The organism is Algoriphagus faecimaris, from assembly GCF_900101705.1.
Lineage (GTDB): Bacteria > Bacteroidota > Bacteroidia > Cytophagales > Cyclobacteriaceae > Algoriphagus > Algoriphagus faecimaris.
Genome location: NZ_FNAC01000025.1, coordinates 1 through 57,671, shown reverse-complemented (window position 1 = coordinate 57,671; position 57,671 = coordinate 1). Strand labels below are relative to the sequence as shown.

Here is a 57,671-nt window from a genome sequence, read left to right as displayed (position 1 = left end):
TGGTTTTTAGACTTTCGGAGATGCAAGACGAGGGAGAATTGAAAGATGAACATGCTTCCTTAGCCAAGGTTTTTTGTACACTCAGAATGCGATCTATTGTAGATCAAGCGAGAGAATTGTTTGGTGGAAACGGGATTTTGCTAGAGTATGATATCGCGCGATTTGTAGCCGATGCCGAGGCAGTCTATAGCTATGAAGGAACCAAAGAAATCAACTCTCTAATCGTAGGAAGAGCTATCACAGGACATAGCGCCTTTGTGTAGATTGGAGATACCCATTTCACTCCTAGTCCCGTAAGTGCCCTCCTTTCCCGAAGGGACCGAAGCACTTGAGACTAGGTTTACTGCGCTTTGAAAATACTTCAGGCTGATAACCCCCCAACCTTAAAACAAAAGCAACACCCAAGGAATGGAAAAAGCCCACTCCATTACGAATCGCTGTTTTTCCTCGTCTTTTACTTTCTGTCTAAAAACCATCCAATGCACTAGTGTCATCATCAAAATCAGCGCAATAAAAATCTTATAAAATGAAGGGCTTAGCATAAAAAGCAAGAGGCAAACCCCAATCAATCCCCAACTTAAATAGTCAGTCCATTTACTCAGTGTAGAAATAGAATTATTTCTAGTTGCGGCAAAAAAACCGGCCTTCTGATCCTCCTCCGAATCGAGCTGAGACAGTATCAGTAAATTCAGCAAGGCCAAGCCCAAGTACAATCCAAAAAAGACAAGAAACCAATAGGTCCTGTCCAAAAAACTCGACCTCAAAAAAGGAAGCCAAGAAATGCCAATAACATAAAATAGGGCGATGGAAAATTCCTTCATCCAGCCTTTGCCAAAGTGCCAAATGATGAAGCGAACACCTACAATCAAAGCGGCTAAAGCTAGTGTCAATTGTAGCTCTAATCCCCAACCAAACCACCAATAGCCCCCAAGCAAACCAAGGATTCCAAAAAGCCCGATAAAGACCAGAATTACCCTATTGGCATTTTGATGAAATAATCGACGAGGGGAATTAAGCTCCACTTTTCGAGCATCAAGATAATGGTCTAGGTTATAAATGCACCAAACTGCCAAAGCCAAAAGTGAGTACGCAGGCCATGCTAAATTTACATGAAGGAGATATGAAAAAAACAACATTCCCGCCATGGCACCTACCACCACATCGATAGATAGCCAAGAAATCAAAGAAAGAATTTTTTTCAAGGAATGCATCTTGTAAAAATAGCCTGCTATTTCTGGAAACAAGGATTTTTTACTGGACAAAAATTTCTATTTTAGAAATCAATAAACCCCCAAACCTATGAAAACCTTGTTTACCCTTTTGCTTGGAGTCTTAATTACATCTGCTGCTTTTTCCCAAAAGCCAATAAAAATAGCCTGTGTCGGAAACTCCATCACCCAAGGTCCCGGACGAGATCATCCTGATAGCTATCCCCTACAAATGCAGGAAATCCTGGGAGAGGCTTATGATGTCAAAAACTTTGGTGTAAGCGGAAGGACGCTATTGAAGAAAGGAGATTTCCCCTATTGGAATGAACCCCAATTTGAGGAGGTCAAAGGCTTTGCTCCAGACATTTTGGTAATCATGCTGGGCACTAATGACTCCAAGCCTCAAAACTGGACCTACAAGACTGAATTTAGAAAGGATTACTTAGATATGATCGCAGCCTTTCGGGAAACTATGCCTGCCGATGGCAAAGTCTACGTAGTCATGCCGGTACCGGTGACCAAGGATAATTTCGGGATCACTGCCGAAGTCATGAACAACGAACAGCGGATGATGATCATGGATATCGCGAGATCAAGCGGTGCCGAATTAATCGATCTCTACACACCGCTAATGGATAAAGCCGAACTCCTTCCCGATGGTGTGCATCCTAATACAGAAGGATTGGGAATCATGGCTGCTGCTGTAGCCCGAGCGATTCGTCTATGAAATTATAGATCGAAAAATTGGCAGGTAAAAATTAGAGCAAAAATAGCTACTGCTTGAGCCGATCGGTTCATTTGAAAAAGCTCGGCGATGTTTAGCATATGAGGATACCTACATCACCCTAGACTCCGAATACAAATCATAAGCCGCTACCAGCATTTGCCGCTCGGGACTTGTCCCATAGCGGGGATAGCTTTGGATTTCTGATCGAGTTTGTACAAAAACCGGCAAGTATTCCCCCTCAAACTCATCCCAAATCACTAATAAATAGGCGTAAGAAATCTTGCTCTCGCGGCCCTTTTCCAACCAGGATTCAAATCGTGATTCTTCAAGGGAAAGGGGAAAATCGGGGCTATCAAACATAAACTCACTCAGGTAAAATTTTATCCAAAGATAATAGCATAAAGCCAAGTAAAGAATTTCAAGTGGGAAGGCTTGATTTTTTGCAAGAAAAAAACCCGGAGAATGAATCAATTCCCCGGGTAATTTAATGGTTGCCAAATGAGGCAAACTATCTAAACAAGTCGAATTTAAGACCGAAATTGAATCGGGCATTGTAATATTCCGCCTGCATCGTTCTTGCCTGAATACCTTGATAATATCTCAGCGGCTGATTGGTCAAGTTGTTTCCCTCTGCAAAAATTCTCCATTTCGGTGTGATTGCATAGGAAGCATTCACGTCAAGAAAGGTTTGCTCATCATAAAAGCGATCTTCAAAGCCTTCTCCACCCAATTCATCCAAATAATCAGAAGCATAATTAAGCGATACCCTCACTACCAAACGCTCATTTTCGTAGGAAAGTGAGGCATTGAACATGTGCTTAGCAGTTCCTGGAAGAACTAAGTCTTCATTGTCTCTTCCTTCTATTCCAGTGGTAGAAGACTCCGTAAAGGTGTAGTTTAGATACAATCCGATATTTTTGAATAATTGCCTTTGGAAAGAAGTTTCCAATCCATAGACACTTGCGGTACCTCCATTTTCAGGCCTTGAATACTGCAGGTTAGTTCCAAACTGAGGGTCACTAAACCCTTGAGTGGTGATCGTATAGACAAAATCATCAATGTCTTTATAAAATGCTCCTGCAGAAAACAAGCCCACATTTTGATAATATCGCTCAGCCATCAAATCAAAATTCATTGCAGTGGCTGCTCTCAAATTGGGATTACCTCTTTCGAGTTCTTCATCTTCAGGGCTGAATGCTGCATAAGGAACTAGATCAAAATAATTTGGTCTAGCGATGGTATTACTCCAAGCAAACCTCAAAACAGAATTCTCATTTATATCATATTTGAAATGAAGCCCAGGCATGACATTGGTGTAATTTTGATCTCCAGTCGCCGGAGAGACAGTTTCATTATCTACATCAAAGACATTTCCATTGTAAGTGATTGCGGTATTTTCTATTCGTAGTCCTCCGATAAGAGAGAACTTCTGAGAAAACTGATGGTCTGCCATGACATAGGCACCTGTGATGGTTTCTTTGGCGGTGAAATTGCCCGAAATATACTCTTCCAAAAGATCACCTTCTTCAAAAAGACTGGAGTTAGAAAGGTTGAGATTGCCCAAAAACAGGGGATCCGCAAAATTTCCAATCTGATACTGAGAGCCTGCTAAATAGCCAGGTTCGGAATAGTCAAAGTTAGGAACTGATCCTAAAGTCGCTCCAAAGGCGTCCTCATCTACGGGCTCGTATTCGAAGAAATTATTATTCCGGTCTTTGGCTTTCCCTCTGTACCGCGCACCAAATTGTAAAATACCTTTGTTTGAATAAGGATATTTAAAGTCAATTTTAGAATTGATATCACGGTCAGAAGTATAGCTATACTGCTCCGAAATCTCATTTAAGCCTATTCCAAAATTATCAGCAGGGTTAATCAACTGAGACAAAGGCTTTCTGGGATTAGAAATATCCACTAGGACATCTTGTCTACTCGATCGGAAAGAAATGTATCGCTCATTGGGTCTTTCTTCCGAAGCTTTTGCGTAGGTCAGACTCCAATCCATCACTAACTTATCAAAAAGATGATGTCCCCCCATAGTCAAGTTATAGACCCGCTGATCCTCCAATCTAGCAGCTTTGATACGATCCGAATCCAATCCGCCTTTGGTCTGGAATTCTACGCGGCCTTGGGTCTGAAAAACACCCGGAGAAGATTGTGTAAAGTCCCCATCATCAAACGAGTCATCGAGCTGACTGACACGCATCCTGAATCGATTTTCCCAGTCGTCCCTGTGATTGTACATACCCGAGAAATAAATCTTATGATTAGAATTGAATTCATAATCCAAGGCCAAAGAAGCTGATCTTCTTACGCGCTGCACGCGATACTCTCGTATATCAAACTCTTCCAATGCTACTCCATTGTCTGAGTTATACCATACTGCCTCGATATTATCGGAACCAAAGTTGTGATTGTTATAAGAGGCTGAAAAAATCATCCCTAGCTTATCGTCCAAAAAGCGATTTCCAATAATCAACCCTCCTGTCCAAATAGGTTTGTTTGATAACAAGTTAACTCCTGATGCAGCAGTACCGGAAACCCTCAGCCCATTTGGGGCCTGTCTTGTAACCAAATTAACCGAACCACCAATCGCGTCTGCATCCATACTTGGCAAAACTGCCTTGTTTACCTCTATTGTTTGGATCATATCTGATGGAATTAAGTCCATCTGTACATTTCTATTATCCCCCTCTGCAGATGGAATCCGCTCTCCATTGAGGGTCACCGAATTCAATTGCGGAGCCATTCCACGGATAATTATGTTTCTCGCCTCTCCTTGATCATTTTGCATAGTGATACCGGGAATTCGCTTGAGTGCATCTCCGATATTAGCGTCTGGAAAACGACCTATCTGATCTGCGGATACAATATTGGTGATGTTCGCATTGTTTTTCTGTTGATTTAAAGCTTTAGCCTGCCCTTTCAATCGATCTCCAAAAACCACAATCTCCACTCCCTCTATTGATCCTTCTTCCATTACAAATTCAAGGAAAACTGTCTTGTTTTCTTCGATTTCAACTCGTTGTTCTGCACTTCTATAGCCAAGATAACTTACTAAGATTTCGTACTGTCCCGGGTCCAAATTGACAATGGAAAACTCACCATTTTGATTGGTCGTAGTTCCTTTAGCAGTTCCCTTGATCAATACACTCGCTCCGGGAAGAGATAAGTTTTGCTCATCTATCACCTTCCCTTTTAAAATGCCCTGTGCATTCCCCAGAATGGAAATACTCATCAGCGATACTAGCAGTAGCATTAACTTTCTCATGATTCTTGTATTTGATTAAATTTATTTTTCGATGTTGTTTAATAAATCTTCCATGCGATAAATCTGAAAGGTCTTGTCATCGGACATAGCCACAAAAATGCCTTTTGGATAGTCCTCGCCTAAAGCAAAATGGGTCACTTCCGAACCGTCACTTGACAGCGTGCTTAATTTGAGCTGGGTGAGTAGAGCATGCTCATGGGGATCATTGGCACTACCCTCACGAGGAAATACATGAAACAAATCTGCACCTTGATCCGAAACCAGAATATATCCAGTAGTCGCATTCTTCTTAAAAATGGAAATCCCCTCATGGTCATCCGTAAAACCTTCCTGAGCAAAAAATGCCAACTCTTCATTTCCCATATCCGGCTCGGCATAATATTTCCGAACACCGGCGCCCTCATCAGAATAATAGATAAAGCCCAATTCTGCATCTACTGCAATCGCTTCTATTTCCTTTTTACCAGAAAAATTCCCAAATTTTCTCACGAGCTCTAATGCTATCCCCGATTCAGTAGCTATTACCTCATATTGCCACAGATAGCTACCGTCAGTAGGTCCATTTTTCCGTCCGGCAATGATGTAAGTTTTAGCGTCTTTCGGGCTTTGATATACAGCCACACCCATCAAATCTCTAAACTCCGGTCCAGTTTCTCCTTGATAAATCTCAATTCCACCCGGGGTGATTTCTTCCATATCAGGAAGCGTAAAAAACCTCAATCTTGAGGTCAATCGCTCTCCGGTGACAGCAAAGTCAACGGTACGCTCTCCCACTTTTAGACCGTAGCCAATGTCAACATTATTGGGACGCTGTATACCCTTCCTCACCAAGGAATCCAAAATTTTTCCCTGAAGATTAAACACATATAGCCCACCCAAGGAATCCTTATCCGTACCAACAATCAAACTCTCAGCAGGATTATTTTTATTGATCCAAATCGCCGGATCATCCGTATCATAGATGACCTGCTCAGTGATCACTACAGGTTCAATTTTTTCTGAATTTGTCTCACTTGTCAAGACTTCTTTCTCATTGGAAGTAGTGCATTGAAGGCTGATAAAAGCTAAGCCTACCGTGGCCAAGGCCCGTAATCTTTGATCCATTTTTTTTCAGTTTTTTCTTGGGACAAGATTAGGGCAAGGGATTTTTTTTGACTAGAAAAATGCATTATCAAATAGGCAACAAATGAAATCTAAACCGTTAACAAAACACAAACAAAAAGTTAAAAATATATTATAAAATACTAATTTTCAGTATTTTATGAATTGTTAAAGCTAGATTAACAAATTGTAAATCATATACAAAGGATGTAACTCTGTAGACTTTCTCCTTTGGGAAGACCTATTTTTTTCCGAAGTCTATAGCGTGAAATTCTAAGGCTATCCATCGAGATTCCGAGGGTAGATGCAATTTCCTGAGAGCTCAAATTCATGCGGATTAAACTCGCTAATTTCATTTCTGCTGGAGACAACTCAATTCCTCTTCTCCCAAGAGTTTTAAAAAAATCCTGATGTACCTTTTCGAAGCTACTTTTAAAATCCTCCCAATTGGTATCCTGAGAAAAATTATGATCAATTTGTTTGATCAAATTACGGATTCGCTTTTTTTGTTCTTTTGGATCGGTTTCCAAACTCGCAAATAAGCGCTGCCGGATAATCTCAAGCATTTGATTTTTCTCGATCAGGTGAAGTGTCTGTGCACTTAGGGCCTTTGATTGTGATTCCACCTCCACCGCCATTTTTGATTCCAATAGGTTGATGTTCTCTTTTTCCGATTGAATCAGCCGTTCTTTTAATTCCAACAGCTTTTCCTGCTCCTCTAAAAGCGCCCTACTTCCCGATAGCTTCAATTTTTGACGGTTATACACCAAGAAACCAATGCCGCTTAGCAAAAAAAGTAAGAAGATCAATAATCCCCTGATTCTGGATTCAAATTGGGAGGCTTGTACAAATTGAGCTATCTGAGCTGTTTTTTCTTTGACTTCGTATTGAATTTCCTGTACGGTAATCTGTCGGGCTAGATCCTTTGAAAAAATCTCATCATCCAATTCTCTCGCTCTTTCCAGAAGAATATAGGCCGACTCAGGATCTCCCATCGCCGCATGAGTCTTGGCTAGATCTACCAAGGCACTTTTCTGTTGACTGAGATTACCCACTTCAATACCCCACTTTAGAGCAAGTTCATAAAAGGGCAGTGCCTCTTGAAATTTCCCGGATTTTCTCTCTACATCTCCCAGGTTGTTATAATTCCCTGCCAAAAGAATATTTTCCTGATATTCCAAGTTTAGCTCTAGTGCTTTTGAAAAATAAAACTCTGCAGAATCATAGTTAGCCAGATCTTCGTAAACACTCCCTAGACTCTCCAGAATCATCGCTTTTATTCCATGTTCATGATTTTGACCTATAAATGCCAAGGCTTCTTTTTGCTCATTAATAGCCGAAGACAAAGAACCTAGCTTTTCATACATACCTCCAATCAAGTTTTTACTCAATGCAATACCCGTAGAATCCCCAATGGACCAAAAAATATCGAAGGCCTGATTGTGCCTCTCCAGTGCTTTTTGGGGATTTTTCAATCGATAATAAACCAGTCCCAAGTAATTGTGATTTCTTGCTAAAAATGTGGGATCAGCCTCCTCTTTTAAAATCGATTCGGCTTCGTATAGTACCGATACCGACTCCTGATATAAGCCAAAATCAAAGAGTATTTTCCCTCTAAGGGATTGAATCCTGCCATAAATCAAATTATTATTTATGTATATCCGCTTTCTTACCAGTAAGAAGATTGAACGGCCTAAAACAAGGCTGGAAGTTCAATTTCAGGGAACTTCGGTCTTCCGTCATCGGTCTTCCAACCTAATAAGCAAAGGAAATAAGGCTACTGGTGTTATTACGGATAATCATGTTATTATTTTTAACGAGCGAGGGAGAGACATACCCCGACAAAGTTTCGAAAGCCTGAACCGGATTTTCTTCCGATGCTCTTTCCAACTTTTCTAAATCTAAGGGAAGCACCTCCTGACCTGAGTTAACGAGGAGAATCATCCCCAATAAAATTGATACGATTGAGACCATAAAAGGCAAGTTGCAATCCTCTTATTAACTGACTATTAAGAGAGTTTTTTCTTTTCAGGAAGTTTTTTGTGTTGATAAGAAATTTAAGACCTCTCGTTTACAGCTAATTACTTATTCTTAAAAACAGTGGAAGAAAACTATACCTGAATATGCCAAGAAACCAGAAACTTTTATTAGGTGGGCTTAGCTGTATTTTTACGTTAAGGATTAATGCCATAAATCTGATTCTCTCAAAAGAATATTGTCTCTAATTCCTCTATCTAGATTTTCAGTAATTTCACTTCATTATGAGCCCATTCCGATTTACAAGATACCTGACTTCCCATGCTGAATTGGATAAGGAACTGATCGATAAGATTCTTTCCCATTGCAGCAGAAAAGAAGTAAACAAAGGAGCCTTTCTCCTTCGTGCAGGAGAAAAAATCCAGCATTCATTTTTTGTAGAAAAAGGCTTACTCAAGCAATATCATGTCGATAAAAAAGGCAAGGAACACATCCTCCAATTTGCTCCCGAAAACTGGCTTATGGCCGACCGGGAGAGCGAATATTTTGACCAGCCCTCCTCCTATTCTATCGAAGCTGTGGAAGCAAGTGAGGTATTTTTCATCAACAAAGACCTAATCATGAAGCTCTCCAAAACAGATGATGGTTTTATCGCCTTTAACAATCTGCTCCTGCATCGACATATCCAACGTCTCCAAAAACGCATCACTTTGCTACAAAGCGCCACGGCGGAAGAGCGTTACCTGGACTTTATCCAGACCTATCCTGATCTCACTCTCCGGGTCCCACAGACCCACATTGCTTCCTACTTGGGCATCACTCCCGAAAGCCTCAGCCGCGTTAGAAAAGAACTTGCGGCCCGACATCGTGGTGCTTCTTAACCTAGATCAATGTTTTGGGCATGTCGCTGCTATACCTTTGGATAAAAAAGGAGGAAATATGACAACCAAGCAAATCGAATTAATCGCCAAGCCCAATCCACCGCATTTTGTCGGAGATGGATTTCGGGTGCATAATTTCATCCCGAGCTATCCCGGATTGGATATGAAGCGGATGGATCCTTTTATCATGCTTGACTACAATTCCAAGTACAACTTTCCACCCAGTCAAACCCCAAAAGGGGTCGGCGTTCACCCGCATCGTGGATTTGAAACGGTGACCATTGCCTACAAGGGAAAAGTCGAGCATCATGATTCGTCCGGCGGTGGCGGGGTCATCGGGGAAGGGGGAGTCCAATGGATGACAGCGGCCAGCGGTGTATTGCACAAGGAGTATCATGAGCGGGAATGGAGTAAAACAGGAGGCGAATTTCAGATGGTCCAGCTCTGGGTCAATCTCCCAGCTAAAGACAAAATGAGTCCGCCCAAGTACCAAGCTCTGGAAAATGATACAATCGCCAAAGTAAGCCTGCCCAATCAAGGGGGAATCGTTGAGGTGATTGCGGGGGAATATGCAGGAACGAGCGGAAGTGCCAGTACCTTCAGCCCGCTAAATATGTTCAACGCAAAATTAGAAAAAGACGGAGAAGTTAAATTCAAAATTCCCGCCGATCATAACACTTCAATTCTTGTATTGGAAGGAAGAATCGAGGTCAATGGAACTGAAAAAATACCGACGGATCACTTGGCTTTATTTAAAAATGAAGGAGAGGAATTTGTCCTCAAAGCCCTGGAAAAATCAGTGGTCTTGATCCTTAGTGGGGAACCATTGAACGAACCTATTGCCGCCCACGGACCATTTGTGATGAATACCCGTGCAGAACTGATGGAGGCGTTTCGGGATTTTAATGAAGGAAAATTCGGATATCTGGAGAGTTGAGAATCCTAAAAACTTCCTTTAAGAAAAGGGGCGGAATCATGCTTTTCATGTGTCTATAATTGATTTTCAAAGGTCATAACTTGTCCCGAGTATCGGGATAGCCTGTCCCGAACTTCGGGAGAATCTCGCACATTATCCCCGATATATCGGGGCATTCCACTGTGTGTCGCTTTGGGTCGTGCTCGATTTCGTCCCTTTTTTTACCTTTTCTCGGTCACAATTTGGACAGGAATAGAACCGAGATATGATGAGGCCGTTTCTGAGAAAAAAAATTCCTATCTGCTAAAAAAATCAATGGAATTTTTACAATAGCTTTGATCGAAATTTGATGAATGATAAAGAACTTGTTTTCTTTTTGTCCTCCCTTTGACTTAAGGTTATCAGCTCCTTATTTGATCAGCTTAGCCTTTGGTTTAGTGCTCATTGCAAGTCTTTTTTGTAATCCTAATCAGGATGATTTTGCCGATCAACATGCTGACATATCACTTTCCTATTTGGATTCAAACTATTCGGGATTGGGGTATTTGCCCACTTCCAATCCCTTTACATGGGTGTACAAAAATCAGCAGTCTTTTGGTGATGCCTGTCAATCTGTTGATTGGTTGTATCGTAAAATCTGGGCGGTCTTTCAGGAAATCCGAGTAAATGATTTTAGCCCCAAAAATCGCTTTGATTCTATTTTGGCTCAACTCCACATTTTCCATTTTTATTTCTGAGAGACACTTTTTGATTGATTAGCCTGCTTTCTATCAATGCTAGGCACCCCATTTAAAATTCTGAATACCACAATTAATTTATGGAAAAAACCTCTTTGCCCAAAGAAGCCTGGGGCTCTAGGCTAGGGCTAATTCTTGCGATGGCAGGAAACGCCGTTGGTTTGGGAAACTTCCTTCGTTTTCCTGTTCAGGCTGTCCAAAACGGTGGCGGCGCCTTCATCATTCCGTATTTGGTTTGTTTTCTTCTCTTGGGTATTCCCTTGCTATTCATCGAGTGGTCATCCGGCAGATACGGAGGAAAATTCGGCAATCATAGTACTCCGTTTATTCTTGATAGCATGGGCAAGCGGGCAGTATGGAAATACATCGGTGTATTTGGGATTTTCACCAACATCGGTGTGGTGGCTTACTATACCTATATCGAATCCTGGAGTTTCTCCTATGTGCTTCATGCCTTGATGGGGACATTTGAGGGAATGTCTCAATCCGATGTGGCCCTGTTTTTTGAGGAGTATATTTCCTTGGGAAGCAGCACCCTTGGGATCCCTTTAGAGCCCTTGATTTTTTACATATTGGTGCTATTTATAAATATTTATATCCTTTCTAAAGGACTGGGAGGAATCGAAAAAGTAGCCAAAATCGGGATGCCCCTTCTGATTTTATTTGGGATTCTTTTGGCAGTCACTGCCTATCGAATGGGTGATTCGGGACGATCTGCCGAATTCCCCGATGCCAATGCTTGGGATGGATTTGATTTTCTATGGACTCCGCAGTTTGATTCCTTGACCAATCCCAAGGTTTGGTTGGCGGCTGCCGGACAGATTTTCTTTACCCTTTCTGTGGGCATGGGTACCATTCAATGCTATGCAGCCTATCTCAACTCAAAAGACGACATTGCCCTTAATTCGGTTTCGGCGGGATTTATGAATGAATTTGTCGAGGTAGTTTTGGGTAGTGCCATCGTTATCCCAATTGCTGCTGGCTATTTGGGGATTGATTGGGTTTTAGAAAATGCCGGATTCGGAATGGCTTTTCAAACGATGCCTTTTCTCTTCCAGCAGTGGGGTGAAGTTTTTGCCGCTATTGCGGGAGTTTCCTGGTTTGGACTATTGTTCTTTGCAGGTATTACCTCCTCTTTGGCAATGGGAACCCCATGGATGGGATTTATGAGGGATGAATTTGGTTGGGGAAAAAAAAGAGGAGCCTATTCCTTCGGACTCTTGGCCTTGATAATGGGACTTCCTACCGTATTATTTTATCAGCAGGGCGTATTTGAAGAATACGATTACTGGGCCGGAACGGTCAGTTTGGTGGTCTTTGCCCTAATGGAATCCATTTTATTTGCTTGGGTATTCGGAATAAACAAAGGGTGGAGCGAAATCACAACCGGAGCCGATATCAAGGTACCTCAGGTGTATAAATTTATCATCAAATACATTACGCCTTTACTCTTGCTGATGGTGTTTTTGGGAGCTTTGATTACGCCTGAGGGGAACGATTGGGCAGGAAATATCCAATCGCTCTTCAGTGGTCAAGGCTGGAATCTCGATCCCAGTTCTATTATAGAAAAGCTCTACCACAGCGATATCAAGATCCAATTAGCAGCGAGTAAAAGTCAGGAAGAAAGCCAGATTCTGGAGGAGAAAATCTGGTACTCTAACTTTGCCAGAACCCTATTGATTAGTTTGTTTCTCCTTATCTGCTTACTGGTATTTTATGCCAATCATAAACGTAAAATCAACATCCAATGAATCCATTAGCCTTAACTCTCCTTATCCTCACCCAAGCTTTAGTGATCAGTGCTACAGTTTATTTTCTGTTTAAAGTATTGAAGTCGCCGAAAAAATCATAAAAAATAATACATGTATCTATTCTATTGAATGTACGGGTCAATCCAAGCGAAAACAATTCAGTTAAAGAGTTTTTAACAAAGAACATCTTCTCTTAAGCTTATATATAAACTCATTGAGAAAATTCTGCGAGCACTTATACATGATCATATCGATCAGGCTTGACGGATCATCTCACTTGCCCATGAATAGTCTGATCATAAGCATGAAACTAAATTCAGTTTATTTATCTAAGAAACACATTTAAAACCATCTTATCGGATAACAAATCGAATTTTATTTGATAATCATCACCAATAATATGAAGATAAATATTCAAAATGCGTTTCAAAATTTCGATTCAAAAACTAAATCAATTTTACCAAGTCGGTAAAATATCCCGCTTGTCTCTGTCATCCTTGGGGAAGAGGTTAAACACCGCTGTAAACTCATGGATTCTTCCCAGCAACTGGTAGGAGCGGGCCACAGGAAACTCAAACACGTAGCCCAGTCTCAGCCGATCGGTCACTATCCCAAACTGTACATTGCTCGCATAGTCCAGCCGGTGACCGCCGCCAACCCAGATTCTGTCCATCAGCAGTAATTTTAGATTCATATCCAACTGGTCAGGCAGGTTCTTCTGGGTTCTGTAGAAAGCATTGGCCATCACGGCCATGTTCGGACTCAAGCGCTCCCTGTAGCCCGCCTGAAGCATCTTGCTCGCCGGATAGCCGTCCATAAACACATCCCCCGAGGTGATTCTACCCCCGTTTACCCGGTGCATCCCGTAGCTCACATAGTACTTCGCATGGGTCAATGCTAGTCCCAGGTTGAAGTCCAGTACCTGCATGTCGGTAAACTGCCCCAGGTACTGTCCCAAAGTCGGGTCGTTCTGCTCTTCCAGACTCAGCGCATTGCCAATTCCCTACTTTCTCAAAATAAAAACCTCCAAGTCAGATGGATGGGTTTAACATTGCCGACATTTCCTGCACTCCAGGGGTTATTGAATTGATAAATTAGGCCAAAACTGGAGGAATTTAGAATTGCTAGCTTATCAAAATAGGCTCCTTTGAAGCCTAGAAGAAACTCTGCTTGCAAATTGATAGGTTGAGTAATTTCTGACAAATTGATGCTTTCCTGAGCGCTCGACTCTCTGTAGGAAAAAGTCGTACTTAAATTATACCCCGCCCTAAAACCAGCCTGAAGAAAAATATTTGAACTTTGCTCACTGCTATTATCCTTGAAATAAATTCTTGTTTGAGCAGACAGATTCAAACTATTTTGAAAGATCCGAGTGTACTTGACTCCATCAGGAGCCGGAATAAACCTTTTCCCTCCTTCTCCCTCTTCGGGAAAAAAATCTAAAGAATAGGTAAGCCGCTCTAATTCCAAACCGGCTACCCAAGAGACTCTTTGAGTGGCAGGGAATTCTTTCATGAAACCGATTTGCACATTGCTGTGTCCATCTTGGTAAAATTGATCCTGAGTCCCACTTAGGAAACTCATACCCGCCCCAAAACTAAAATAGGTCTGAGATGAATAGGGCCTTTTTGATTTAACCCCATTTTCCTGTGCAATTAGAGATTGGGCTCCTAAAGTCATCAGTAGAGCTAAGGGAAAACAAACTTTTCGAAACGATAGATTTTTCATACCTGTAATGATTTGATTGATTTACAGGTGCAAAGTTGAAAGAAGGCAAGCTGCCCTAAATTAACCTAGGTTAAGAAGGGTATCCTTATTTTTGCAGGAGCCCTTTTCTAATCCTACTCAATGATTCGGGCTTAATATTGAGATAGGAAGCCAAGTATTTCAGGGGAACCTGTTCCAAATAAACAGGATATTTCTGCATGAGCTTTTCATAGCGTTCACTGGCCGACTCCGTCAGCAGGGAGAGCTCTCGCTGCTCTCTCCAGATATAATACTGCTCTACTGCTGTTCGCCCAAATTTATTGCTCTCAGGAAATTGCTCATACAGTGACTGAAGAAATGTATAGGGGAGAGAAGCCAAAATACAATCATCCAAGGCTTCTATATAAAACCTCGATGGTTTTTGCTGGATAAAACTAGAATAGGAACAGTTGAATTCATGCTGAAAAGAAAAGTCAAAAGAGTGTTCTTCTCCTTGGACAAGTACAAAATGGCGAGTAAGCCCCTGAATCACGATCGAAAGAAAACGCTCCGTTTCCCCCTCTCGCAGAACGAATTCCCCTTTTTTATACTTTCTGATCCTAAATCCCTGCTTAAACACCTCCCATTGCGAATCAGACAAGGGTAAATAATCAAACAATAGCTTCCTGGCGGCCTCCAGGTGTTTTCTCTCATTTGCCGCACCCTCTTCTATATTTTCCCTCAAAATCAATTATTTATTTGAAAACAAGGTAGACATTAACTTAACATAGATCAATTAACCCACCATTTATCAGGTCTACTTTTGCATCTCTATCAAGGTAAAAACAAGATTCAATCCTGCATATCGGAAAAATCATGGTCCAAAATTAGAAATATGGATGTCAAAGATTTTTGAATTTATGCTTTGGAGAGAATGTGAAACACAAAAATTTAAAAACGTATGAAAATTGAATTCAACTTCGGCAATCTCAAATGGCTTTATGCAATCCTCTATCTTATTTTGATAGGAGCCATCATCAGCTTAGTACATGGCTTGTATGACTTTATCAAAATTCAAGAAACCATGGACTCAACGGCTAAAATCGACTTTCTAATCAAAGAAGCCCTGAGCAGTAGTCTGAACGGCTTTATCCTTTTCTTTTTGCTAAAGTGGCTGGCAGACACCTTGAAATCGAAAAAACTCAACCTCAGCTTACAAGAGGATACTCAAAACCAGTGATCCACCTCCGAACAGGCTCCACTTTCGAATAGAAAAGACGATTCCAAAACATAAAAAGCTATCTCATCTCCAGCAGGTGTGATAGCTTTTTTTAGTTAAAATTGAACTTGACAGAAGGAATTGTATCTGTAAAAAAGTAAAATCAATTACCTATAGGGCTATACTTACTGAATGGGCTGCCTATTTACCGACCAGCTCAAAAACAGAGGTAAGGCTTTCGTCGGTATCAAAGTAATTCGTGTTCATAGGACAGATAACCTGTCAACTTTTCTTCCTCCCGGTATTTTGATTACGGGACTGGTCTTTTATTGGGTTACCTAGGACATGAGCCTTGACCTCAATTGGGACGGAACAAATAAAGATTAAAAAAAATTTGGCTCTACTGCTTACGCGAGGACTACTGCTGAAGTGAAATATAGGGCAAATGGCGTATGGAATTCCTTTCCTATCCCAGCTTACTTTAAGCTTGAATTTAATCATTTCTCAACCCCACAAATTAGCATGAAATCCAGCCTGTGGCAGATTCAAGTTTGGGATGATCTTCTTTTGTAAGTGAAAGCTGAACTGTTTTTGTGACAAACTGCGATTTCCTTCAAATCAAATTCTTATGAAAAAGCAATTACTCACTTGGCTTAGCTGCTTATTTTTCACAGTAAGCTGGGCACAAACCACTCCTACTCACAAATACGATATAGGAGGCAAAATCGAAAAAATGACCCTTACCGATGCCGGCGTGCTTTTAATCAACGGGAGCAGCGGCCTCGTAGGCATCCGTCCGGGTGCTGCTAGTCCCCATTTCAGCTTTGCAGAATACGGCAAAATCAAAGAAGAGGAGATGGAATTGGTTCCGCTCAGCCCCTATGTGATTTTGACCCAAGGAGGAAAATCCCAAATTCCGGGGACCATCTTTGCAAACTCCAAGCGAACTGTGATTGATGTGATCACGGGTGAAAAAGTTTTCGTCACTGAGGAAAACGGCTGGAAGCAAATCGCCCAACTCAAAATTTTTCTTCCCGAAAACAAACTCGTCGTCGTAGGGAACCGGGAAAAGAGCGAGGGCGAAATCCTGGCGGCAGGCATTTATGACATGGCTACAGGCAAGCAGGAAGGCTTTGCTAATTTAGATCCCAATGCGGGAAAAGTCCGCAGTGCGGCAGCCATTCCGATGAGTTCGGGAGCTCCTTTCCTTCTCAAGGATCAGGTTTTTGTCCCCACCACCAAAGGGGTAGTCAGCGCCAATGTGGCTAATGGGAGCATTATTTGGGAAAATGACGTGAAAAACCTAACCAGCATGATTGCCGATGAGACCGGAATCGAAATCTATGGATTCGAAGAGCGCAGCAATGGAGACACCCGCATCCATAAATTTGGAAAAGACGGGCAGGCTCTTTGGGACAAAGAACGAAAAATCAAAGGCAGCATCACCCGTTTTCAGATTCTTCCAGGAGGATTGGCTGTAGTGAGCGATGTTTTCAAAGGGGGCAGTAGTCTAGTGAGTCAAATCGGAGGTGGCGGTGAATCTAAAATTGCCTTTTTAGATGCCTCAAGCGGAGAAGATTTATGGGAAAAAGCCCCCAAAACCAAAGGCTATGTGCAGCATTTTTACGTGATGGAAGACGGAATCCTATTCGGTTTGGCCGATGGTGGAATCAACAAAATCAAATTTGACGGTACACCTCTATTTAAAAAGCCCATTGACACCGGTGCGAATATTCATACCATGGCTACCACACCTCAAGGCATGATCTACATCACCGATACCGATGCCAATATTATTGATTTGAATACCGGGGATGCCAAATGGAAAAAAGGAATTCAGTACAAGAAGGCTACTTCTGTATCGAGTGCTTACGACAAAGCCAAAGGTCGCTACCTCATCAGCACTGGCGAAGAAATTCTGGCCATCGATGAAAATACCGGAGATGTAAGCACTTTTGCGAAGCTCAAATTTGAAGGAAAAGAAAGCCCCTATGAGATCGGAACACGAGCTTCAGGCATCTTTTTGGCCTCCGATCAAAACATGATGCTGCTTGACGGCAGTGGAAAAGAAAATTACCATGTATTTCATAAAGCTCCCGGCCAAAGCACTTTTGCCAAAGTGGCGCTTGGAGCCTTGACGCTCGCTTCAGCCACTGTTTCTGCTGCTGCAGCTTCTCAGTCCACCTACAGCTATTACATCGGCGAATACAGCAGTGCGGATGCGATGCGAGCAAGAGACAATGCGCGAGCAGCGGAGACCTTCTCGAATATTGCCTCCATTTCCTATGGAGAAATGACCAAGCGCTTCAAAGCCACCATGGCTACGGAAAATGCGCGTTTTATCTTGACGGATCTCAGCGACGGCGTGGGTCTTGTCAAAGTCAACAAGGATACTGGTAAAACCGAAAAAGAAATCGTACTCAAAGACAAAAAGCCAGTCTATGAAGTAGATGATATCGAAGGCTACCTTTACTATCAGTCAGGAAATGGAGAAATCAGCGCTTTTAATTTGAAGAATTAAGCCTTGCTTAAAAAAAGTGAAAGCCCCTGCATATCAAATTTTTGCAGGGGCTTTTTTATTTTTTACAATCCTTTAAAATACCACTAGTGGCTTTTCAATCCCTTGAACCGCAAACCTAAACCGGGTCAATCACCTAATGAGAACTCCCCTTTGTTGAAGACATCAAAATTCAAAGAGATGTAAAAAATATTGGCTTGAAAATTCTCGTAAGGCCTGATGGTTTGACCCATTTCAGAAACCGTAAAATCTTGATTGAAAAAGCCGGTTGGATAATATTTGAATTTAATACTAGTCCCACTCGATAAGCTAATGCCTGCAAAAAAAGAACTTTGAAACAGGTTCACCCTATCACTAAACCAAATATTGAATTTGTCAGTCTTTCGTTCATCTACAAATGTCTTTTCCTTATAATTCAGCGCCATCTCCAACTCGTAGCCAAGAAAAAAGAAAGTTTTATCAAGATTTCCAATTTTAACTCCTACAGGAATGCCTAAGTTATAGGTTCTTATCTTTTTGCGCACGGAAGCCGATTCATCATAAATAAACCCAACATTTCTCAAATTGATCCCAGTAAAGGTTCCAAAATTCTGAGACTGATCAAAATTCAAGAAATTTTGAAGGTTGATCACGGGCGACCATCTTATTACATTATTGGAGCCGTCTATCGCACCCGTTGAAAAAATCCATTCCCCACCAGAGCTCCAGTAGGTATTAGGATAAGCAGCGGCTGATTTTTGCGCATACGAAAACGAAACGGATAAGAAAAACACAAAACCTAAAATAAGAGCTTGTTTCATAAAGAGTATTTTTAAGAAGTTTGAAGATTAAACTTAAAAATTTTGAGATAGTTTTGATAACTCTTCACCAAATTTATTGAGGAATCAGAATCCCTGCTTATCATTTATCTATGGTCAAAGAGTTTGATTTTATTTGAAATTTAAATTCCAATCTATTCTGAAGGAAGCTTACTCTTTCGAAAGCTATCCGAATGATAAGTACTCCATGTAAGGATTGTTTTTTTGAGACAGCCCTTGAATAAATTTTTAAATTAATAACCTATTTTTCAATTGATTATAACCTATTTCTTAACGAATTAAGTGTTTTTTTTAATGGATCAGGATAAAAAATAATTCACGCTAAAAAAGGAATGCAAGCAGTGAATTTGACCCGGTATCCGTACCAGCACGGATAAAAAATCTGTGTTTTAGGGCATTCTTCCCTACTCCTGCTTTAGCCACCTTTATACTCCCTAACCAAAAACAGAACATATGAAAAGTTTAGTACTCATTTTCCTCCTGCTTTTTGTAGATGCCTTTCCCGGCACTACAATCAATGACAAGGACCTCAAAGTCACCAGCTACAATAAGAAAAAGCAACATCAAAAAGCACCCAAAAAGGTTTTTGTTCGAAGCTTCAAGGCCCTTTTCGAAGTCTTTGAAGAGGCTTCAGCAAGAACCTCTGGATCAAAAAACGACCGTGCCAACCGAACTACATTTACCTCCGGTACCTACACTAAGATGGGAGTTCAAATCTCAGGTGTAGATGTGGATGATTTCCAAAAGATCATCGATGAGGCCTATCAATCCTTCCTCAATCAACTGACTAGCGAGGGCTTTGAAATCCTAAGCGTGGATGAAGCCGAAAAAATTGATTATTTCCAGGGCTGGACTAGGGTATCCGGAGGTGCTTCCTCCGACGATCAAGCAGCCGGTTTTGTGATGGTAACTCCGAAAGGCTTCGACTACTTAGTGAAAGGAGTGGCCAAAAGTGGCAGAGAAAAAGGCACCTTTTTGGATATGGCTCCCAAAATATCTAAAGAACTCGGGGATGTCTATGTGGCCGATGTCAATTTTATTTTTCCATTTGTAACTCTGGATGCCGATGCTTCGATGTGGACTAATAGCTCTTCGGTCAAGGCAGATATAGGCTATAGAATCGAGCCAATAATGAATACCTCAGATGTGAATAAGCAAACTTCACTTACTGGGTTTGTCAAAGGGTTTGGAAGTATGGGTGCCTCTGAAACAATCAATTCTCAGGTACGCTTTATTTCAGGAAATGACATTGGAAACAATCCGTTTTTTGATGCCAAAGTGGAACTGAAAAAGGCAGTCTACTTTGAAGATGTCTTCAAGGACAAGAAAATCAAAGAAGTTACTCAGGCTCAATCCGATATGTTTTCAAAAACAGGCTACTCTACCTTGGTTATGGTATCGGGGGAGCAAAAAACTGTAGCCTCACATTTTGCAGAATGTGATCAGCAGAAATATGTAAGCGCTGCATCAGGGGCCATTCGGGATATGATGGACACAGGGATTTCAAACTTCGTTTCTATGATTCAAGATTGAGCCATCCCTCCCACCAGATTGTTTTCCAAGGCAAATTTCAAAAGACCAACCAGCGTGTTGGTCTTTGTTTTTTGGTAGATATTTTTGCGGTGAGTCTCTACGGTTCGCTCAGAGATATGGAGCATTTCTCCAATTTGTTTGTTGGAAAACTCCTCAAAAATCAACTTCAACACTTCCTTTTCCCTTTCTGAAAGGATACGCTCATCTGCGGGGAATCTCATTCGCTGAATCAGGATTTTTTGAATCTCCGTACTGAAATACATGCCACCCGAAGCCACCTCTATCACTGCTTTTAATAATTCTTCGTGGGCAGCTTTCTTTAGCACATAGCCTTCCGCTCCCGTGGCCAAAGCCTCTTTGACTCGGTAGGGCTCCTCATGCATGCTCAGAAAAATCAGTTTAGTCTGCGGAAAATGCGATTTGACTTTTTGGGCAAAAGCAATTCCACCGACTTTAGGAATAGAGATATCCGAAATAATCAAATCGGGAGCATTCTTCCCCATTTTTTCCCAAGCCTCCTCCACGGTGGTGGCCGTTTCCACTTCAGTCACTTTGTCTTGATTTTGGATCAAAAACTTCAACCCGTCCAAAAGAATGCGGTGATCATCTGCAAGAAGAATTTTCATTTTCTAAAGTATTTAATTGGCACGATGAACATACGGAAAAGTGACCAATAACTCGGTTCCCTGCTGTCTAGCCTGAGTAAAAAGTTCCAGTTTGCCATTAAGCAACTCTGCTCGGGTACTGATGTTTTTCCAGCCATTTCGCTTGCTGTGCCGAAAAACACGGGTATCAAACCCCTGTCCATCATCTAAAATTTGAAGCTGTGCCACCCCATGATTTTGGGATAAGTCCAAGGTAATATTTTCTGCTTTAGCATACTTCAGCACATTATTAATCCACTCTTGACAGATACGGAAAAGGTTGATCTCAACCAATTCATCCAAGCGATCGGGCAGGTTTCCTGATTCGATGTGAAGCTTTACTTTTTGCCCCGCATTGATTCGGTGAGCTAAGTCCTCCAATGCTGAAATTAATCCATAGCGGATCAAAGTAGCTGGCATCAAGTCGTAGACCACATTGCTGATTTCTCTAGACATTTCATCCAAAACCGCATCGGTACGGCTGACAAGTTCGGTCTTGAATTCCTCCTTGGTCTGATTGCTTTTGAGTTGGGAGACATACATCCGAAGGGCAGAAATATATTGCCCAAATCCATCGTGTAGGTCTTGGGCCATACGCCGGCGCTCCTGTTCCTGAGATTCCAGCGAAGCTTGGATGTAGGCTTCTTTTACTTTCAATTCCCTGTCTTTGACGAGGAGTTCCTGCTTTCGCTTAATCCGGTTTTGGTAAAAGAAAAAGGCAACGCCGATCAAAAGTATCAAGAGCCCTAGCGCAGCAAGAGCGAAATAATTTCGCTGAAGAGTCGCATTTTTTTCCTGAATCTCAGCATTCTGAATTGCAATTTGGCTTTCTTTTTTCTCCAAATCATACTTCACTTGAAGGTCGGTAAGGAGTTGGGCATTTTCTTCCTGAAAAACTTGTCGATTGAGTTCTTGATATTCCTCGAGATAGGCATTGCCTTTTTCAAAATCTCCTTTTCTAAAATAGATTTTGGCAAGGGTATTTTTCAAGGTCAGTGAATAGTTAACCAACTCCGGATTTTCGGTCAATATTCCAAGACCGCCATTGGCAAATTCCAAGGCTCGTTCGGTTTGCCCCAAGTCTAAATGAGCCGCAGCGGCATTGCTGACTATGCTGAGTTCCATTTTAGGATCGGGAGTAAATCCATCTGCATCATCCAGAGCGATATCAAGCATCAACAGCCCTTTTTCATAATTTTTCTGCCCTATGTAAAGACTCCCGAGATTATCATGCACTCGATGAAATAGTACTTTGTTACCGGCGATTTCGGCATTTACGATCGCTTTTTGAAAGTACTTTTCAGCTTGGTTTTCCTCTCCCATTAGTTTGTAACAAATCCCCAAGTTGGCGCAAGAAATCGCAATGCCATTCGGGTCATCTAGCCGCTCTCGGATCTCCAAAGCCTCCAAATGATACTTGATTGCCTGATCGTAGAGTTCGAGTTCTTGGTTAGCCAATCCCAAATTGGAGATGCTATGGACATAATTAGCCTCTTGGGCATTGGGATCAATTCTACTTAGCTCCAAAGATTTGGAAAAATACTCAATCGCCGCTTTGTAGTCCGAGGAATTCAGGCGATTCATACCAAGATTGTTGTTGGAGCGCTGTTCTAGGGCTTTCCAACCTTGTTTTTTGCTTTCCTCCAAGATCTCGGAAAAGATCATCAGGGAGCTGTCGGTCATTTGATTGACATCGTAGTAGATGCCGAGATTCTGCAGGATTTCAAAGTAAATCCTAGATTTCCCAACTTCCTTTTCGACTGATTTCAAGACTTCTTTAATCTTGGGTTTGGCCTGATCTCCATCGCTGAAAATCATCGAAAAAGTAAGCTGCTGAATCGCTCGGTAGCGGATGGAATCGGAGAGATTTTGATTTTGGAACACTTGTTCCAAACTATCGAATTGGGCTTGTTGCCTTCCCTGAGAGGGTAAAGCACCATAGAAAAGGATGAGAAAGAAAGAAAATAGGCTAAAACGAGACAAGAGCGAAAGATTTAAGCATTCAAAGTAAGTCCTTCCCTACATTTTTCAAATTCTTTTTTTGGATTAGGTTACTATTTTTTCCACAAATAATTCTGTTTTTTATTGTGCGGTATCAATGAAATTAAAAGAGACCATAATTCATTTGTGGCCAGGCTTTTTTTTTGCCACTAATGCACGAATTTTTTGGGCTTTAGAAAGGTGGTTCTACCCTTAATTTAATGAGAGGACAAGTTTAGTCCGCAATTTTAGTTTTATGAATTTATGAATGAATAGGTAGTCTTTCCAATAGGTAAATGACTTTATACCTTTTTGTTTTGGTTTGTAAGGCGAGGCAAAAAAGGTGTGAAAATGATTTGGGCTAAACTAAAAAGCTTAGCCTGATCTTAAGCTTTTTAAATCTTTTTTCTTTGATACTTTTGAAGACCAAAAGTATCCAAAAGTCTTGGCCCCGTTCTTTTCTTTCCGCTAGTATCGTTTTCTACATGTTACAACTTGGTGCACAGCGGAATTTTGTCCTGCTTTGCCACCCTAAAAATGACTGGATTCCCGAATCAAGTTCGGGACTAAGTCATTTTCTTAACGGGTTTGCAAAGCACTCCAAAACCGAAAATCCCGAAGGGCCCAATAACCAAAAGATCCCAGTCCAATTCAAACTATTCCGTTGATAAAATGACAATTTACCGATTTTAATAGAGCTTATTTTTTAGGTCTTTTCATTAAAGTCGTGGTATAACCAGAAAAGTAAGATGGTTGTTAATTCCTCTAAATCTTTTCTGTTTGTTCAATTTTTGAAAAAAGAATTTTATCGAATTTTCCTTTCGGAAAACGAATTCCGTAATTAATTCGATCCCCTTGGAGAAATAAAACCTATTCTTGAATTCGTGGCTAAGCTCTTTTTGCCAAATGAGATTTTTAAATACCCACTGCCACTGATCACAAATACCCACTTTAGGGGATTTCACCTCTCCTTCTTCCTCCCCATCTTGCCATAAAAAAATACTATGAAACTACGATCACTACTTTTAGGCCTGTTGGCCTTTGTCTTTTTCGCTTGTCCTGATAAGGATGACGAAATCCCTCAGGGTTCACTCAATGTAGAAGCCACCATCGACGGGCAAGCCTGGAAAGCTTCTGGAAACAGCCGGATTACCACTGTGGGTGGATTTACGGTATTTGCCATCGGGGCAGGTGCTACCGATCGGTCTAATATTGCCCTGACACTTGATGCCGAGCGGACAGGAAATTTCGATCTTGCAGGAAAGGCCATTTGGACTACCGCTAATCAACTCGTGTACAGTGCCAGCTCAGGAACACTCACTATCAGCAGCATAGAGGGAGACAAGGTATCTGGAACTTTTGCTTTCAAAGCCAGCCCTATGACTGGAACCGGGCCCGAGGTGACCATCGCCAACGGAAAGTTTACCAATATCAACATCATGAGGTAGATAGGCTTGATTCAATTATGGAGCGCTATTGAGGGATTTTCTACCAATCCTAAAAATCCTATTTGAAGAGATTAAAAAGAAATTTTTCACCAATTTGTTGGGGACTTTTTGATTAAGGGGAGGCAAGAGTTTGTCTCCCTTTTTTTCCTTAAACAAGTCCTTGTGTCGCATCCTCTAATACCAGCAAACCTGTTTTTTACTTAACACAAATTAATCGAGGTGCGATAGATCCTATTCTGATGATAGCGTTCTTTAGATTAATTGAGCACCGCCCAATTTTCCCGTCAAAGTCCCTGACCAGTTTCCCTCGTACCGATCAAAAAAACGGAAATCACTCTGGCTGAAATCATAGCCTTTGCAGCGATCCAAATCCCCTAAGAGGGCTTTTTGATGATGCTTAAACCAATCCCGAACATACACAAACCCAGAAAAAATCTCACCTGCAAGAAAAGCGTTTTTACCTTTGAAATAGCATACCTTTCTGTCATCTTCCCAATCGAAAATTAGACTTTCATAGGGCTTAAACTGAGACAGGGTCCGCTCCACATAGAGAATTAGATGTGTGAGTTGCTCATCAGGAAGTTCATCTCCCTGATTGACTAGGGATAAGAAGTTTGGTTGGGTTAGATTTTCTATCATTCTCATATCCTTTCGTATTCTTCGAAAAGTTCGCAGAAACTTAGACCAAGAAAAAATCTCAGAATCATAGTGGGCATTCAGAAAAGAATAAGTAGCCTGATTTTCCTGTATCCATTTCATCCACCAAGCTTGCTCTATTTCACTAGCCAAGGAATCAAATTGCCGCTGAGCTTTTTTAGCTGCTCTTTTATAGACTTCAAATTCCAGACTCAAACCATAGTCTTGATAATCGTCTTCATATAAATCAAGAAGAAAACAGGCTTGAATAGCTGACTTCGACCTATCGCAATTATAGGAAAAACAAGTACTTATATCTTTAATCTCATATTGCTCTGAGCCAATTTCAGGTACCACTAAAAAGCGGAGATAGGTAGCGGCATTGGATTTTTTGCCAATAAATTTATAGGCCAACTGCTTCACTCCATTAGTACAGCTCATGGAGCAACATTCGACAGGTTGAGTTTCAAGAAATTGATCACCACAATGATTAAACATGGAAAACACCTCAGCAAGCTTTTCTAGAAATATATCAGCCCTGATGCCCCCATAAATTAGATTGAAATCCAATAATTTCTCGAGTTCATCCACCTCCATGGCAGCGACAGAATCAAGTACCTTATAAAAATTCATTTTGGAAAAGGGAAGCTATTTTCTTTTCAAATTCCGATTTTTTTTGAAAAAAATTGAGGATATCATCCTCTTATTTTAAGTTTCATAAAAATAGATCACAAAAAAAAAGCCGATCATTTCTGATCGGCTTCATAGTAGCGGGGATTGGACTCGAAACATAATTGTAAATCAGATATTTATATATTTTTGGAAAACATTTTGATCAACTTTTGAAAAAAATTGATGATTTTAAAAGACTAAAAAAGTTGTTTCTTCTATATACCCTGAACCTACTCCCTTATGAAATCACTCATATTAATGGGAAAATTTGCAATTCGGAGCTGGGCTCTCAAAGGGCTTGAATACTAATTTAATTTACCCACCAAAAGCCTTCCAATGCAGAGTAGAACTTAACCAAGTCTTCCTTTGAATTAGTACTTTCCATACGCCTTGGCGATAGGACTCTTATTAAGCATCTGTAACATTAAATTTACTCACTTAAAAGGCAAACTCACTCCTACCTTCCACACCTTCTCATATTCTTTAATCGGAACGGACCGGAGATTGGTGATTGAATCAATTCCATTCTCCAAATCGGGATAAATAATAACGCAATCCAGCATTTTCTCAGGCGAAACCTTTACTTTTTCTCTGATTCGGCGAAGTCTTGAATACCCACTGACTTGCCGGATATCCTGATGATTCACATAGACTGAATAACTGGGCTTGTATTTGGCATCTATCACTATGGAATCATCACCATCTGATAATAGGAAATCTAATTCATTCCCGTAGGTACTGACCAAATACTGAAGGTCTTTTCCGAATGTGTTTTTCAACTTACCCAACACATACAATTCAAACAGCTTGCTCATATCAATCCAAAAAGGCGGAGTAAGGATCGTTTCCTGATCTTGGATGGAATTGAGGTTATAGCTGAAGCGCTGTAGGATTAGCTTGGCCAGTTCGATCGCCTTCTCGTAATTCTTGTAGAAAGGATTAAACTTGAGATGCTTGATGTCATTCAAACTCACTTCCTCGGAAACGTCCAAGAATGCCGGCTGAATGTAATTGAAAGATTCTTGGAAATAAGAAGCATGGGATAATTCCTTGTAGGTAGACAGGTAGCGCTTGATGTAGACCAAAGTCTTTTTTAGGATCCTATTTTCAATCCCGTTGACACCAAACTGCTCGTATTGGCAGACAGTATTCAGGTTCTTGTTTTTGACCAGATTCTGCTTGATGGTCTGCCCGACCAGGACTTTCCCCTTGACTTTAGCATAGAGGTTTTCTTCAACTCGATAGTAACTTTTCTTCAATCCCTTTCGGACAATATCCTTGACCAGATTCAGGAATTGGATCATAATCAAAGGAGAAATCAAGTCCTGCTTACGCCTCAGGGGAATCCATTCGCTATCAAACTTGATCTCAAAAAGCTCAGTGGTATGCTCTCGAACTTCAGGTTCCTGAAGGGCGTCGAACAGCATTTTGAGCACATCGACTTCTACAAGGTCTTTGTTCTCATTGATTCCCTTTTCTTCCTCACCAGAAGTTTGATTGTAATTCTTATTGAGCTTGGATTCTACGTAGAACCACTCTTTTTCCCGATGAGGAAACCAATCTGCACCGACATAGTAGGAGCATTCCAAAAAGTGATTTCCAAACTCCTGAAAAAACCGAGCACACTTCGCCTCGGTCCGATTAAGAAATAGAATATCTGAAATCCACTTCCCTTCTATTGGAGCCTCAACCACTGACTTGCTATGTTCCCGGAAAATCTTCCTCATCTTTACAATGAAAGCTCTTTAATTTTTTCGGATGCTTTCTCATTGAGAATGCCATCCTTGACATATTCCATTAACAAAGGCTTAATTTCAAAATCAAGCTTGAGCTTTAATGTAGCCTCATCTTCGGCCAAGAAATAGCTATGGCCCAGCTGAACATCCTCTACTTTGAAATCTGAGTTCAAATATTCCTGTTGGAATAGTAAACTTACTTTTTGGAACAAATCGAGCGCCTTCGCTTGAGTTTGGGGATCTTTAACTACCTCTCGAATGGGCTGATCACTTGGATGAACATCTACAAATGCAAATCTTCTCCGTATCGCATAATCAATATGTCCCACGCTTCGATCGGCCGTGTTCATAGTGCCGATGATGAACAAGTTATTGGGTAACCTGAGGATTCTACCTTTCGAAACTTCAGACTCTCCCTCATCCATTAGGGAATACATGCTTTCCACACTCGTTTCTTCGGGCTTTTCCGGATCAAATCTATATTCCAGTGCATATATCAACTCACCAAGAACAGAAGGCAAATTGGCTCTGTTAATTTCATCGATAATTAGTACGTAGTGGGAAAATTCATTATTAAGCGCCTTTTGGGCAAAATCAGCCAGAGCCTTATTAACGACTTTATATTCTACTTGCTTATCTTCATTTGATTCTACAACAATGCCACGTACAAAATCCTCATAAGTATAAGCCGGATGGAATTGAATAAGCTTTGCCTCTCCAGGACTAATCTTTAATAGAATTTCATTTAGGTATTTTGCTAAAGCTATGTGGTAGGAATCACCGCCTGTCGTAGTGAATTCTCCCCTTTCCAAAACATCGTAAACACTTTTTACAGTCTGAGAAGTTTCATCTCCTGCAGGTTTTCTAATCTTAAAATTATCCTCATTAACGACCAATACTTCAACCGACTTATTTGCTTGGCTCATTGGCACAACCAGTCCTGAGATAAGATATTTCCGAATAACTTTCCGAATAAGCTCGGCTCTACTAAGTGGCAAAACCAACTGTTTCGCAATCTCCTTAGCCAATCTGGTTTTCCCTGTACCAGGAGGGCCTTGAAGGATAATCTGCTTTTTGTATTTAAGGAGGTCTATTGCATTTATTTTAGTCAACATAGTCTCAATTTTGAAAAATAAGTCCTTAATTAAATTGAAGTAATTGCCATGAACTTCGTGAAATTGCTTCCCTTGCCCACCATATGACTGCATAGGTAAGTTAAAATCTTTTAGGAAATGTAATTCATTTAGCAATAATGCTTTCACGTAATCAAATTGACTCGCAAGAGCAGGGTTTACTATTCCCAAATCTTCAATTTTACTAATTCTTCCTATTGCTTCTATTGATTGGCCTTTAGTAATACATAACAAATCACCAGCTGAAACCCCAAGTATTAATGCTTGAACTTCAGACCCAGCAAATGCCAGTTTTTGTTCTCGAAAAATATCAATAAGGTCAATTTGCTTTCCCCATTGGGAGCCTATTCTCCAAATTTTCATAATTGGTCTATTTTAATCCATCAAATATTCTGCAATATCCTCTATACATACTATCCCCATCAGCTTCTCTGAGGCCTTTCCATTTTGGGTAATTATCAGGCAGTCTAACTGGCTTTTCTTTTCTTTGGACTTCTTCAAGTAGATTTCTGCTGCTTCATAAACCGTGGTATTCCTGGATACAAGTGCGTAATTCTCCTTAGTCTCAATATGAGGCATTAAGTCTGAAATTTTGGCGGCAGTCAAATCAATCAACTGATTCTCATATTCTGCAAAGAGCCAACGGGAAACAGTGTTGGTGGAAACCACTTCAATCACTTTCCCATCTGTGTCCAAGATTGGAGCTTGAGAGAAATCTTTTTTATTCATCTCCGATAGCAAATCGATCAAAGGAGTACCGCGAACAACCGTAAAAACCTCAGACTGAAAAGCAGGAATAACACGCTTGGGATTTTTGAACTCTTCCAGAATCTTCTGGATCAACTGGACCGTCTCTTCAAAGGGCTCTGCGATAGGAACACCTCCTTTCGACTGATGGGAGTTGGCATTCCTGAGATTTCCCAATTGGAAAAGATCATCTTTATAATTTCTAACAATAGAGTTCCTTGGAATAAGGTCTTTTATCCGCTGTGAGAAGGGAATATGATCCGACTGATTTAAAGCTTTGGCAAAAAGCCTGTCCAGCTCATTGTAGTAGTCGAAGAATTTTTGAGCTTTGGTCATAAATTGAAAACCTAATCCTCCAAAGCTGTTGATCCAGGGAAAAATTTTCCAATTTGCTTCACATTCCTTTCAATAGCATAATTCTTCCTTATTGAATTGATTGAAATATTGGAAATCAAACAGTTGAATTTCAAAAAAGGAAATTTTGAAAATATCAATTTCTCAACATCTGGTTTTGGCACATCAAAATCAGAGACATCAGTCGCAAATGCTTTTATTTCCGAGAGAGATATAGTTCCATCTAAACTTGAATATTTAGAATCATGGATTAGAATGACCGCTTCTTGGTTAGGAGAATCGTCTGCATCAGGAGTTTGAACTGAAATGTCTGCTCTAAAGGGATACCCATCTTTCATATAAATCTCGGTGCCCAAACAAATCTGAAATAAACATTCCTCCCCATTTGAAGAAAAAATTAAAAATTTTGCATGATTTATTTTGTGCCCTCCTTTTCTTGAAAAATGAATTCCTTTTTCACCAGGAACTATTGAAACTTTATGACTTACTGACAAATCATTTAACATCTCCATTGAACAATAAAACTCATAGATATAGTCAGTCATAAAACTACCAGAATCTATAAAACCAAAGACAGATCCATCTCCATCCCAAACAGTAATTTTTTTTATTGATTCTTTATACAAATTAACATCCATATCAGTTTATTTTAAGAACAATTGGACTCTTTAAACTTTTCCGATAGTATTCATCTCTATTAGAATATTCATTTTTACTATTGATAAAAGCACTACCAAAATACTGTTCAAGATTATTTAAATATTTTTTTAACACTTCTTCTTGATCAACTGCATAAGTAACCCTAACACTATTTTCATGATCAGCAATTGATAAGTTAGAATAGATTTCATTTCCGAACATTTCCTTAAACAATTTAACCCCTTCTAAAAATTGATGCCCTGGATTTATTATCGAATCAACAACATAATCATTTAACTTTATCAAAATTTTCTCAAGATCATGGACAATATAGTCTTGACTAAAATCACTTAGACCCAAGAAATTCAAAAATGCTTTCCTATGCTCTAAATGCATCTCATAAAATGTAAATCCAAGAAGGCTTCTTTTTAAATCTACATTATCAAAAAGTATAGCATTCAATTCTTCTATGGTAATTTCTTTCCATGTTCTAAAATGCTTAGCTGGATTTGAATAATTTTTAACTGCCAGCAGACTAAATTTAAAATTTTCTAAAGGCTTTAGCATACCAAACTCCATCCCCAAGTCTAACCTAACAATAATTCTCCCTTTTTCACCTTCAACTTGATCCTTGCCAAGTTCAACCGATTTGATTGTACAAAATCTTGAAAAAACCCAAATTCTGCTAAAATATTCTAATAGAATGACAAAATCACCCTTTTTACCAGTAAACTTTCGATTTGAATTCCAACTCCTAACAGCCTCATTTTCCGAAATTGTCAGACTCGAGTCCCTCTTAAGTATCCAATTTTTCCTATTCTTTTCCATCTAACTACTTCTTTAAATCTTTCATTTCTAAAGTAAATAGATCATTGTCTTGCATTAATTTTGGTTTCGGAATAATCTCAAAACCATCCCCCCAGAATGAATCGCTATAAGTGATTTCAAATTTTGCCAGCATCCGTCTATTGAAATCGAATTGCTCTATTCTACTTGGCTCATTCAGTTTATAATTTGGAAAAGGACCTGCCAAATAACCTTCTTGAAAAAACGGCCTTTTTGCTGATGGTGGACAAACGCTCAAAAGTCGCAAACTGACCAATTCTTGAAATGAATCATATCCTATGGCATCAGTTTGCCATGGGAGGCCTATAAGGTATATAATCCCTGATTCTCCAGTTGATTTTCCATTTAAAGCAAATGAGCAAGCGACATGAAGAGAATGCGTTACGTCTATAAGTGGGGAGTCACATACTTCGTAATGTTGAAGAATTGTCCATGCAATTTCTGGATACTTTTTCACCAAATGGGTTCCTGCAAATGGCACTTTCTTTAAATCAAGCCATTCAATCAACTTTTTTGATTTTTCTTCTAATGTTTTAAACCTAACTTTAATATCACGAACCTTCTCTCGTGGCTTTTTCCTATAAATTGAAGGAAGGATAGTCGATTTACTTTTTTCTTTGTAATCAACACCTTGGCCTCTAAAGTAAATGACATGTTCCCGATTATAATGGAGAATTCTGGCTACTAATCCAACAAGCTCATCATAGGTCTCAACCTTCATTGGCTCACTTGTGATTATTTCTTCATTTCGAAAGGGCTTAGCCCAATCTTTTATTCTACCAGACTTTTTTTCAGTCTCCAAATTGAGATGACAAAATGCTTTTTCGATTTTCCGCATAGAACTATGATTTTATAAAAACTTCAATCTTATCCATCAACTTCCTCTTCAAATCCTCTCCATCCTTCCAGACCAAATGCTGATAATTCCTTGTATCGAAATGAGCAGTACCAATATGATCTTTCCGACAGGTATAGATTACTTTCTGCCCTCTACCCAAGGCATAACCTGCCTCAAAGTAAACTCCTGACTTGTGGTATGTAAAATCGGCAATGGTAAACTTAGCTTTCTTAATTCCTGCAAGGATCGCGTCATTAATAGTGACATCACTATTTGGATGTTGATCTAAAACAATGTAGGGTTCAAATCCGGATTCTCTTATTGCAGGTTCTATCCAATCATTGTAGACCTGAATCATTTCGGGATCGAAAGACATCGCTATAAAAGAAATATTTGAACTCTTTTGGGTTTCAAATTTCTCGGCCTCTTCCCAGCCCTTTAGGGTTAAACTTATAGGAAATGTACTTTTTGTACTTCCTTCATCTTTAACATATCCCAATTCAATGCATGTGTAAATAATCCTCTCCAATTCTGAAGGATTGCTCATTCCTGTCTTTTTGACTAAATGCTCTTTGTAATGAAAATTATCCTTTGGGTATAAAGTTTGTCCAAAAAACTCTGAAACTGATTTAAAATAATAAATCACCTCTTTTAGCTTTTCAATTGGTGAACTTGGAATATTGGATGAACTGATCAAAGCCAAAAGAGAATTTGAATCCATCATTTTTACACCTTTCGGCCACCTGCCTTGGTGTAATAAAAATTCAATCTCTCTCCTTTTAGAAGTCCAAATATCTGAGTTATTAAAAAGCTCATCTGTCACAATGAGAAGCTGTTCACCTGCTCCGAACTTATAAATCCAATAAAATCCTTCCCTGTCAAAACTGAAATTGGATAAATCTACTGAACGGATTACCTCAGAATCTGAACGATTAGTAAGTGGACAATGGGTCGCTGGCCAAACCCTAACTATATTCTTTTCCATAAATATCTCAATCAAACAATCCCTTCATCCCCAAGTCTTTTCCTGCCTTTTTCTTACCATAGCTTGCTCGGGGTTCATTGACTTTAAGGGATTGGGTTGGAGTCAAATCCTCCTGACACTCCTCCCAAATCTCCTGCAGTCGCTGTAGATGCGCTTCCATATCCCAATCGGGTCGGAGGCAATCATAGGCTTCTAAGACCAACCTGCGGGTGCGGTATTCTCCGTACTTGCGGATGTCTTTTTCCTTAAGGACGCGGAAAGTCTCTCCGGGGAAGTCCTCTCCATATACATCCTGTGGATCGAGGATGTAGCGCAGTTCGTCCCGCTCCAAGCCATAAAGCAGCGCGAAGTAGGCGTCCAATTCGGCCTTCAATCTCGCCCTGCGGGCCTCATCCCATTTGAAGGGAGGAAGGGGACAGCCCTTTTCTTTTTCCCAAGCGATTTCAGGAGAGGCATCTTTCCACTCAGGTAATTTCCAACTATGTCCGCCTGTTACAGTTTGGTTTTCCTCCCATTGGGATCGAATGGCTTTTTTAAGGTCTAAATTAGCTTCGTTCCAATGGTCATCTGCAAAGGCTTTTATATCCCATGAACAGTATATTAATTCAAATGCGTTGGGTATAATTTTGATAAGGTTTTCTTGAGAATAAAGTTCCTCAGGAAATACTGGAAGTTGTTTTAAGAGCGTCCAATTTAGATGGACTCCTCCTATTTTTTGCCTGGCCAGATAATCAAAAATTAAAGAATTAAAATTTAACACTAAAATTACAGGAAAATGGCCTTGGAAACCAATTCCAGGAGACGTCCTTGAGGTTACGTTCTTGGGAATTATAGTTGAAATAGTTGTGCGCTCATTGGTTGAATTTGATATATCTCTCCAAGTTATAATCCAGTTTTTTTTGTATTCAGGGTATTTACTAAACAAATTATCAACAAGATCTAAATCAACCAAATACCTCGGAATAGAATAATAATCAGGAGATTGTTTTGAATTCAACTCTACTTCGACAGTTCTACCCGATTGCAAAGACTCCAAATCTTTAATATCAAATGTGGAATATCTATGGTCATATTGCCATATCATTTTTGATTCGTATAGGCGATTAGATCTAAACTGCGTAGTGTCGCTAAATCTTACAGAGTCTTTGTGATCACCAAGATCAACCAATCGCATATAAAAAACCTTCCATCGATTTTGATTCTTTAAGTCTTGTACCATGACAGGAACACGGTTGTATATTTTGGCTGTGAGTTCTGAATCCTTGCGGGTACGGAAGATTGGGGTCGTCTTGGTATTGGGGTTGATATTGAGAAAGTCCCGCTGCCCCAAGGTAAATACTCGCTCCCGGTCGAGTATATCCAGCACATCGTGCATAAAAAAGCCAAAGGTGGATTCCCGACCCTTTTGTTTCGGACCCAAGGTGATCAGGCTGAATTTATAGCTGCGATGAACATTGGCGAAAATGGCTTTCTTGTTTTCAAAATCAAACAGGGAAGCTAAGCGTCCTTTTTCGATCAAGTCGGCAAAATAGAACTTGTTGGTATCGTCCGTGGCGATCCCTGTAGGAACAATAAATCCTGCCGCACCTTTGTCATTGATCGACTTCTCGATCAGCTCAGAAAATACCGAATAGGTATTAACATCTCCTCTTCCTGCCAAGGGGAAGCGGCCACTTTCCCGAACAAACTTGGAGGAAGACTCGGATTCGTGCAGTGCCTGAAGGTAGTCTTCCCAGAGTTTAGGATTGCTTGCCTGAAGCTTTTGGATGGCTTTTTTCCGGGCTGCTGCATTGGCCGCATTGGCTACCTCAGGATCTTTTTCCATAAAGAATTCCTTTTCCTGCAGCTTGATCCGCTCCCATGGTGGATTGGCTAAAATCAGATCGAAACCTCCTTTTTCAGTCACTTCCGGAAATTCTAATACCCAATGGAAAAACTTGGATTCCACGCTTTGGCCAAAGGCTTTGGCTTCCAGTTGGGCATTCAGACTACCTGCGCTTTGGAGGTATTGGGCCAGAAACTCGGAATTGACAAAGGCCCGCTGATCTGATGAATAGGGTTGGAAAAAAGCGTAGGTATAGAGATTGCATGCAGTGAGGGTCTTCATCCAGCCTTGGTTGGCACGGGAAGCTTCGTAGCGTTTCTTCTGCTGCTCCACCTCAGAAAGCGAGTCCCCGCGAATGGCATCGATGGCGCGGTTGCTCTCGGCAAAGCGATGGATATCCTCCTCAAAATTTGTACGCCCCATAAAGAGGGAAAACTGCTTTTTCTTTCGAAAATCTGAGTTGACTTTCTTTTGAATTTTAACCACCTCTTTCTCGTCGCCAGTAGTCTCCTTGAAAGCACCATCAGGAATGCCTCCTTTGATCAGCTCTAAGGAGTCCACACCTACCAGTGCATTTCCATTTTTAATTTTATGCTCCAAAAAACTCAGTGGCTTGCCGGAATTGTGGCCCTCTATCCACAGTGAGAGGCGGCAAAGTTCGACTGCAGCAGGATTGAGGTCGACCCCATAGATACACTTTTGGATCACGTCTCGCTTGGCTTCGGCCATCCACTTTTCCCCGGGGTTTTCTTCTCTTGATCGGGCCACTGCCAAGTAATAAGCCAAGACCCTTGCTGCTGCCAGCAGAAAATGTCCCGAACCTGTAGCCGGATCACAGACTTTGATAGAGAGGATCGCGGCTTCTTTCTCCTTTGAGGTATTTTTCCCTTGGAGCCGCTCCTCGATCAGAGGAATCAGGGAAGTCTTGATCAGCTGGGCAACCAAGTCATGTCGGGTGTAGTAGCTACCCGTCAGCTTGCGCTCCGATCCCTCGGTAAAGCCAAAGCTTGGCTTGGCGCTTTCGGTATAGAACAATGGATGGAGCTCCAGCAAGCCCTCATAGACCGACCCAAGTTCCTCTACATCCAAGTCGCTGTAATTGACTCGGGAGAGTGAACCGGAGGCATTCCGGGTAAGGGTAAGATTGGCTATAACTTGCAGCAGATCCTGATTGGTCAGGCGGAGTTCGTGCAGGGAATAGCCCTGAAAGGAAAAAGCAGTCTCGCTGAAAAGGTCTCCTCCCAGAGGTTCTATCCCGAGAGGTTTACCATATCCATTAGATTCGAAGAGCTTAAAAGTAGTCTTAAGCCCTTCCCAGAGATCGTGCTTGTCCTTCTCGACAAACTGACGCTTCATGGCCAATTGGCGCAGCCGCTCGATGCTGTAGTATTCGAAGTAGATTTTCCGGTTTTTGGAATTTCGTTGCTCTTCGGGGAAAATGAGTTTGCGTTCCTCTGCCACAATCAGGAAAAGGAGTCGGTAGATCGTCCGAAGCAGGGTATCGAAATAAGGTTTGGATTCGATCTTTCCGGCCAAGACAGCCTGCACAAATTCCGGATTCAGTCGATTATTTAGGAATCCCGAACCAAGGAGGTTTAGGGAGTTTTTGACTTCCATCCGAAGATTTTCACGGATGCGGTTGCCACTCTCCACGGAGATTTGATGGTACTGCTCCATGATGGACTTTTCCCCTTCACCCACTTGCTGAGGCATTCGGGAAGCATGCAGCAAGCGATACAGGATGGCAAAATCGGAGAACAAATCCTCTTCGAAGATCTTCTCCAAGTTGAACTCCACATAAGCCAGCTTGGCCAGTCGGGAGGAGTCACGCAGGATTCGTAGAAACTTCCCATTCGTGATCAGCGCATAGAGGTGGTCATCGGTAACGTTGAGGTATTCCTGTACCAGTCCATGGGAAGAAATCCGCGTGAGTGTAAAGTCATCCTTCTTATCCAAGTCCTGCCGAAAGCCCACGATATGAATGGGGAACCGACCGAGATTCTGAGCACGGTGCGTTATAGCATAAGTTTTCCCATTGATGACTTCCTGATTAGCCTTTTCGACGGTATAGCCGAGTTCGGTCAGGAAGGGAATCATCCAGAGATTACGGGTCTCGGTAGTGGCTGCTTCGGTTTCGGTCAGCCGCTCCAGCTTGAGTCGGAAGCTGTTCCAATAGCCTCTTGCAATGGCATAGGCCAGTCCGATTTCATCGCGTACTTTGGTTTCTTTCTTCAGACCAAAGTCCAGACTACGCTGAAACTCGATCTCTTCCTTGGAGATTTTGTCCAGGATTTCTGTACTGAGGATATTGCCTTGTATGGTTATGCTGGGGAAGGTCATTTTAAAGGTTAGTCTTTAAATCTCTCACTTAAGTCATAGATGAAGTCATCCAAAACCGCAAAGTTTTTGATATTGGCTTGGTCACAGGCCTCCCTGAGGAAACTTGCCATTACCTTATATTTTTGGCCTTCATCAAGACCTTTTGGAAGTCTGATTCCGAATTCTTTAAAAACCAGATCAGATCTTGAGTTAGCCACAAAATATTGATGCGGATCATGCGCAGTAAGGACTTTAGAAATCAACGCTTGGGCTGCCCCTTCAATTTTATAATCCCCTCCTTTGACGACTGCACTTTGGTATCGTTCTGCGAGGTCTATAGATTCATCAACAAGCATTCGCAATGTTTTTCTGAAATCCTTAAGCTTTTCTATGATATGACTTTTGTTGATTTCTCTCAATTTCCCGAGAGGATCAATAGAGAAAAAGTAGTTAAGATCAGGATTCTTGAAATCATTATCATAATCCAAACTCTGTTTGATTTCCTTCACTGCCTTCAGTCTGGTTTTTCTTCGCTCCTCATATTGGGCTGACTTGCGAAACTTCTTCAATTCCTTGATGAAGTCCTTTTCTTTATCCATAGAGGCTTTTGCCAACTCACGTGCAGAAGTTTTTAACTCCTCATTTTGGCTCTCACTTTTTCTAATCCAATCCGATTTCAAAACGAAATTGGCCTTATACTCTTCCAACCATTCGGGAGTCAGTTTAATACTTTCTCCAGGTTTACAGTATTCATGAAAAATGTTAATCAATGTAGCGCAGGCTTTTTGGTCAGTAGTACGAACTGCTACTTCGTGGTGCTCTTGTAATCCTCCTCCTGTAAGATTTCCAGAGCCGACATAGGCAGCATATTTCCCATTAGAAAACTTGACGATGTAAACTTTTGGATGGAAATAGCCTTTATCTTTCAACCAAACCTTCCAAGTGTTGGAAGTCTTTTCGAGTCTAAAAAGCTCCTGTAAAACATCTGTTGGAGTAGGTAAATCAACCCCAACAACGATGTTCACTTTAGCATCTGTCGCTGCCTTGGTCAGAAACTCCAAACCTTTATTGGAAACCATCGCAACAGCCACCCAAATCTCTCGGGCTTTTTTCAGGTCTTCCTTCAGGTCTTTACCAAGTTGTTGTATGATCTGTGTCATTTTGTGTTGTTTTTCAATTCTGCTTTACATTCTAATCTGAAAAATGATCTTCGAATTTGGCCTTAAACTGTAATGATGTAATATTTCCAAAGAGTCCCTTCTAAAGCGGTTAATGTCTGCCACGGTGCTTCATGATAATTATTCAAATCAATTCTTCCTTTGCTTTGTAAAAAGGCAGGTAATTGCTCAATGTGGGTTTCCTCAAAATTTACTGTATCTCCGTTGAACATTTGATAAAGCATTCCATTTACACGAGGTGCATTCCAAAAAGCAGGTGCTGGTGTTGCTAAAATTGAAAATCCACCATCAATTCGTGCATCAGAAAGCTGTTCCAAAAATTTCACATCCTCCAATGCCTTGTACATAGCATTAGGAACACCACTGTTGCCTAAAGGTGCCTTCAATTCAACCACATACCTTAATCCATCTGCCGAAGTGATAAATAGATCCATCTCCTTTTTCAAAAACTGGGTTTGGTTTTGAAAAATTCTGGATACGGGAAACTCCAACTTCACATTCAAATCAGGGTAGTTATTCCTCAGAAAAATAGCAAGCTCATATTGCAGTCCAGCTTCATTATATAATTCAATTGGGTTTTGTTGAATCGAATTAAAGAAAGCTTCTATTCTTTCAATCATAAATTTTTGTTTTTAAAAACCATTCCCATTAATCTAATGTGATTTTCTTAAGTTGAGGTAGGAATACATAGACTCCCAATATATCCGGAGGTAAAATCGGATGCACTGCCTCATAACGTTTGCCACCTACCAAGCTCTTGAATCGACCATGCGCTTCTACCAATTTCACTGCTCTTTCTTCGGCAAGATCTGTGAACTCCTTGATTTTGTTTTGAAAGAGCACCATTTGGTTATCGAAGACATCCTGTTGTCTTTCTGGGCTTAGATTTTGGCTACTTTCAGCCTCAAACAACAAGGATTTACAGGCTTGATAGTCCAAGATGTTTCCATTCAATGCATTACCTTCAAAGCCCCAGAGGTACATTTCCTCTGAAATGTTTTCGACTTTGCTCTGTACCTCTTTAATGACATTTCTAACTCGGAACTGTATAATGGTGGTCTGAATGGTGACGCTATCGGATTGAATCACAGAAGCTCTTGCCACTTGATCAAAATCAGCCTTTGGCTCAAAGGCAAGAGATAGCAGGAATTGACACAGCTGCTCAGTGAATTTGTGGTTTCTACCAATGTAGGTAAATCCTTCCGGAGTAGGGGAGTGAAAACTAATCAGGTAACTGTTTTTTGAACCCAGTGTCTCCCGGATATGGGGAGGAAGATTCTGGATAAAAATTTTATACCCTTTTTCCTGTTTCTCATATGACCCCTTCAAATGTACAATTCCATTAAGGACTAAAGTCCCAACCGATTTGATGTCTCCTATGGCCTCATCTACAGCCTTTAGATCATCCTCAATTTCACTTTGAGGGACTGACATATGAGCAAAAATGCTACGAAGGTTTTTTGCTTTTTCTTTTGCGGCTTCAAGCTCACTTGAAATAATGGATTGATTATAATCACTTCCAAAATCAATCGAAGACTGGCTTGCCTGAAGTGCTTTCTGGGGATCCAAAAGTACTTCATTAAGTACTGCATCCATGATCGAACGATTATCCTCTCCAAGGCTAATACTTACACCAGTGGACTTTTGGATATCCCTTACTTTCCGAATCAAGACCTTCAAGACAATCGCATCAATCGGATTATCCTCTCCCCACAGCAACCAGGTTCTGACTGTCTCACTTGGCTGACCGTACCGATCCACCCGGCCTTCACGCTGCTCCAGTCGGTTTGGATTCCATGGTAGATCATAATGCAGTACTGCATTAAAATGATCCTGCAAATTGATCCCCTCACTCAAACAATCAGTAGCCACGAGTACACGCTTTTCGGATTCTCCCATTACCTTAATTTTTTCTTTCCGCTGTTCATCCGGGAGTTCCGAGGTAATGGCCTGAATTTCTATTGATTTTGGCAATTGCTTTTTTAAAACATCGGCCACATATTTTGCTGTAGAAATGTATTTACAAAATATAATGGGATGATAACCATCTTTAATCCATTGCTTAATGTGCTTGACTGCTTCACTGACTTTATAATCCTGATTGATGGTAGCAAGATTTTCCAGATCAGAGGCGAGACTTTTTAAAATTTCCAACTCACTTTCTCCCAGACCAGCTTGATCAAGAAGCTCTATTTGCGTAGAATCTGTGTCTTCTTCCAATCTTTCGATAACCGGGTTCTCTTCATAGTCAACGGGATCTTCAGCTTGAGATCTTTGGATTCGGCCCTTTAGCATTTCAAGCCCTGCTGCTGGTGATGACATGATTCCTCTCAACAAAGCCAAGGCTGCCCAATACTTTCCTTTTAGGCCTTTATTTTTTTCTGCTCCCTGTGTTAGTCCTCTGGCAAATGCCTGAGCGTCTCTGAAGAAATCCCGGTAATCTGATGAAAGTTTATAGGCTACTTCCTTTGTGTCTCTATCGGGAAATGGGGTCTCCTCAGAAAGCCACTTTTTGATATTTTCTCTTTTTCTCTGAATAAAGTGTTTGGCGATGGCTTCTCTGTTTTTTGGTCCCATAGATTCCATAGTTAGGGATCCGAACTCAGGCTTAAGAAGTCCAAGAAGTGATTGAAATTCTTCATCCTTTCCACTGTGTGGAGTAGCTGTCAACAAAAGGAGGTGTCGATTGGCTATTTTTGCAAGATCATGAAGTAAATGGTACCGCTGTTGCTGGGAAGGAGATTTGGCAGAAGCCGGCATAGTCGCAGTGTGCGCTTCATCTACGATCACGAACTCCGGGCAGTCATTTAAGAAGATGGGTTTTCTTCGATCATTTTTGATATAATCGATAGAAATAACTTGGTAAGGTAATGCTTTAAACAAGCTCTCAGATCCTGGAAGTCTTCTTTCTAAGGAAGACACGGTACTACTTCGGATTATTTCGGCATCTATATCCAGCTTATCTTTCAACTCCTTTTGCCATTGTTCACATAAATGTGGTTGGCAGACCACAGCAAACCTTTTGACTTCAGCTCTTTCAATCATTTCCCTTAGGATGATTAAAGCTTCAACAGTTTTTCCAATTCCTACATCATCTGCAATCAAGAGCCTTACAATATCTTGTTTTAGAGCCATTACCAATGGTACTATTTGATATGATCTTGGTCTAAATGACAATTTTCCCATAGCCCTGAATGGACCACTGGCATTTCGGAATGAAAGTCTTGAAGCTTCGAAAAGGAGTTTGGCTGTTTCAAAATCTCCAAGGTCATTAGTTTTTGGCTCAGGAAATTTGGCTTCCTTCCAATTATCCTCCTGAATTTGTAAAGGCAAATAGATTCCTGTGGCCTCATCATCAGATCCTCCCAAAGGTTTTACTTTCAGAATATCAATATCATCGGAGGGCAGAACTACCCATTCTCTTCCTCTTAGAGAGATGAGTTTTCCGGGAGATGGTTTTTCTTTTACAATCATGCTTTTCTAAAAATGTCTTTTCTTCTATTGACCAGTTCTTCTACAGGTTCTCTGTAATACCATTCAATTACATCCACCCCATTATCTCTTAAAATTCCCCTCTTGTGAGAATCATCCTCTCTCACTTCATTTCGGTCGTGAACCGATCCATCACAGAACATCACAGCTTTGATACTTTTATCTTTATTGAGAAAAACAAAATCTGCACTGATATAAAATCCCAAGACCTTGTTCAGATTGACCTGAGCCTTATCAGGAAGGATAAGATTATTCTTGTAGCAATATTCAATCAGTTTCTTCTCCATGGTGGAGTTGGTGTCGTACTTTGACAATAACTCTTGATAATGGTTTTCTCTATCAAAATGGCCACTATTTCCTGCTCCTGTATTGTCTACCTCACAGATCATCAATAATTCTAAAGCACTTTTTATTTTAAATCGGTCTAATTTGTCATGAAAACGTTGATTATAATAGGACAGCAAGTCATCATAACTCGCTTTCGGCTTTTCAGGAGCCAAATCTTGCTTAGATTCGGGATCAAAATGCATTTGCCTATATGCTTCTTCAAAGATCTCTCTAAGCTTTTCGGGATTTCTAACCAACTGGGATAGGATACCCAGGCTTCCTTCTGCAGACTCATAAATCAAGATATTTCTGGAATCTTCAGGCCCCATAAACCAGATCCCCACTTCTGACTCCTCTATCTGAAAAACTTGTTCTATCGCTCGTTTCAAAGCATATGTTAATGAAATAACACCATTCTCATCTAATTCGAGCGCCTTGATAGGCTGCATGTAAAGACTGTCTGCAGTATCAGTTGTAAACAAATGTACTGTCATAGCAGGATCATTTTCCCGATCCTGATTCTCAAGCTCAGACTGTTTAAGCCACTTGCCGGAAACCTTGCCAATAATAAACCCTGCATCTTCACCTTTGGAAGATTTCCATTTTTTGTTTACCTGAATGAGAGTTGAAGCAGGACAATAAGTAAGATTCATCAAAGGATGACCTGAAGCACTTAGGACAGCTTGTTTGGTGTGTTCGATACCTTTAGGATAATTAAAATATTGCTCCATCTCATAGCCGGAGGACATTCGTTCTTCTTCTTCAGACGAAATTCTCTCTTGGGGCCAGGTATCGGTTTCTACCAATTCCATAATGTTTTTATACACCATTGCATTGGATTGACCTTTTAATGGCTCATGGGTAATAGGATCATTATTAACCGACTTTCCGGCTTCGCCAAGCCAAGCGTAACCAGTTTTTGTAGATATTTTGAGTGATTCTGTTTTTGCATCTGCATCTGAAAGCTGCATTCTTGTCACTCTGAATTTCCCCCCATTGTGGTAGATCAAGTTTCCTGGACCAAATTCACGAAGGGCTATGAAACGAGGCCTTGAAATGAAGGTACCATCATCTTTGCTTCTTTTGCCAATAAATGCTCTGACAGGAAGTCTTGTGAAATTATAGCCAGGAAGGAATCCTTCTGCTGCCAAGTATCGATACACATAAAACTCGGATTCATTGGTACCATCTCTTTTGGATACGTTTAGAAGAAGGTCCCTTTGTCTGTGCCCGATTGCAACCATTCGTTTTGCTTCTCTTGCCTGACTACTATCAGAGCTGTAGGTGGGATCCTTGATGATCGCCGTACCTTTTTCTATTAGGTTAGCAGCATTTCGAAAGAGCGTTCTCCATCTGTCAAAGCTATTGTCAAGATTTTTTAGAAAACTATCACACTTGCCAATCATCCAATCGTCCGTAAACCATTCCGTTTCTTCAAGCTTAGGGAATTTATCGACAATCACTTTTTTAAAGCCTGAAATCCAAAAATGCCTATAGTTAGTTTTTTGATCTTCTATAAAGACCTGAATTTTTTGAAATAAAGCCAATTCTTTCAGGTCCTCTATATTGATAAAATCCTTAACTGAAGATTGAATATTGCTCAATCCAAGATTCATAAAAATAAATGCATTCAAATGAGATGCAATTAACTCTTCATTCAAAAGGTCTATTCTTGGAGCATTTACAGCTCCTGCAACCATTTGAATTGAGTTTTTAAAGTAATGCCTATCATGAGGAGATTTACTTGAACAGTAGGTAAATACAAGCGCAGTTTGCCCGCTTCTGCCTGCCCGACCACTTCTTTGTGCGTAGTTAGCTGGATTAGGTGGCACATTTCGCATGTGGACAATACTTAGGTTGGCAATATCAATCCCCAACTCCATGGTAGGAGAACAATACAACGCAGAGATATTACCTTTCCTGAATTCTTCCTCCCTTTCGATTCTATCTCGGGAAGCCACCTGTCCCGTATGTTCGCTGGCTCTAAAGAATTTATCGAAATCTCTAAAATCCTGTTGATAGAATTTCTTAAAATAATGATTAGGCTTGATCTCAAGTCCGTCACCTGTAGTATTGATTCTAACTTCATCTGTAAGAACAGACTTACCGTCACCCAATTTCCAAACCACCATCTCTCCCCGAAGCCTGAAACCATTTACTTTAGCTTTGTCTCCATCAATCTCTTGTAAGGATAAGAAATTCCCTCTTTTCAGAGTTAGGCAAAGCGAATTGATATATTCTGCAAGCGCTTTTCCTTTGATGGGGTCTAACCCATGTCTTATAAAAAGTCTTTTGATATACTTTCCAAGATTACTTGTAGCCCCAATACTCTCAAGGTAAATCCCTTTCCTTGTCCTACCAGGTCTTTCTACAACCAGAAATGGAGTTCTTTCCAAACGTTCATCTGCTTCAAGTGACCATTCTTTTTCTGGATCGAGCCGCTGCTTCAGTCGTTCTTCCAAAGCTGTGCGATTGCCATCGTCAAACAAATAATAATCAAAAGCAAAAGCAGTCCGAAAGTAATTCAGTACATGAAGAAGCACGTTCCTCCGTACTTCAACTTCCAGCTTACTAAGTAAGTCATCCTTTTCGAACATACTTTCCTTTGCAGCAAAATCCTGCAACTTTTTGTAATCGATATCTAAAAGGGCACACTGTTCCAGATTAGGGGTATTATACCTCCAACCTCTTCTCAGGTCATAAAGAATCCTAACCTTTAAGTAATCTTTTAGGGCTTTTTCATTCTCTTCATCTGGCCAATCAGGATCACTTGGATTTTTTGCGTAATGATCTTCTTGGAGTCCGAGTGTTTTAAAAACCTCATCTGAAATAGTATCTATAGTAAGACTGTTGTCATGAGCGTTTTTGAGTGCTCGATAGATGGAAGACCTTAGTCTTCCAATCATCAAAAAGTCATTAAAGTGACCGGTTTGGAGAGAAGCATCTTGCCTGTTATCAGTAAAGCTCATAACCTTTTGATCTTCAAAAGGTGTCTTTTGCTCAAACTGTGCTTTCAAAATACTAAAAGTAGCAATAGTGGTGGCAGTACTTCTTCCCACATTACCCACTTTCATCAACTTGGTATTTTCCTTTGTTCTTGGGTCATAAATGACGCCACATGTCGGATCAATAAATAATGGCGCAGCAATGAACCATCCATATTGATCCAAGTCATTTTCCTTTTGGGTGGAGAATCTACCTGAGCTATTGAAGTAAATTTTTTGAGGTATCCTGAACTCGTAATAATTGTCAACTACAATTTGACCTCTCTTTTCTTTCCACCATGTTTCGGGGAGAGAATCTATCATTTCCTCTAACCAAATATCCTCTCCATTTTCTGGTAGCAGTAGGTAGCCTGATTCAAAATCATTTTCTGTAAGTTTTCTCCTTGACTTATTTTCAGAATTACTTCCTTTTAGTTCTTCCTTGGTGATTCTATCGGGAAGATCATCAGGCTCTCGAGGCATAAGTCTTCCATCTTGAATGTTCTTTTTAACGCAAATGAAATCATGCCCAGAATAACGGCTAAACAAAACAGGAAAAATAAAACGCCCTTGATCACCTTCTTCGGTATATCTTCCATCTTCCAGAGTAATTACTCTTGACATTCTATCGTCTAAGGTGACGTAAACATTACCGGTCTGAGATATGAATTGATGGATTTTGAAAGGAAGAAAGGATAATCTTTTCGCAGCATTTTTCTTATTCAATTCCTCTGACCACTCAAAGAATCTGATTAGATACTTTTCGCATTTTTCTTGATCCTCTAACTGAGCAGCTTCATTCAATCTTGAAATTATATTGCTCAATTCTAATGGCTTAGCCCTTTTAATCAGACCACTTTCATCAAAATCCAGTGCTATTTTTCTTTCTAACCAAATCGCTAATGGATGATTTTTAAACGATTCTTCAGATCCCTCTTTATCAATTTTTTTGATCATCACTTCCTGAAGCTCAAATGCTCCAGGCTCTTTAGCTTTAGGGTTAGTAACCGTCTCAAGAGTTTCTCCTATTATTTGATTCTTTTCGAATTTTTCCCCGAATATTTCAGTAGCTACTTTGGCAACAACTTCCTTCTCATCGAAAACACCTTCTCCTGAAGCCATTGTAGCTGAAGTCCCGATTGATAATATTTTTTGATGGCAAAGAGATTTAAGCCTTCTGATCAACATGGAAACATCGGCTCCTTGTCTGCCACGATAGGTATGCAATTCGTCAAAAACCAAAAATTGCAAATTTGCTGCAATGGATTCCCTGATGGCTTTTTCCTTTCCCCTGGTTAAGAGAAGTTCAAGCATCATATAATTAGTCAATAAGATATCAGGCATCTCTGCTTCTGCGCTTTCGCGTTCATCTTGAGACTCTTGGCCCGTATACTTCCGAAAAGTAATTGGGAAATCACTACCATAATTTTCTTGAAATTTCTGAATCTCTTTGAATTGAGAGTTGATCAGAGCATTCATAGGGTAAACCAAAATCGCCTTGATTCCCTTTGTACCATGGTTTTTAAATAATTCATTAAAGATTGTCCCCAAAAAAGTCAAAGACTTTCCTGAACCCGTACCAGATGTGACTATAAAAGAGGACCCTGAAGTACCTAATCGTATAGCTTCTTCTTGATGGGTAAAAAGTTGATACCCTTTGAATACCCTATTCATTTTGGGCTGTAAAACACCTTCCATTACCAGACTTTCCAGAGTAGCCGCCTTTTTATATGATGGATTAAATTGAATTAATGGCTCTGGAATATAGGATGTAGTTCTAAAAGCCTCATCTACCACCTTATTGATTCTGGGGTCCTGAATAATATTAAAACTTTTCAGGTACTCCTTATAATCGTTGACGATTTGTCTATGAACTTCAAATGCTTGCATTAGTAAAAGTCTATAACTAAAAACTCAAATAAAAATAGTATTATATTTCAAATACTAAAATCAATATCTGTCAAAAGGTTAACTTTTTTCAAAATTTGACCATACCGGCAAGAATTATCCAATTCCCTTCCCATATGATATCATCAAGTTAATTGAGAAAATAGCCAGAATTAGATTAATGACACCAATTGTCTAAAACCTTACTTCAAGATGATTACCTCTTGTAAATTTGAGATAAAGCCTATACTTTAACCTCCTCAAAATTTAATTTTCATTTTCGATCAGTTTCAATCCGACCTGAAGAAATAGAGGATAAACTTTTGTGATCCAGAATTTAATTATTGACCTATGCTTTTTTCAGATACTTTCAAAGACCAAAAAGAACACCAAATCTATCTACTCTTTCAAGAGGACCCTCCCCTATTTATCTACCTCGGTTTTTCAAAATCTGAAAGAATAAGATGAATAAATTCTTTAAAATAATACTCCTTTTTTTGGTTTTGGCATCAAGTATCTCCATTGCCAATTCGGCTTGGATAAGTAGATTCAAAGCCTCTTTCCCCTTATCAGGAAGTCGCACGAATGATCCAGTCGCTGATTTTACTTTTACTCCAAACAATGAATGTGCTGATCAGTCAGTTCAGTTTACCAACCAATCTACAGGAACAGGATTAACTTATCAATGGGACTTTGGCGACGGTAATACTTCCACTCAAGAAAATCCAACTTATACCTTTTCGAGTGCTATAGGAGGAGGTACAAGAGATTTCGAAGTAAAACTGACTGTAACTGACTCAGATGAGAATGACGTTTCCATAGAAAAAACAGTTACCGTAAAAGAAATCCCTTCTTTAATGGTTTCAAGTGATCAAGATGACACCACATTTGATGGATTACAGTATTACATCATTTGTGAAAACGAACCCTCTGAGTTCACCTTCTACAATGCTGCAGCTACCAATGAAAATAATACACTTTACGAAATAGATTGGGGAGATGGAAGCGCTGCTTTTAGCGGGGCAAATTGGACGAGTTTAAGCCATACCTATTCGGTGGGTATTTATAAGATCACCTATTCGGTAACTTCTCAGAATGGATGTAATATTTCCAGAGATTATGGTGTATTCGTAGGATCAAACCCTGCTGTGGGCTTAGGAAACCCGGGAAATACGAACGTTTGTGTAGGCGAGATGCTTACCTTCCCGATTTCTGGTACCGAAAACAATCCTGACGGAACCGTATATACCGTAACATTTTCAGACGGATCTACCCCACAGGAATTTAATCATCCTCCCCCTGCTACTGTTTCTCACACGTTTACCAAAACTTCCTGTGGAACAACTTCAGATGGATTTGACAATTCTTTTTCAGTAAAAATTGTAGCCACCAATCCCTGCGCGGTTTCACAAGCTTCCGTCGTTCCCATTTATGTCTCAGAACCCCCAATACCACTAATTAGTATTCCACAAGATGTGGTCTGTGTCAATGAATCTATTCAGATTAGAAATCTTACCAATTTTAATGTAGAAGTTGGAAACAATGGAGTTTGTAGCGAAACCAAAAGGTTTGTTTGGGAGATAGAACCGGCTACAGGTTGGACCTTGCAGAGTGGAAGTTCACTTGGGAGTCGACCTAATCCAACTTCTCCCAATTCTTGGACTTCAGGAAGTGAAAACTTAGTGCCACGCTTCACTCAACCAGGCACGTATACGGTAAAGCTTATCACTGGTAACCGATGTGGTATTCAGGAGGAAACAGAAACGATCTGTATCATCCCTACCCCAGACGCATCATTTGACCTTAGTGCCACCGAGCTTTGTGAATCAGGCGAAATTCAAGTCACGAACACTTCCAATATTCTTGGAGCTTGTGGAAATACTTCCAGCTTATTCAACTGGTCTATCTCCTACAATCAGGGCAATTGTGGGAACGGCCCAGATTGGAATTTCATTAATGGAACAGACGCTTCTTCAGAAAATCCAGAATTTGAATTTCTTAGCCCCGGATCTTACACCCTCCAACTTGCAATCAATTCAAGTTGCGGAGTTTATCGGGAGTCACAAGTTATTACCGTCTCGGCACCACCTCTTGTGGAAATTCAAAACCTTCCTGCAGGATGTGGAAGTTCTACAATAAGTCCTACAGCCGACATTCGATTATGTGATCAAAGCACCCCCTCCTACCTTTGGACCTTTGAAGATGGAGTTCCGGCGACGTCTACGGAACAAGTGCCGGGAGAAATCGAATTCACTTCAACGGGAGCGAAAAAAATCACTTTAAAGGTGACTACAGCATGTGGCATAACGGTAAGTGAAAAAACATTCACTATTGCCGAATCTCCCACTTTAGATGCTGGGCCAGATACAGAAATCTGTAATGGCGAGGAAATCCAACTGAGTGCTACAGCAAATGGAGGTAGCGGTAATTACACCGTACAGTGGTCTGCTAATCCTCCTTCAGCAATTACAGATCAAGGCACTTTTACCCCAACTGTAAAACCAAGCATCACCACAGTTTACACTGCCACCGTCACAGATACGGATACCGGATGCCAGGAAGTCGATGAAATTCAGGTAACGGTCACACCTGCTCCAACGATTTCTTTTGATCAGCCTAACCAAGAGATTTGTTCGGGAGAATCGACGCTTCCCGTTACCATCACTTCAAACCCAGCGGGGGAAACCATTACGTGGACTGCACAGGCTAACGGAGTCACTGGAGCTGATGCAAATGGCAGTAATACTATTCCTGCTCAAACTTTGGTGAATACGGGCAGTACCCCAATTGAAGTAATCTATACTGCTGAAATCAGCAATGCCTCACAGGGAAACTGTGCGGTAGTCCCTGTTCAATATATCATCAAAGTAAACCCAATCCCTGATTATCAAAACGAAGAATTGGAGATTTGCAGTGGTGAAAGTTTCAATTTTCAACCCAATGGATTTATTACCGGCACTACGTTTACATGGGATGAAACTTCACCCAACGAAATTCAAGGGGCTTCTGAAAGTTCAACCCCATCCAGTGCTATTTCCCAGCAACTGGTTAACACCAGCAATCAACTTCAAGCAGTACGATACCTCATTACACCTAAGTTAGGAGATTGTACAGGTGATCCTTTTGAGCTTCTGGTTAAAGTGGCCCCTTCTCCTTCCATTAATTTTTCAGTACCTGATCAAATACTTTGCACAGGAAGTACCTCTCAGGCAGTAACCCTAAGCTCAGACGTTACCGGAGCCACTTTTTCATGGACAGCGAGCCCTCAAGTTACTGGACTTAGCAGTACCTCAGGAACAGGACCCGAAATTCCTGCAATGACTTTAGAAAACCCGACCAATGCTCCAATAGAAATCCGATTTGAAGTACTGGTGAATACAAATACTGCGGGGAGTTGTTCAGGAACACCAAGAGTCTATACCATTACAGTAAACCCTGATATAACAATACAGGCTACAATCCCTGATTACAATGGATTTCAGATCAGTTGCCATGGAGCCAATGATGGAAGTATAAAACTGGCTATCTCCGGAGGCAATGGTCAATATGATATCGATTGGACTGGTCCAAATGGTTTTTCGTCAAGCTCAGAATCGATAGAAAACTTAGCTCCAGGAACTTACACAGCTACCATAAAGGATGAATTCGGTTGTGTGGAAACTCGTACCTATACCCTAAATGAACCCGCTCCACTGACTGCAACTTTGGCTTCAAAAACTGATGTACTTTGCGCAGGTGATGAAAGCGGAGAAATAGTGCTTGACATTGCTGGCGGAGTGAATGCTCAGCCTTACACAGTATCTTGGAAGAAAGACGGGGTTGATTTTCCGAAATCCGGATCGATACTATCCCTGCTCCCAGCAGGAGAATATCAAGCTACCATCAGAGATGTGAATGGATGTACGCTCACTCCACCGTCCATTACAATCACTGAACCTGATGCGGCTTTGTTTATAGATTTCTCCAAAACTGACATTAGCTGTTACGGTGCAAACGACGGGTCATTGGATTTAAATGTAAGCGGTGGCTTTCCTCCTTATACCATTCAGTGGACTTTTGGCTCGGCACAAAGCTCATTTGACAATCTTGGTCCTGGTGACTACACCTTAACAGTTTCTGATCAAAGTGGATGTATTCGATCTCAAACCATCACGATTGAAGATGCTCCGCTATTTAGGGTAGATCCTGATGTAAGGCAAATATCTTGTTTCGGAGAAAATGATGGATCCATCAAACTCAATTTACAAGGAGGAGTAGGTGCCTACACCATAAGATGGGATGATGGAAGAGAACTGGAGCAGCTTTTTAATTTGTCTTCAGGAACCTATGGAGTAACTATCATAGATGAGACAGCTTGTGAAATAAGAAGTGAGTTCAATATTGTAGAGCCTGCATTACTTGAGATCGAACCACAAATAACTGACGCATTGGATTGTGATAATACCTCCAGCGGCGAAATCAGGCTTGGAATAAAGGGAGGAACTCCCCCCTATTCGATTAAATGGAGTAATGGATCGACCGATGAGGTTTTAACTGGCATTACCTCCGGCCAATATGCCGTAGAAATAAGTGATGCAAGCTCTTGTACCATAAATCAGGTCTTTGAAGTCAAAAGGCCTCCTACCTTGGCCATTACAGCCTTCCAAAACACCAATATCCAATGTGAACCCAGATCCATTTCTGAAGAAATCAAAATCACGATTTCTGGTGGAGTGGCGCCTTACAGCATTTCATGGTCAGGAGGAAATATCTCTTCGGATCAACGAACCATGACTACTGATCAACCTGGACTTTATAATGTCAATGTCCTTGATGGAAATGGATGTACGAGCTCCCAGTCATTTGAAGTAAAGGATTTGGAAGTAATCCCAGAAGCTGAAATTGAATCTGCCACCTTTGATCAGTACAATTCTTATCTGGTAAATTTTGAAATTCAATTTTGGAACAGGTCTTTCGGACAAATTGCAGCATATCATTGGGACTTTGGAGATGGAAATCAGTCTTTTGAGGAAAATCCTATTCATAAATATGCCGCTGAGGGAGATTATGAAGTAACATTAACCGTTACTGATATTTTTGGATGCAGCGTTTCCATCACCAAAGAGGTGAGTGTTTTGGATTATTACCTGGTCATTCCAGATGCATTTACTCCCAATGGGGATGGCATTAATGATTATTTCTTCCCCCGATTCATAAATATTGAGTCTCTGGAATTTTGGGTATTAAACAAATGGGGAGAGACTATTTATTATACCGATGACTTGTCAGCTGTAGGCTGGGACGGAAAAGTGAATAACACCATAGGAACTCCAGGAAACTACGTCTACAAACTCAGATTCAAAACCTTGGACGGGAGAACCCAAACTGTAACCGACCTATTCCTTTTATTAAAATGAGACTAAAAAAATTACTTTTCTGCTTATTGGTTTTCATTTCAGTAGGAATGGGTTACGCTCAGGATTTCCACTATTCCCAATTCTATGCTGCTCCTCTTTATCTTAACCCGGCACTGACGGGAAGCACAGAATTGTCACGGGTAGGGCTGAATTATCGAAAGCAATGGCCGGGTTTAGCCCACGACTTCAATTCCTATTCTGCCTATTTTGATCACTACAGCTTTGATCTAAGAAGTGGTTTTGGAGTGGCTGTAAACAGCTTTCATGAAACCAATTACAAAATAGTCACATCGGACGTTTCTTTCTTTTACGCTTATAATCTCAAATTATCCGAAAAAGTAAACTTCAGAATGGGTACTCAAGCTGCTTTTGTCCGCAGAAGTGCAGCTTTGGATAATATCGTTTTTGGCGACCAAGTAGATCTGTTTACACGGAGTATTAATCCCACGAGTATTGACCAAATCCCTGACTTTGAACCCTACAATTATCTGGATATCTCTTTCGGAGGCTTGCTAACGACAGAATACCTCTGGTTAGGCTCTTCATTTCATCATGTGAACGAACCTGGTTTGAGTTTTTTCCCTGATGATGATTTTGGCTTTCTTCCCATTAAGTGGAGTATTCACGGAGGCTGGAACTTTCCTTTAGGGGCCAACACCTATTTCGGTTCCAAGTTTGACAATACGGCTTCCATCATGGCCAATTACAAACAGCAGGGCCCATTTAGACAAATTGATATCGGAAGCCAATTGCTCTACCGATCACTGATCACAGGGATGAGCTATAGGGGTATTCCCGGCCTTAGAGGGATGCCTAACCAAGACTCCATTATTCTCATGGTAGGGCTTAAGTTAGACACAGGAATGGTCATAGGATACAGCTATGATTTTATGCTGTCCAATATTGGCGTTCAGACCAAAGGAGCCCACGAAATCTCAGTACGATATCAATTCTTCATGGGAGATCCTCGCTATCGAAACCAAAGAAGCCGATTGCTAAAATGCTTTGATTTTATGATGTAAATGATAGACTGAGAAGCTAAAAAAAATGCCTCCCTTACCAGTTTGGGGAGGCATTCTCTTAAAATCTAACTCCGTTAACTTTTGAAATATAGTATAGAAGCAGGTATTCCACGGAAGTCACTCTAACCATCTTTTGGCTAATGTGAAAGAAATTTCCTGGGAAGACTTTAGGAAAAACCTTCACATGAATAAGCTCTGTATTTTCCACCCAAACGTTATCCTTTGGATTGATGAAAAAGAAACCCTTTTCGTTTTCTCTCTTTAACATCAAAGCGCTGGTGACAGGCATTTCGAAACCAAAGGCTGACTCTTCAACAACCCTATCGGAAACCTTGATTATTGATCCCACAGTACAAAGAATCCCTTTTAGCTCTTGATTTAATTCAAGGCCATTAATCTCAAGTTTCTGACACAAGTCATTAAGAATCCTTTTCTTGCATTTTCTCTGACTTAATGATCTTTTACTTTTAACAAGACATTCAACTAACTGAAAACGAGGATCCTCAGGTCCAAAATAATTGTAAAGGATAACACCCAATTGAGCTGCTTCATCATAGAGCTCTTCTAATTTTAAATCCATGAACGATTTACATTATGTTTTGACTATTCGGAAAGGACTTTCCTAACCAAAACATGGGGGGGTATACGTTGACATGGCTATGAAGCCGGGGGGTGTAATTTTTTTTTCTCTAATTTTTTTCTATTAGTATCTGTGATTTAAATTCTCAAAATGATCTCAGGGTATCTCGATTCGATTATCCAGTTCATATTCCGTATCAACCTCGTCATTAAATTCGTTAGGATTAAGAAACATGAGATCTCGGAATCCTCTAATCTTTTCAAAACCAATACCACACAAGTATTTCGACATTTTTTGTTTTGAAAGAACTTTACTGTACTTTTTCTCTGGCATCTTATCTTTGTAATGAAAAATTATTGGGCTCTTTAAAATTTCACTTAATATTAATGGCTTGTTCAAAATAACAATAAGATCTATACCTTGTCGAAATTGATTTATCAGATCTAATATTGCCTTAAGCATTATTTTTTTACCTCGAAATTCGGGCTTAAGCCAAAAATCATAAATGTAAATGAAATTATTACGCCGATGCCCTAAATCAGTCCACCTCTTGGTGAGCGATTCATGGTATTCATACCCATTTGTTATTTTGAATCCATCGGTAGCATAGAAATCGGAATCCTCATCAAAAATCTCAAAGACTGTAAACTTTTCATCTTCAATTATGTAATCAGCAAAAACCCTGTCAAAAATTACTTCTCCCATCTTGATAGGTTCATCGGAGGCTCCTTCACTATGATCCAAGAAGTAAAGAATCAAAGTGACTTGGTTGATATATCTTTCAGAACGATCAAAGGTTGAATTTGAATTGAACTGATAATTGAAATAAAAGCTTCCTGATCTCATAGCGAAATTATTTTTGTTTGAGGAAGTAATTTGATCAATAATCAGAATATTTTCAAATATTTATACATTTTTTTAAATTTTTATTTGTTTAAATTATATTTTACCAAATAATATCTGTTTTCGAATAAATTATACCCATACCGAAATCTAAAATACTCCATGTCTTTATGAAGAAGCTCACTAAATTAAAGGATAGAGCCACTGAGCCCGTGGCAAATACTCCTTTTAATAAGATGGCATATCTCATCTGAAAAAAGGTTTCTTGCTTAAAAGGATGTTTCCAGAGGATTGATAAATACCGGTCCTTGAGAAATGTAGTATTCACAATCTCAGTAACAACCTCACCAAACCATTCCGTTATGGAGTTTTTACCGAAACTTCCAAAATCACCAAAAACTTGATTTACAGTATGTTAAAAATATTTTTTGTGCTGTATATCAGGAAATAGAAAGAAAGTGAAAGGAATTGAAGAGTCCATAGCTTCAAGTTGACGGGACTTTAATACACCAGTATCAATAAGCAGCACCTCAGCGACCTTCCACTAAGGAATGCAGCTCCTGAAGGAACAGGTAGAAAAGTGCTAATTCTTGAAAAACCTATAGTATACCACTATAGGATTTTCAGAAATTGGCATTTTATGACCAGGCGTTACCAAAAAACTTTCTTCAAGTTACGCTTCTTTTACTATTTGATAATTATTCCGCACACCATTGATTATCTGTAGATTAACCATAAAACTCACACTTTAAAAACCGTACTTAACAAACAACATCCACACCCCGGTCTCTTGCTTTCCACTTCCTGTTTTCGAAAATTCAGGAAAAATTAAATCACAAGAACCATGTTTAAATTACAATTTTACAAGAAAAATTTCTCTGTCAAGGCTACCAAATCACAAATGGCAGAAATGAATGATCAGTTCGAAATAGAAGAATTGAATTCCCTTGAAGAATTTTCAAAACTCCTTTCACCACCTTATTCATGGACTTGGACCGGTGGAATAATGCCAGGTTCAAGAAAAACCAAAAACTGGCAAAGTCAGCAAGTTTTTGGTTTAGATTTCGACACTGGAATTTTACCAGAAGTTGTCATAAGCCGTTGCGAAGAGATAAACCTAATTCCAAATATCATTTACCACACCTTCAGCGACACACCCGCACTGAGAAAGTTTAGACTGGTATTTATTTTAACCACCAGTATAACTGAACCCGAGGGCGCTAAGAATTTCATCAAGTATCTTTTAGAGATTTTTCCAGAGGCAGATGAAAGATGTAAAGATCTGTCAAGGATGTTCCTTGGAGGCAAGGAGTCCAGAATTCTAAATAACAGACTCCACTCAACCAAAGACATTTACCAAAGGACAGATATACACCACTTAGCAAATGGTAAAGGAAATTATCGAAAAATTAACAGGTCTTTAAAGGCACGGGAAAAGCAAGGAGCCAAGCCCAAGTCTTACCACATTCCGCCCGATGAAATTGCTTTAGAACAATTCATGATCAACAAGAATTTTGAAAATCCGGATTGGAGAGGGCTTGAATCGAAAGTAAAGATCTTGGCAGATTTTATTAATGGGGAATGGTTAGGACATAAAGAGATATTTGGCCTCGCTACAAACCTACATTGGTTTAAAGGAGGGATGAAATTTATGAAAGACATCATGCTTGCTCATAATGAAGCAGGTAAAACAAATTATACCCAAAACAACCTTCAGGCAATTCCATATTGCAATAAAATGAAGTATTTTCCTGAAAGCTTGTCGTCGTTTTCTAAATACCCTGAAGATCATCAACTGGGAGACATAACAAAATTAGCAAGGCGTAAGAAAGGATTTATAAAAACCTTATTTACACCACAAAAAATTTCCATTGAAGAGGCAGAACTAAAGCAAAAGGAATTTATCCAAAAGTTCATGTCAAATGAATCTGGCCCTGGTATTTACATACTAAAAACTCACACAGGACTTGGAAAAAGTAAGGAATTAACAGCTCTAAACGATGTGTTAATTGCTTGTCCTACCAACGCATTAAAGGATGAATTATCAGCACAAATGATTGGCGAAACCTCAACTTCAATGGAGCTTCCTCAATTTCAAAATCACTCCCTTAATGAAGAGCTAAGAAAAAAATACGATAGAGGTGATTTTCAAGGGGCAACTATCACACTCAGAGATATAGCTTCAAACAAGAAGGATAAATATCATATCTCGGATTGTGAGTTGGCAAAAAAATATCTAAAATCAAACAAACTACTAAGATCTAATACGAAGGATAACATTCTTACAACCCACGAGAGAGCGCTGTCAGGTAAATCCTCAAAAGAGATCATTATTTTTGATGAAGATCCATTGGACTCAATCTTAAAGATTGGATCATTTACACTGGACGACCTTACTAACTATAAGTGCTCAAAAAATAATACCCATTCTCCAGGGAGCGGCATACTCCAAATAATTAGCCAAGCTTTCAACAACTGTAAACAGGGAGAAGTAAAAAAAACACCATGTATGGATTGGATATTTCGGTCTGACCATGCCAGTCATTTCGGTCAAACCGTGCCACTTTGAAAGATCATTTAAATTAGGTTAATTTTTATTCGTTTTTCAAGATTCCTTTCCTTAAAGATTCTCCTTTCAGATCTAATCGATGGGATGAGTTTACCAGCCTGTCCAATATTGCATCGGCTATGGTGCCTTCTCCGATAAGGTCATACCATGCAGATACGGGTATCTGGGAGGAAACTATCGTTGATGATTCTCCGAAGCGGTCGTCTATGATATCCATGACGATTTCTCTGGTGACCGAATCGAATGCCTGT

The 57,671-nt window shown here is 40.3% G+C and carries 41 protein-coding genes (1 of these 41 running past the window's edge); 13 read left to right on the top strand and 28 right to left on the bottom strand.

Features of this window, described 5'->3' with window-relative positions:
* Positions 1–263, top strand: the end of a protein-coding gene (locus tag BLQ57_RS13370) for an acyl-CoA dehydrogenase family protein (protein ID WP_087940011.1). The gene continues 1,096 nt to the left of window position 1, outside the view; 263 of the gene's 1,359 nt are visible here — the last part of the coding sequence; its start codon lies off the left edge, out of view; it ends in the stop codon at positions 261–263.
* 120 nt (positions 264–383) lie between these two features.
* On the opposite strand, the gene BLQ57_RS13365 is transcribed toward BLQ57_RS13370, so the two are convergent.
* Positions 384–1,244, bottom strand: coding sequence for a hypothetical protein (locus tag BLQ57_RS13365; RefSeq protein ID WP_087940010.1), 861 nt, complete (start codon positions 1,242–1,244; stop codon positions 384–386).
* 55 nt (positions 1,245–1,299) lie between these two features.
* Here BLQ57_RS13365 and BLQ57_RS13360 point away from each other — a divergent pair, with 55 nt between their 5' ends.
* Positions 1,300–1,935, top strand: coding sequence for a GDSL-type esterase/lipase family protein (locus BLQ57_RS13360; protein ID WP_087940009.1), 636 nt, complete (start codon positions 1,300–1,302; stop codon positions 1,933–1,935).
* A 108-nt stretch (positions 1,936–2,043) separates the two neighbouring features.
* On the opposite strand, the gene BLQ57_RS21615 is transcribed toward BLQ57_RS13360, so the two are convergent.
* The 5 genes from BLQ57_RS21615 to BLQ57_RS13335 form a co-directional block, all read right to left on the bottom strand.
* The gene (locus tag BLQ57_RS21615; protein ID WP_317042232.1) at positions 2,044–2,433 is read right to left on the bottom strand and encodes a hypothetical protein; all 390 of its coding nucleotides are present in this window, start codon (positions 2,431–2,433) and stop codon (positions 2,044–2,046) included.
* 10 nt (positions 2,434–2,443) lie between these two features.
* The gene (locus BLQ57_RS13350; protein WP_087940008.1) at positions 2,444–5,203 is read right to left on the bottom strand and encodes a TonB-dependent receptor; all 2,760 of its coding nucleotides are present in this window, start codon (positions 5,201–5,203) and stop codon (positions 2,444–2,446) included.
* 21 nt (positions 5,204–5,224) lie between these two features.
* Entirely contained in the window at positions 5,225–6,307 is a 1,083-nt protein-coding gene (locus tag BLQ57_RS13345) for a phytase (protein WP_087940007.1), read from the bottom strand.
* Positions 6,308–6,498: 191 nt separating this feature from the next.
* On the bottom strand, positions 6,499–7,947 hold the full coding sequence (locus BLQ57_RS13340) for a tetratricopeptide repeat protein (RefSeq protein ID WP_087940006.1): 1,449 nt from the start codon (positions 7,945–7,947) through the stop codon (positions 6,499–6,501).
* 112 nt (positions 7,948–8,059) lie between these two features.
* Positions 8,060–8,278 (bottom strand): hypothetical protein, encoded by a 219-nt coding sequence (locus BLQ57_RS13335; protein ID WP_139162735.1) that lies wholly within the window; start codon positions 8,276–8,278, stop codon positions 8,060–8,062.
* Between the two features lie 287 nt (positions 8,279–8,565).
* On the opposite strand from BLQ57_RS13335, the gene BLQ57_RS13330 reads away from it, so the two are divergent.
* The 4 genes from BLQ57_RS13330 to BLQ57_RS13315 all read left to right on the top strand — a co-directional run bounded on the left by BLQ57_RS13330 (position 8,566) and on the right by BLQ57_RS13315 (position 12,566).
* Positions 8,566–9,162, top strand: a complete 597-nt coding sequence (locus tag BLQ57_RS13330) for a Crp/Fnr family transcriptional regulator (RefSeq protein WP_087940004.1) — start codon at positions 8,566–8,568, stop codon at positions 9,160–9,162.
* 58 nt (positions 9,163–9,220) lie between these two features.
* Positions 9,221–10,099, top strand: a complete 879-nt coding sequence (locus BLQ57_RS13325; protein ID WP_087940018.1) for a pirin family protein — start codon at positions 9,221–9,223, stop codon at positions 10,097–10,099.
* Between the two features lie 332 nt (positions 10,100–10,431).
* Positions 10,432–10,815 carry a hypothetical protein gene (locus tag BLQ57_RS13320; RefSeq protein WP_087940003.1) on the top strand — a complete coding sequence of 128 codons (384 nt, stop codon included), beginning with the start codon at positions 10,432–10,434 and terminating at the stop codon, positions 10,813–10,815.
* A gap of 80 nt (positions 10,816–10,895) precedes the next feature.
* Entirely contained in the window at positions 10,896–12,566 is a 1,671-nt protein-coding gene (locus BLQ57_RS13315; RefSeq protein WP_087940002.1) for a sodium-dependent transporter, read from the top strand.
* A 457-nt stretch (positions 12,567–13,023) separates the two neighbouring features.
* Here BLQ57_RS13315 and BLQ57_RS13310 read toward each other — a convergent pair whose 3' ends face one another.
* From BLQ57_RS13310 to BLQ57_RS13300, 3 genes are all read right to left on the bottom strand, one after another.
* Complete coding sequence (locus BLQ57_RS13310) at positions 13,024–13,548, bottom strand: PorP/SprF family type IX secretion system membrane protein (RefSeq protein WP_262481080.1); 525 nt, start codon at positions 13,546–13,548, stop codon at positions 13,024–13,026.
* A gap of 29 nt (positions 13,549–13,577) precedes the next feature.
* Positions 13,578–14,294 (bottom strand): outer membrane beta-barrel protein, encoded by a 717-nt coding sequence (locus tag BLQ57_RS13305; protein ID WP_087940000.1) that lies wholly within the window; start codon positions 14,292–14,294, stop codon positions 13,578–13,580.
* A gap of 85 nt (positions 14,295–14,379) precedes the next feature.
* A complete protein-coding gene (locus BLQ57_RS13300; protein ID WP_169712756.1) occupies positions 14,380–14,997 on the bottom strand; it encodes a Crp/Fnr family transcriptional regulator in 618 nt (205 codons plus the stop codon).
* A 216-nt stretch (positions 14,998–15,213) separates the two neighbouring features.
* Here BLQ57_RS13300 and BLQ57_RS13295 point away from each other — a divergent pair, with 216 nt between their 5' ends.
* Together BLQ57_RS13295 and BLQ57_RS13290 are read left to right on the top strand one after the other, a co-directional pair.
* Positions 15,214–15,492: a hypothetical protein gene (locus tag BLQ57_RS13295; RefSeq protein WP_087939998.1), complete on the top strand. Its 279-nt coding sequence runs from the start codon at positions 15,214–15,216 to the stop codon at positions 15,490–15,492.
* A 607-nt stretch (positions 15,493–16,099) separates the two neighbouring features.
* Positions 16,100–17,992, top strand: a complete 1,893-nt coding sequence (locus BLQ57_RS13290; RefSeq protein WP_087939997.1) for an outer membrane protein assembly factor BamB family protein — start codon at positions 16,100–16,102, stop codon at positions 17,990–17,992.
* A gap of 125 nt (positions 17,993–18,117) precedes the next feature.
* Here the strand turns inward: BLQ57_RS13290 and BLQ57_RS13285 are convergent, their stop codons facing one another.
* On the bottom strand, positions 18,118–18,789 hold the full coding sequence (locus BLQ57_RS13285; RefSeq protein WP_087939996.1) for a hypothetical protein: 672 nt from the start codon (positions 18,787–18,789) through the stop codon (positions 18,118–18,120).
* 471 nt (positions 18,790–19,260) lie between these two features.
* Between BLQ57_RS13285 and BLQ57_RS13280 the strand changes: the two genes are divergently transcribed.
* Positions 19,261–20,340 carry a hypothetical protein gene (locus BLQ57_RS13280; RefSeq protein WP_087939995.1) on the top strand — a complete coding sequence of 360 codons (1,080 nt, stop codon included), beginning with the start codon at positions 19,261–19,263 and terminating at the stop codon, positions 20,338–20,340.
* Here BLQ57_RS13280 and BLQ57_RS13275 read toward each other — a convergent pair.
* Positions 20,331–20,966, bottom strand: coding sequence for a response regulator (locus BLQ57_RS13275; protein WP_087939994.1), 636 nt, complete (start codon positions 20,964–20,966; stop codon positions 20,331–20,333). The genes BLQ57_RS13280 and BLQ57_RS13275 overlap by 10 nt on opposite strands.
* A 12-nt stretch (positions 20,967–20,978) precedes the next feature.
* Complete coding sequence (locus tag BLQ57_RS13270; protein WP_087939993.1) at positions 20,979–22,967, bottom strand: tetratricopeptide repeat-containing sensor histidine kinase; 1,989 nt, start codon at positions 22,965–22,967, stop codon at positions 20,979–20,981.
* A gap of 1,001 nt (positions 22,968–23,968) precedes the next feature.
* Here BLQ57_RS13270 and BLQ57_RS13255 point away from each other — a divergent pair.
* Positions 23,969–24,412 carry a DUF6252 domain-containing protein gene (locus tag BLQ57_RS13255; protein ID WP_139162734.1) on the top strand — a complete coding sequence of 148 codons (444 nt, stop codon included), beginning with the start codon at positions 23,969–23,971 and terminating at the stop codon, positions 24,410–24,412.
* Between the two features lie 252 nt (positions 24,413–24,664).
* Here BLQ57_RS13255 and BLQ57_RS13250 read toward each other — a convergent pair whose 3' ends face one another.
* The 13 genes from BLQ57_RS13250 to BLQ57_RS21725 all read right to left on the bottom strand — a co-directional run bounded on the left by BLQ57_RS13250 (position 24,665) and on the right by BLQ57_RS21725 (position 47,013).
* The gene (locus BLQ57_RS13250; protein WP_087939989.1) at positions 24,665–25,681 is read right to left on the bottom strand and encodes a hypothetical protein; all 1,017 of its coding nucleotides are present in this window, start codon (positions 25,679–25,681) and stop codon (positions 24,665–24,667) included.
* A gap of 473 nt (positions 25,682–26,154) precedes the next feature.
* Positions 26,155–27,447 carry a 5-methylcytosine restriction system specificity protein McrC gene (locus BLQ57_RS13245; RefSeq protein ID WP_087939988.1) on the bottom strand — a complete coding sequence of 431 codons (1,293 nt, stop codon included), beginning with the start codon at positions 27,445–27,447 and terminating at the stop codon, positions 26,155–26,157.
* A gap of 2 nt (positions 27,448–27,449) precedes the next feature.
* Positions 27,450–28,952 carry an AAA family ATPase gene (locus tag BLQ57_RS21335; protein WP_087939987.1) on the bottom strand — a complete coding sequence of 501 codons (1,503 nt, stop codon included), beginning with the start codon at positions 28,950–28,952 and terminating at the stop codon, positions 27,450–27,452.
* Positions 28,953–28,964: 12 nt separating this feature from the next.
* Positions 28,965–29,672, bottom strand: a complete 708-nt coding sequence (locus BLQ57_RS13235) for a CBS domain-containing protein (protein WP_087939986.1) — start codon at positions 29,670–29,672, stop codon at positions 28,965–28,967.
* 11 nt (positions 29,673–29,683) lie between these two features.
* Positions 29,684–30,328, bottom strand: a complete 645-nt coding sequence (locus BLQ57_RS13230) for a hypothetical protein (protein ID WP_087939985.1) — start codon at positions 30,326–30,328, stop codon at positions 29,684–29,686.
* A 1-nt stretch (position 30,329) separates the two neighbouring features.
* A complete protein-coding gene (locus BLQ57_RS13225; protein ID WP_087939984.1) occupies positions 30,330–31,157 on the bottom strand; it encodes a hypothetical protein in 828 nt (275 codons plus the stop codon).
* 4 nt (positions 31,158–31,161) lie between these two features.
* Positions 31,162–32,013 carry an FRG domain-containing protein gene (locus BLQ57_RS13220; RefSeq protein ID WP_087939983.1) on the bottom strand — a complete coding sequence of 284 codons (852 nt, stop codon included), beginning with the start codon at positions 32,011–32,013 and terminating at the stop codon, positions 31,162–31,164.
* A gap of 4 nt (positions 32,014–32,017) precedes the next feature.
* On the bottom strand, positions 32,018–32,998 hold the full coding sequence (locus BLQ57_RS13215) for a TIR domain-containing protein (protein WP_087939982.1): 981 nt from the start codon (positions 32,996–32,998) through the stop codon (positions 32,018–32,020).
* A 7-nt stretch (positions 32,999–33,005) separates the two neighbouring features.
* A complete protein-coding gene (locus tag BLQ57_RS13210) occupies positions 33,006–37,163 on the bottom strand; it encodes an Eco57I restriction-modification methylase domain-containing protein (RefSeq protein ID WP_087939981.1) in 4,158 nt (1,385 codons plus the stop codon).
* 8 nt (positions 37,164–37,171) lie between these two features.
* Entirely contained in the window at positions 37,172–38,302 is a 1,131-nt protein-coding gene (locus tag BLQ57_RS13205; protein ID WP_087939980.1) for a phospholipase D-like domain-containing protein, read from the bottom strand.
* A gap of 62 nt (positions 38,303–38,364) precedes the next feature.
* Positions 38,365–38,940 carry a hypothetical protein gene (locus BLQ57_RS13200; protein WP_087939979.1) on the bottom strand — a complete coding sequence of 192 codons (576 nt, stop codon included), beginning with the start codon at positions 38,938–38,940 and terminating at the stop codon, positions 38,365–38,367.
* A 28-nt stretch (positions 38,941–38,968) separates the two neighbouring features.
* Complete coding sequence (locus BLQ57_RS13195; RefSeq protein ID WP_087939978.1) at positions 38,969–41,794, bottom strand: helicase-related protein; 2,826 nt, start codon at positions 41,792–41,794, stop codon at positions 38,969–38,971.
* Positions 41,791–47,013, bottom strand: a complete 5,223-nt coding sequence (locus BLQ57_RS21725; protein ID WP_087939977.1) for a DEAD/DEAH box helicase — start codon at positions 47,011–47,013, stop codon at positions 41,791–41,793. Before BLQ57_RS21725 ends, BLQ57_RS13195 begins: the two co-directional genes overlap by 4 nt.
* A 461-nt stretch (positions 47,014–47,474) precedes the next feature.
* On the opposite strand from BLQ57_RS21725, the gene BLQ57_RS13185 reads away from it, so the two are divergent.
* Together BLQ57_RS13185 and BLQ57_RS13180 are read left to right on the top strand one after the other, a co-directional pair.
* Entirely contained in the window at positions 47,475–52,406 is a 4,932-nt protein-coding gene (locus BLQ57_RS13185) for a PKD domain-containing protein (RefSeq protein ID WP_087939976.1), read from the top strand.
* Positions 52,403–53,428, top strand: coding sequence for a PorP/SprF family type IX secretion system membrane protein (locus BLQ57_RS13180; protein ID WP_087939975.1), 1,026 nt, complete (start codon positions 52,403–52,405; stop codon positions 53,426–53,428). Before BLQ57_RS13185 ends, BLQ57_RS13180 begins: the two co-directional genes overlap by 4 nt.
* A gap of 58 nt (positions 53,429–53,486) precedes the next feature.
* Here BLQ57_RS13180 and BLQ57_RS13175 read toward each other — a convergent pair whose 3' ends face one another.
* On the bottom strand, positions 53,487–54,008 hold the full coding sequence (locus BLQ57_RS13175; RefSeq protein ID WP_087939974.1) for a hypothetical protein: 522 nt from the start codon (positions 54,006–54,008) through the stop codon (positions 53,487–53,489).
* 156 nt (positions 54,009–54,164) lie between these two features.
* Positions 54,165–54,854, bottom strand: a complete 690-nt coding sequence (locus tag BLQ57_RS13170) for a hypothetical protein (protein ID WP_087939973.1) — start codon at positions 54,852–54,854, stop codon at positions 54,165–54,167.
* 841 nt (positions 54,855–55,695) lie between these two features.
* Between BLQ57_RS13170 and BLQ57_RS13165 the strand changes: the two genes are divergently transcribed.
* Positions 55,696–57,420: a hypothetical protein gene (locus BLQ57_RS13165; protein WP_087939972.1), complete on the top strand. Its 1,725-nt coding sequence runs from the start codon at positions 55,696–55,698 to the stop codon at positions 57,418–57,420.
* A gap of 25 nt (positions 57,421–57,445) precedes the next feature.
* Here the strand turns inward: BLQ57_RS13165 and BLQ57_RS13160 are convergent.
* The coding region (locus tag BLQ57_RS13160) for an ATP-binding protein (protein ID WP_175444673.1) at positions 57,446–57,671 on the bottom strand (226 nt) is incomplete at its 5' end.

What these genes read in the sequence shown, in the direction of transcription:
- BLQ57_RS13250 (WP_087939989.1), bottom strand. Translation starts at nt 25,681, where the DNA reads ATGAATTTTTATAAGGTACTTGATTCTGTCGCTGCCATGGAGGTGGAT.
- BLQ57_RS13290 (WP_087939997.1), top strand. Translation starts at nt 16,100, where the DNA reads ATGAAAAAGCAATTACTCACTTGGCTTAGCTGCTTATTTTTCACAGTA.
- BLQ57_RS13325 (WP_087940018.1), top strand. Translation starts at nt 9,221, where the DNA reads ATGACAACCAAGCAAATCGAATTAATCGCCAAGCCCAATCCACCGCAT.
- BLQ57_RS13245 (WP_087939988.1), bottom strand. Translation starts at nt 27,447, where the DNA reads ATGAGGAAGATTTTCCGGGAACATAGCAAGTCAGTGGTTGAGGCTCCA.
- BLQ57_RS13195 (WP_087939978.1), bottom strand. Translation starts at nt 41,794, where the DNA reads ATGATTGTAAAAGAAAAACCATCTCCCGGAAAACTCATCTCTCTAAGA.
- BLQ57_RS13170 (WP_087939973.1), bottom strand. Translation starts at nt 54,854, where the DNA reads ATGAGATCAGGAAGCTTTTATTTCAATTATCAGTTCAATTCAAATTCA.
- BLQ57_RS13220 (WP_087939983.1), bottom strand. Translation starts at nt 32,013, where the DNA reads ATGCGGAAAATCGAAAAAGCATTTTGTCATCTCAATTTGGAGACTGAA.
- BLQ57_RS13285 (WP_087939996.1), bottom strand. Translation starts at nt 18,789, where the DNA reads ATGAAACAAGCTCTTATTTTAGGTTTTGTGTTTTTCTTATCCGTTTCG.
- BLQ57_RS13165 (WP_087939972.1), top strand. Translation starts at nt 55,696, where the DNA reads ATGTTTAAATTACAATTTTACAAGAAAAATTTCTCTGTCAAGGCTACC.
- BLQ57_RS13200 (WP_087939979.1), bottom strand. Translation starts at nt 38,940, where the DNA reads ATGATTGAAAGAATAGAAGCTTTCTTTAATTCGATTCAACAAAACCCA.
- BLQ57_RS13175 (WP_087939974.1), bottom strand. Translation starts at nt 54,008, where the DNA reads ATGGATTTAAAATTAGAAGAGCTCTATGATGAAGCAGCTCAATTGGGT.
- BLQ57_RS13335 (WP_139162735.1), bottom strand. Translation starts at nt 8,278, where the DNA reads ATGGTCTCAATCGTATCAATTTTATTGGGGATGATTCTCCTCGTTAAC.
- BLQ57_RS21725 (WP_087939977.1), bottom strand. Translation starts at nt 47,013, where the DNA reads ATGCAAGCATTTGAAGTTCATAGACAAATCGTCAACGATTATAAGGAG.
- BLQ57_RS13315 (WP_087940002.1), top strand. Translation starts at nt 10,896, where the DNA reads ATGGAAAAAACCTCTTTGCCCAAAGAAGCCTGGGGCTCTAGGCTAGGG.
- BLQ57_RS13280 (WP_087939995.1), top strand. Translation starts at nt 19,261, where the DNA reads ATGAAAAGTTTAGTACTCATTTTCCTCCTGCTTTTTGTAGATGCCTTT.
- BLQ57_RS13330 (WP_087940004.1), top strand. Translation starts at nt 8,566, where the DNA reads ATGAGCCCATTCCGATTTACAAGATACCTGACTTCCCATGCTGAATTG.
- BLQ57_RS13345 (WP_087940007.1), bottom strand. Translation starts at nt 6,307, where the DNA reads ATGGATCAAAGATTACGGGCCTTGGCCACGGTAGGCTTAGCTTTTATC.
- BLQ57_RS13295 (WP_087939998.1), top strand. Translation starts at nt 15,214, where the DNA reads ATGAAAATTGAATTCAACTTCGGCAATCTCAAATGGCTTTATGCAATC.
- BLQ57_RS13185 (WP_087939976.1), top strand. Translation starts at nt 47,475, where the DNA reads ATGAATAAATTCTTTAAAATAATACTCCTTTTTTTGGTTTTGGCATCA.
- BLQ57_RS13350 (WP_087940008.1), bottom strand. Translation starts at nt 5,203, where the DNA reads ATGAGAAAGTTAATGCTACTGCTAGTATCGCTGATGAGTATTTCCATT.
- BLQ57_RS13275 (WP_087939994.1), bottom strand. Translation starts at nt 20,966, where the DNA reads ATGAAAATTCTTCTTGCAGATGATCACCGCATTCTTTTGGACGGGTTG.
- BLQ57_RS21335 (WP_087939987.1), bottom strand. Translation starts at nt 28,952, where the DNA reads ATGAAAATTTGGAGAATAGGCTCCCAATGGGGAAAGCAAATTGACCTT.
- BLQ57_RS13225 (WP_087939984.1), bottom strand. Translation starts at nt 31,157, where the DNA reads ATGGAAAAGAATAGGAAAAATTGGATACTTAAGAGGGACTCGAGTCTG.
- BLQ57_RS13255 (WP_139162734.1), top strand. Translation starts at nt 23,969, where the DNA reads ATGAAACTACGATCACTACTTTTAGGCCTGTTGGCCTTTGTCTTTTTC.
- BLQ57_RS13215 (WP_087939982.1), bottom strand. Translation starts at nt 32,998, where the DNA reads ATGGAAAAGAATATAGTTAGGGTTTGGCCAGCGACCCATTGTCCACTT.
- BLQ57_RS13230 (WP_087939985.1), bottom strand. Translation starts at nt 30,328, where the DNA reads ATGGATGTTAATTTGTATAAAGAATCAATAAAAAAAATTACTGTTTGG.
- BLQ57_RS13205 (WP_087939980.1), bottom strand. Translation starts at nt 38,302, where the DNA reads ATGACACAGATCATACAACAACTTGGTAAAGACCTGAAGGAAGACCTG.
- BLQ57_RS13235 (WP_087939986.1), bottom strand. Translation starts at nt 29,672, where the DNA reads ATGACCAAAGCTCAAAAATTCTTCGACTACTACAATGAGCTGGACAGG.
- BLQ57_RS13180 (WP_087939975.1), top strand. Translation starts at nt 52,403, where the DNA reads ATGAGACTAAAAAAATTACTTTTCTGCTTATTGGTTTTCATTTCAGTA.
- BLQ57_RS13360 (WP_087940009.1), top strand. Translation starts at nt 1,300, where the DNA reads ATGAAAACCTTGTTTACCCTTTTGCTTGGAGTCTTAATTACATCTGCT.
- BLQ57_RS13320 (WP_087940003.1), top strand. Translation starts at nt 10,432, where the DNA reads ATGATAAAGAACTTGTTTTCTTTTTGTCCTCCCTTTGACTTAAGGTTA.
- BLQ57_RS13305 (WP_087940000.1), bottom strand. Translation starts at nt 14,294, where the DNA reads ATGAAAAATCTATCGTTTCGAAAAGTTTGTTTTCCCTTAGCTCTACTG.
- BLQ57_RS13210 (WP_087939981.1), bottom strand. Translation starts at nt 37,163, where the DNA reads ATGACCTTCCCCAGCATAACCATACAAGGCAATATCCTCAGTACAGAA.